Source organism: Vibrio fortis (genome assembly GCF_024347475.1).
In the GTDB taxonomy this organism is placed as follows: Bacteria; Pseudomonadota; Gammaproteobacteria; order Enterobacterales; family Vibrionaceae; genus Vibrio; species Vibrio fortis.
Genome location: NZ_AP025487.1, coordinates 2,996,457 through 3,054,127 on the forward strand (window position 1 = coordinate 2,996,457; position 57,671 = coordinate 3,054,127).

Sequence of the window (57,671 nt, forward strand, 5' to 3'; positions counted from 1 at the left end):
AGAATAATCATAACTCAGTCACTACCTTCAATTTTGATTCGCTTTAGCTGAGCCATATCTATTGCCTGATTCATTTAACCTGAACAATAGGCACAAAAAAACCGACTCCAATGAGTCGGTTTTTTATTATTCTCTTCGCTCAACTACACGACGATTACGCCATCCAGTCTCTATGCCATATAGTTTGCAGGCATCTCGATACGAGCCACACCTGATTCAACCGCTGCTTGAGCAACCGCTTTAGCAACGCGAGGCAATAGACGTGGATCCATCGGCTTAGGAATGATGTATCCTTTACCAAACTCAAGTGAATCAGCACCTGCTGCTTTTAGTACGTCTGCAGGTACTTCTTCTTTCGCAAGTTCACGAATCGCTTCAACCGCTGCTAACTTCATTGCGTCGTTGATTTCGCTTGCACGCACATCAAGAGCACCGCGGAAGATGAATGGGAAGCAAAGAACGTTGTTTACCTGGTTCGGGTAATCACTACGACCAGTACCCATGATAAGGTCGCTACGTACTTCGTGCGCAAGCTCTGGCTTGATCTCTGGATCTGGGTTAGAACATGCGAATACGATTGGCTTATCAGCCATTAGCTTCAGCGCTTCTGCTGGCAATAGGTTAGGACCAGATACACCTAGGAATAGGTCTGCGCCATCAATAACATCTTCTAGAGTACGCTTATCAGTGTTGTTCGCAAACAGCTGCTTGTATTCGTTCAGGTCATCACGACGAGTGTGGATAACACCTTTACGGTCTAGCATGTAGATCTTCTCGCGCTGTGCGCCACATTTGATCAACAGTTCCATACACGCAACCGCTGCTGCACCCGCACCCAAACAAACAATCTTACACTCTTCTAGCTTCTTACCTTGAAGCTCAATCGCGTTCAGCATACCCGCAGCCGTTACGATCGCAGTGCCGTGTTGGTCATCGTGGAATACTGGAACATCACAACGCTCGATTAGGCGACGTTCAATCTCAAAACAGTCAGGTGCTTTGATGTCTTCTAGGTTGATACCACCGAATGTATCAGCAATGTTCGCTACCGTATCAACGAACTCATCGATTGTGCGGTGTTTTACTTCAATATCGATAGAATCTAAACCTGCAAAACGCTTAAACAGCAGCGCTTTACCTTCCATTACAGGTTTAGAAGCAATAGGACCTAAGTTACCTAGGCCAAGAATCGCTGTACCGTTAGAGATAACTGCAACCATGTTGCCTTTACCAGTGTACTTATAAACGTTATCAACGTTCTGTGCGATTTCACGAACTGGCTCAGCCACACCTGGGCTGTAAGCGAGGGCCAGATCTTCTGCAGAATTTGCAGACTTTGTCAGTTCAACGGCAATTTTGCCAGGAATTGGGAACTCATGATAATCAAGAGCTTGCTGACGGAATTGTTCTTGAGGTGATAGTTCTTCAGATTGAGCTTGGAGAGTGTCATCAGACATGGGTGTAGGTTTCCTAGAATATTATTATTTGGGGGAATCTATTTTATATTAATGGATGTACTTCAAAGTTCCTAGGTGGTAAAGCCCCCTGTCTCATTAAAAAACGAGAATTCACTACTAATAAGACCAGTGCCCAGTTGAAATTACTAAACACCAGAAAACAAAAAAGGACACCGAAGTGTCCTTTTTCATGTCTACTAAGCGAGAATTACTTCTTGCTAGATAGAGCACCGAAACGCTTGTTGAAGCGATCAACACGGCCGCCTGTATCAACGATACGTTGCTTACCAGTGTAGAACGGGTGACATTTGTCACATACGTCTAGGTGGATAGAATCTTTGTCTAGAGTTGAGTTGAATTCGAACTCGTTGCCGCAAGAGCAAGTAGCTTTAACAGCTTTGTATTCTGGGTGGATACCAACTTTCATGGGAAAACCTCAATTAGGCCGTGTCGCCATCCGATTCTAAGCCGGACACCACACGTTGTTAAAAAATAAATTAAAGACACCGCGTCCCACAAAAATGTGATGAAGCCATACCTTTAAGGCGCCGTATAGTAATGAATCTATGAGGCAGGATCAACCAGTTTGGATGATTTTTTCGCCACTATTGCATGATTTCTTCTTTTATTGCCTTTTTATGCTTTGCATACGCATCTCGATAACTTGCATCACTAAACTGCTTCTCGAATTTAACGTCCTTATCCTTTAGACTGTTTGCCCTGCACTTTCTAGAATTAACAAGCGAATCTATGCGTCCAACGATAGCCCGAGTGGCTCTGCCAGTCCCTTTAGATAGACAATTTGACTATAAGATTCCGAGTCACTTGTTTCCTATCATTGGCGGACGCGTATCCGTTCCTTTTGGTCGCCAAACTCTGACAGGTATCGTCACCGCACTGGTCAATGAGTCCGAGTTTGAATTCGATAAGCTTAAACCCATTAAAGCCCTGCTCGATAATCAGCCTGTCTGGCCAGACTCAGTCTACTCCTTGTTGGTGTGGTGCAGTCAGTTCTATCAATATCCCTTAGGCGAAACCTTTGCGAACGCACTGCCAAGTGCGCTGCGTAAAGGCAAACCCGCCGACTTCGCGACACTTGTCGAGTGGCAGATAACGCCACTAGGCAAAGACCAACTGATGCAAGGATTTGGACGCGCAGTCAAACAAGCTAAAGTGATGCACCTACTCGAAAATGGCCCAGTACCGCATCAAGAGTTTATTGACCAAGAGGTTTCAAGCTCGGTACTCAAAACCCTTGAAGAGAAAGGTTGGATAGAATCTCGAGAGAAAAAGCCGACACGTTATGCATGGCCAAGCGATCTTGAAAACGACCAAGACAAGCCAAAGCTCAACGAAGAACAAGCGATCGCGATTGCGACGGTGAATAGCCAAACCGACTTTGGCTGTTTCCTGTTAGAAGGTGTTACGGGTTCAGGTAAAACAGAAGTTTACCTAAATATGATTAAGCCGGTACTAGAGCAAGGTAGACAAGCCTTAGTTCTGGTTCCTGAAATCGGCCTGACCCCGCAAACCATTAACCGCTTTAAGAAACGCTTTAATGTACCGATTGAAGTTGTGCACTCGGGGTTAAATGACTCTGAGCGCCTAAATGCATGGCTATCTGCACGAGATAAGATCGCAGGCATTGTGATAGGTACGCGTTCGGCCCTGTTTACGCCATTTGCTGACCTCGGCATCATTATTGTCGATGAAGAGCATGATGCATCATATAAGCAGCAGGACAGCCTTCGTTACCATGCTCGTGATGTCGCGATTATGCGTGCTCATAAAGCCCAAATTCCGATTGTGCTTGGCTCAGCAACCCCCGCATTTGAAACCCTGCACAATGCGCAAATTGGTAAGTACGGCCACCTGACATTGAGTTCACGTGCCGGAGCCGCAGTACCAACCACGAACAAGGTTCTGGATGTTAAGGGAGAGTATCTTGAGAGTGGCTTATCGGCGTCTTTGATTGCTGAGATGCAAAGACACCTCAAATCTGGCAACCAAGTCATGCTGTTCTTAAACCGTCGTGGTTTCTCTCCAGCATTAATGTGTCATGATTGTGGTTGGACGGCAGAGTGCAAACGCTGTGACGCCTACTACACCTATCATCAATACAGCAATGAGATGCGTTGCCACCACTGTGGCTCCCAGCAGCATATTATTCATCAATGCCAAGGGTGTGGCTCCGCTAACCTAGTTACCGTAGGTGTCGGCACTGAGCAGCTAGAAACGCAACTTGAACAGCTATTCCCTGAATACAAAACCATACGCATTGACCGCGATAGCACACGTCGCAAGGGAAGCCTAGAAAACGCATTAGAGTCAATACGTCGTGGGGAATACCAAATTCTTATCGGCACCCAGATGCTCGCCAAGGGGCATCACTTTCCAGATGTCACTCTGGTTGCGCTACTCGACGTCGATGGCTCACTCTACAGCAGCGATTTTCGAGCCTCTGAGCGCCTAGCTCAACTGTTTATTCAAGTTGCAGGGCGCGCCGGACGTGCAAGCAAGCCGGGTGAAGTGATTTTGCAAACCCATCATCCAGAACATGGGCTGCTGCAAGCATTGCTGCACAAAGACTACAACCATTTTGCTCAGACAGCGTTGGCTGAGCGAAAACAAGCGATGCTGCCGCCGTATACATTTATGACGTTATTCCGCGCAGAAGCGAATGACCCACATCTTGTTGAAGAGTTCTTAAGACAAGTACGTCACACCTTAGAGTCGCACCCACTGTTTGATCAGTTCTGCATGGTGCTTGGACCGACTCCAGCACCATTGGCGAAACGTGCAGGAAAATCGCGCTGGCAGTTGATTTTGCAAACCCAAACTCGCTCACTTATGCAGAAGTTACTCATGAGCGCAAAACCTGCGATAAATATGTTGCCGCTCGCAAAAAAGGTACGCTGGTCGCTTGATATTGAGCCGCAAGATCTCAGCTAAACCTTACTGGCTTAAAACTACTGATAGGTTTATTCACGGAAATTTCATATTTATCGTGAACAACTTCACACTAGTCATGTGATTTTTGTTAATCTAGCCGTAACTTTGTATCGGCTAAACACATAAAATATTGCAATAAAAAAAGTGTTAGCAACACTTTCATAATATCAATCAATTATATAATTATTCACGCCTTAGTCAGAGGCAACAAAGGAATTAGAGAGGGTTTAATTTATGGCGACAATGAAGGATGTTGCCCAGTTGGCAGGCGTATCAACAGCGACGGTATCACGAGCGCTAATGAACCCTGAAAAAGTATCGGTGAGCACTCGAAAACGAGTTGAAACAGCGGTACTCGAAGCTGGATACTCACCCAACACTTTAGCTAGAAATTTACGTCGCAACGAATCTAAAACCATCATCACCATCGTTCCTGATATCTGTGATCCCTACTTCGCTGAGATCATTCGCGGTATTGAAGACGCTGCGGTTGAAAACGACTACTTGGTTCTTCTAGGTGATAGCGGACAACAGAAAAAACGTGAGAGCTCGTTTGTAAACTTGGTTTTCACCAAACAAGCAGACGGCATGCTACTACTCGGCACAGACCACCCATTCGATGTCAGCAAAGCAGAGCAGAAAAACCTGCCACCAATGGTAATGGCATGTGAGTTCGCCCCAGAGCTTGAGTTGCCCACTGTACACATCGATAACCTGACTTCTGCATTTGAAGCGGTGAACTACCTAGCTCAACTGGGTCACAAACGTATCGCGCAAATCTCCGGCCCGACATCAGCAACTCTCTGCCAATTCCGTCAACAGGGCTATCAACAAGCTCTACGACGCGCAGGGGTTACTATGAACCCAGCCTACAGCACCGTTGGTGACTTTACCTTTGAGGCAGGTGCACAAGCGGTTCGTCAACTGCTCGCACTACCAGAGCAACCAACTGCTATCTTCTGTCACAATGACGCAATGGCTATTGGTGCGATTCAAGAGGCGAAGAAATTAGGATTACGCGTCCCACATGACCTATCGATTGTCGGCTTCGATGACATTCAATTCGCACAATATTGCGATCCACCGTTGACCACCATTTCTCAGCCTCGCTACGAGATTGGACGCCAAGCAATGTTAATGATGCTTGATATGCTCAAAGGTAACGATGTTCAAGCGGGCTCTCGTCTGCTTGAGGCGAAATTGGTCGTTCGTGGAAGTACGGCGCCACCCCGCCTTTAATCCATGAAAATAGACACATAAATCTGCGGCACATTTTGATGTGCCGCTTCCATTTCTACACTATTATCCTCGCGCATTCTGGATTACCATGGGTGCAGAATCACCAACATTTGAAAGACTTGTGGCTAATAGAGATTATGTAAAGCGCGGTCGTGGAAATAAACGCACGGCTAAAAAACCTGCCCCTCGCCGAAAACCATGGCGCAGTGGTCTTTTGGCGATCTTACTGGCCGGTGGCTTTGGCTACGGCTTGTACCTGCTAAGCAATGATCCTGAGCCGCCTCCACCGACTGTGGTGACTAAGCCCAAACCAAAACCTAAGCCAGCGAAAGTGATTCCACCGCCACCAGAAGAAAAGTGGGATTACGTAGAAACCTTGCCAAGTCGCGAAGTTGAAGTGAAAGCCAAAGAGCAACAGGTATCTAAAGTGCCATACATCATGCAGTGTGGTGCGTATAAGACATCCGCTCAAGCTGAAGCGCGTAAGTTGGATATCGCCTTCCAAGGCATCTCTAGTGAGATCCGTAAAAAAGACGGCAGCAGCTGGTATCGAGTGGTGCTTGGCCCATACAAACTTAAGCGTGACGCTGAGCGTGATCGCCATAAGCTACAAAGAGCCAAAATCGAGCCGTGTGCAATTTGGAAAGACCAATAAATATCATAATGAAAACCTCCGCTTTCGGAGGTTTTCTGCTTTCTGAGCCAACACCATTTTCTATTGGTCGGCAAACACAATTTTCTGCTGTTCTATCAAGCATAAATTGCCCTACTTCCACTATGGCAACTTGAATTCTCAGTAGGCCATCCTCATATTGTTTTTATACCCAAAGATAAAAAGATAAAGAGGCCCTACTCGTGACTACCATTGTATCTGTACGTCGTAATAATAAAGTCGTCATCGCGGGTGATGGACAAGTATCTCTAGGCAATACAGTAATGAAGGGCAATGCCCGTAAAGTACGTCGCCTATACAACAACAAAGTACTGGCAGGTTTCGCTGGCGGTACTGCAGATGCTTTCACGCTATTCGAAAAATTTGAAAGCAAGCTGCAAATGCACCAAGGCCACCTTACCAAAGCTGCCGTTGAGCTGGCGAAGGATTGGCGTAGTGATCGCGCTCTGCGCAAACTAGAAGCACTGCTGGCAGTAGCCGATGAAACGGCATCACTGATCATCACTGGTAATGGTGACGTAGTGCAGCCTGAGCATGACCTAATCGCGATTGGTTCTGGCGGCAACTTTGCACAAGCAGCAGCAACAGCCCTACTAGAAAATACTGATTTAGATGCACGTGAAATCGCAGAGAAGGCGCTAACTATTGCAGGCGACATCTGTGTGTTCACCAACCATCACCACACTGTTGAAGAACTAGAAAGCACCGTTGAGCTACCGAAACCGGAATAAGACTCAAACCAATATTGCACCCAACAGTGATTCAAGAATTAAGGAATAGACATGTCTGAAATGACCCCTCGTGAAATTGTTCATGAACTGAACCGCCACATCATTGGCCAAGACAACGCGAAGCGCTCTGTCGCTATCGCTCTACGTAACCGCTGGCGCCGTATGCAGCTAGAAGAGAGCCTACGTGTTGAGGTTTCACCTAAGAACATTCTGATGATCGGTCCAACCGGTGTGGGTAAAACTGAAATTGCTCGCCGCCTTGCTAAGCTCGCAAACGCGCCTTTCATCAAAGTAGAAGCAACAAAATTCACGGAAGTGGGCTACGTTGGTAAAGAAGTCGAAACCATTATCCGTGACCTAACGGATGTTGCGATCAAGATGACTCACCAGCAAGCGATGGAGAAAGTGAAATTCCGCGCTGAAGAGCAAGCAGAAGAGCGTATCCTTGATGCTCTACTTCCGCCAGCTCGCGACGCTTGGGGTCAAAACGAGCAAGCTGATGAAGGCTCATCAAACACGCGTCAGATTTTCCGCAAAAAGCTGCGCGAAGGTAAGCTAGACGACAAAGAGATCGAAATCGATGTTGCAGCACCACAAATGGGCGTTGAAATCATGGCGCCTCCAGGCATGGAAGAGATGACTAACCAGCTACAAGGCATGTTCCAAAACCTTGCAGGTGACACCAAGAAAAAGCGTAAGCTGAAAATAAAAGACGCATTCAAGGCACTGACCGAAGAAGAAGCGGCAAAATTGGTTAACCAAGAAGAGCTGAAAGAGAGCGCAATCTACAACGTTGAGAACAACGGCATCGTATTTATCGATGAGATTGACAAGATCTGTAAGCGTGGTGATAGCTCTGGTCCAGATGTGTCTCGCGAAGGTGTTCAGCGTGACCTACTGCCTCTGATTGAGGGCAGCACAGTATCAACCAAGCACGGTATGGTAAAAACAGACCACATCCTGTTTGTAACTTCAGGTGCATTCCAAGTGGCTAAGCCATCGGATCTGATTCCTGAACTGCAAGGTCGTCTACCAATCCGTGTTGAGCTTGAAGCGCTATCAAGCCACGATTTCAAACGTATCCTAACTGAGCCAAAAGCGTCTCTAACGGAGCAGTACATCGCTCTCATGAAGACCGAAGAAGTGGACGTAGAGTTCACTGAAGACGGCATCACTCAGATCGCAGAAGCGGCATGGCAAGTAAACGAAACTACCGAGAACATCGGTGCACGTCGTCTACACACAGTGATGGAACGCCTAATGGATGAGATTTCATTCGAAGCGACTGACAAAGCTGGCAGCAAACTAGTGATTGATGCGGGTTATGTGAAGTCTAAACTGGGTGAGTTCGTTGAAGACGAAGACCTAAGCCGCTTCATTCTGTAGCACAAAAATATCCAACTTGTTGCTCTAACGCAAAGAAACAGCAAGCTGATTACCGATTTCAAGACCCACTCTCGAGTGGGCTTTTTATTACTTAAAAAATGAGCGTATACTCGAAATACGGTATGACACAGTGTCCTTACAACGACAAATAGACCTACGATGAAACAATCTCTACTGATTTGGCTTGATGCCGCACGACCAAAAACTCTGCCTCTCGCACTCGTCTCTATTCTTACAGGAAGTAGTTTAGCGTTCGCTAGCGATCAGTTTTCTCTATCCATTGCTTTGTTGGCTTTTCTCACCGCAACCTTGCTGCAGATCCTTTCCAACCTCGCTAACGACTATGGAGACGCGGTAAAAGGGACCGACAATGAAAATCGTCTAGGCCCAATGCGAGCGATGCAGTCGGGTGCTGTCTCTGCCGCAACCATGAAGCAAGCCATCATCCTAAACATTGTGTTTACTATGATTGCTGGGCTTATCTTAATTTTTCACGCATTGACCTCGATTGAGAGCATTCTCTCTTTCATCGGTTTGGGTGTGCTGGCGATTGCCGCAGCGATTGCCTACACCGTAGGTAAAAAACCTTACGGCTATATTGGCCTAGGTGACCTATCGGTATTTATCTTCTTCGGGCTACTGGGTGTCTCTGGAACCTACTTTCTACACACTGGACACATCGAGCCTAGCTTATTCTTGCCTGCATTGGGCTGTGGCTTAATGGCGGTGGCGGTACTGAACATCAACAACATGCGTGATATTGAGAACGACAGTGAATGCGGTAAACGCACCATGGCGGTTCGACTCGGTCAACGCAAAGCCAAGCAATATCATTTTGTGTTGCTAAGTGTGGCGGTACTCGCTTTTGCCAGTTACCTACTGATTCAAGATAAACCCGCTTGGATCAGCCTGCCGTTCTCGCTAAGTATCATTAGCGTTTATAAACATGGGAAAGCGGTTTGGGATACAGACAAACCTGCGCAAATCGCGCCTATGATGCCAGTCATCGTAAAATGCTCACTAGTAACTAACTTATTGTTTGCTGGTGTTGTTGTAGCTCAAACTCTATTGACATAATTCAGACTAATCATTGCAAAGGGATCGAGCACCGATATACTCAAAGTAAGCTCATTGTTCAAAAGGTACGCGAATGGAATACAACACTTCAGCACTGTGCGACATCTATCTAGACCAAGTCGATGTCGTAGAGCCGATGTTCAGCAACTTTGGTGGAAGAGCCTCGTTTGCTGGGCAAATCACGACACTCAAATGTTTCGAGGACAACGCGCTGATTCGCTCCGTGCTGGAACAAGATGGCTTAGGCCGTGTGTTGCTGATTGATGGTGGTGGTTCACTGCGTAAAGCACTGATCGATGCTGAGCTTGCCCTATTGGCGGAAGACAATGAGTGGGAAGGTATTGTGGTGTATGGCTGCGTTCGTGAAGTGGACGAACTGGAAGATATGAACCTAGGTATTCAAGCGTTGGCTTCAATCCCAGTAGGAGCCGTGCAAGATGGCGTTGGTGAAGTCGATGTCCCAGTCAACTTCGGTAGTGTTAGCTTTCTTCCTGAAGATTACCTCTATGCCGACAATACTGGCATTATCTTGTCGCCAGAGCCACTCGATGTAGAGTTCGAGCTTGATGCCGAAGACGATGAGAACGAATAGTTGATACAAAAATGCCCGCTAACTGAATTAGCGGGCATTTTTTCATCAGCGATTATCGCAGCAAAAGTGGATTACTCAACTTCGTCCATTTTGCCTAGTAGGCTGCGAATGCGATCTTGCCATGCTGCGTGCTCTTGCTGCATTTGTTGAGTTTTTTGCTCTAGCTCTTCACGGCTTGCTTTTAGCTCACCAGCTTCTGTCGCTAGCTGCTGCTTCTCTTCTTTTAGCTCTTCTACTTCCATTTGCAGAAGTGCAATAGTATCAACTGCTGTTTGAATTTTTGCTTCTAGTTGCTCTAGTACTTCAAAAGACATTCTGGCCTACCTTTAAGTTATCCATTTGATGTTGAAGGTTCACTCCACTTATTGCCCCATTCTACTCAGCAGAGCACGGATAAACACTCTATATCTTCGATATTTTGCGCCATTCGATGAAAAAAACATCGCTTTTTACCGAATATTGACGTTAATTGTGTCAGCACTATTACCTAACTGATTATTTCAGTGAATATTTTAAAATTTCTACTCTGCTTTGATCGTAAACAAAGCCACAAAAGCAAAAAAGCAAACGTTTCCTTTTAACTATGGTAAAATCCGCCGCGAAATTTCTATTCCCCCTTTGAAAATTTTGGAGTCCGCATGAAACGCGATTTAGCAATGGCATTTTCTCGTGTCACTGAAGGTGCAGCACTAGCAGGTTATAAATGGCTTGGCCGTGGTGATAAAAACGCTGCCGATGGTGCCGCAGTAGAAGTCATGCGTAGCCTACTTAACAAAACCGAAATCAGCGGTGAGATTGTTATTGGTGAAGGCGAAATCGATGATGCTCCGATGCTATACATCGGGGAGAATGTCGGTGTTGGTGGTGACGCAGTGGATATCGCTGTTGACCCAATCGAAGGGACTCGTATGACCGCTATGGGTCAGTCAAACGCACTGGCTGTGCTGGCTGCGGGTGAAAAAGGTAGCTTCTTAAAAGCTCCTGATATGTACATGGAAAAGTTAGTGGTTGGCCCAGGTGCTAAGGGTGCTATCGACCTAGAAAAACCACTGAAAGAAAACCTAGAGAACATCGCGAAAGCACTAGGCAAATCTTTGGATACGCTAGTGGTAACCACTCTAGCTAAGCCTCGTCACGACCAAGTGATCGCAGAGATGCAAGCAATGGGCGTTCGCGTATTTGCTGTGCCAGATGGTGACGTAGCAGCCTCTATTCTGACTTGTATGCCAGACAGTGAAGTGGACGTGATGTACTGCATTGGTGGCGCACCAGAGGGTGTGGTGTCAGCAGCGGTCATTCGCGCATTAGACGGTGACATGCATGGTCGTCTACTGCCACGTCATGAAGTTAAAGGCGATACAGAAGCGAACCGTAAACACGGTGAACTTGAGCTAGCGCGTTGTGCTGAAATGGGCGTAACGGCGGGTATCGTGTTAAAGATGGAAGATATGGCGCGCAGCGACAACGTAGTGTTCTCGGCAACAGGTATCACCAAAGGTGACCTATTAGAAGGCATCACTCGTCAAGGTAACATCGCAACCACAGAAACTCTGCTTATTCGCGGTCGCTGTCGTACGATTCGTCGTATCAAGTCGATTCACTACCTTGAGCGTAAAGACCCAGAAGTGATTGGTCACATTCTTTAGTAACGACCTCCACTCGATTCTCTTTAAGGCTAGCACTTGGGTGCTGGCCTTTTCTTTTTATAGCAATGCCGTTGAGTGACTATAGTAAATGGTTTGCTTTATAAATACCTTGCCTCATAATAGTAAGGTTCATGAGGTAGGGATAGTATGAAAACAAGCGACAGAATTTTACACACCATTAAGCGCCATGGGGCCGTTACTGCTAAACAGCTTGCACAAGAGTTTGGTATGACGACTATGGGTGCAAGGCAGCATCTCCAAAGCCTAGAAGATGATGGGATTCTGGCGTTTCATGATGTGAAGGTAAAAGTCGGTCGCCCAACGCGCCACTGGTCTTTAACTCAACAAGGACACAATCAATTTTCTGATCGTCACGGTGAGCTAACCATTCAAGTGATCGAGGCGGTTGAGAACCTATTTGGCAAAGAAGGCCTCGCCAAAGTCGCTGCAGAGCGTGAGCAATCTACCCTAAAGCAATACCAACAAGCCTTAGTCGATTGCGACGATCTTGTTAGCAAGCTTCAAACTCTCACTCGTTTGCGTGAAGAAGAAGGCTATATGGCAGAACTGCATGACGAAGGCGATCACTACGTATTGATTGAGAACCACTGCCCTATCTGCAAGGCCGCTACACGCTGCCCAAGTTTGTGCCAATCAGAGCTCAATGTGTTTACAGAACTACTCAAAAATGACTGTAATATCAGTCGTTCAGAGCACATTATTGCCGGTGAGCGCCGCTGTACATACACAGTGATCCCACTTTAGAGGCACCGAACAGTACTGTCTCAAATTTGAGAAGAACACAAACTGAACAAAAAATAACCAGATTTCTTTCTTAAGCTTAAAGCATCTCACTCACGATGCATCACTAAGGAAAGAAAGATGGGACATCCTCAACCCGATCTCAAACTGCCCCCTTTCGATGAATTGGTTGAACTTGCTCAGCGAGATCCGAATGCGTTCAACCAACTCAAACATGATATGTGCGAGCAGATGATTTGCTCAGCTTCCAGTATCATGCAGGACAGACTGCGAGCCCAACAGAGCCACATCGACTTAGTGGTCAGCCGCTGTAAAAACCCTCACCAAACCAACGTAGTCCTAATGCGTGAGCTACGCTGCCAAGTATGCAAGTTTCAGGAAGCACTTCAGGGCAACACGTCAAATACAGAGTCACCACAAGCAACCATCATCGAATTTAAACCAAGAAACACCGACTAACCCTTAGGGAATCGATACAAAAAAAGGAGGCGACATGCCTCCTTTCTATTTCAATACTTTTCTCTGCCTCATGCTTCAAGCTTAAAACGTCAAGGGTACTTTGCTTTAAAAGAATCAGCCTTTAGATACCCTATGTCTCAGAAAGACAGCATTTTAGAAAAACTACTGCGGCTCATCACCGTAATCATTACGACCTTCTGTGCCCTTCAAAAAGCCACACTCAACCAAAATCCACAGGCCACAGACCAGAGCCGCAACCGTCGCTACCATATGAATGGGCGAAACGGTTTCTGCCGTCGGAGTTGCCATAGGAGACGCTAAGCGCCCTAATACTAGGGGTACATTAAGCAATAACCACATATTCGATTTGTTTCGGTCATGCCAACGCTTTGCCGTGACCGCTAAGTCAGGAATCACCAACATCAATAAGAATATAGGCAACAAGATGTAAGAGTATGCTGGGAACAACACAGAAATCCCCGATGCAAAGCCAGTAATGGCAACGTAGTAGAACACGTTCCAAATCCAGTAGGTTTTACGGCTGATTCTTCCTTTAAAGGAAAACAGTAACTCTTTCATCGACATCTTAAATACACTCTAATTTGGGATGCGGCCAAACGGGGCTGCAAAAATTAATTAATCACTTTTTGAAAACAGTTGATGTCCATATCACGAATGTTCACTGTCAGGCTTCTAACATGGCTAGCTTGCTCTTGCAGTACCACCATTAATGCTCGTGACAGCTCCCTTTTCTGCTCTTCAGTACGACCCGCAAGTAACTCAAAGCTGATATGAATAAAGTCCACACTGTCGTCTTCTTCCCCTACCAGCCAGTGATGGCAGCGCAGCGCACGAGATTTGACAGAAGGTGCATCAAACAATCCACAGTGTAATGCAACTTGATGGAGATCTTCTAGCAAACCTTGTACATTCACTCGCTCATCCACCGAGTTTGAGTACTCAAGAACTAAATTTGGCATGGTTACTTCCTATTCTTCACGCAATCGTTTGACCTTTAATAACAAGTTACCGTGAAAAATCCGAGGAGTTCACTATTATTCTGTCTGTTGGATCACTGATATCTGTCTATTATCTACTCTGACCAATCGATAAGATCCCATAAAGACATGACCACAATCATGATCTAACGCGTTTTATCTGTTATATTCTTACGAAGATTTTTTACATTAATTGATTAAATACGGAGATATTCCTATGCGTCGTCCTGTAGTGATGGGTAACTGGAAACTTAACGGTAGCAAAGCAATGGTAACTGAGCTGCTAACTGGTCTTAACGCTGAACTTGAAGGCGTTGAAGGTGTAGACGTAGCAGTAGCTCCACCAGCACTTTACATCGATCTAGCTGAGCGTCTTATCGCAGAAGGCGGTAACAAAATCATCCTAGGTGCACAGAACACTGACCTAAACAACAGCGGTGCTTTCACTGGCGACATGTCTCCAGAAATGCTGAAAGACTTCGGTGCTTCTCACATCATCATCGGTCACTCTGAGCGTCGTGAGTACCACAACGAATCAGACGAGTTCGTTGCTAAGAAATTCAAATTCCTACAAGAAAACGGCCTGAAGCCAGTTTTCTGTATCGGTGAATCTGAAGCGCAAAACGAAGCGGGCGAAACTGAAGCAGTATGTGCACGTCAAATCAACGCGGTTATCGACGCTTACGGTGTTGAAGCTCTAAACGGCGCAATCATCGCTTACGAACCAATCTGGGCTATCGGTACTGGTAAAGCAGCAACAGCTGAAGATGCACAACGCATCCACGCTTCTATCCGTGCAATGATCGCAGAAAAAGACGCAGCAGTAGCTGAGCAAGTAATCATCCAGTACGGTGGTTCTGTTAAGCCAGAAAACGCTGAAGCTTACTTCGCACAACCAGACATCGATGGTGCTCTAGTTGGCGGCGCAGCGCTTAACGCAGCTGGTTTCGCAGCTATCGCTAAAGCAGCAGCTAAAGCAAAAGCTTAATTTAAACTTCACCGTTTAAATTGAAGAAAGGTCAACTTAGGTTGGCCTTTTTTATTGCCTGTTACCCAAACCTCACCCGCTGATCTTCAGGCATAAAAAAACCGCTGACAATGCAGCGGTTCTTTACATTTTTAGACCAAGACCGGCTTAGAATAGCTCTTCAGCAACCTTGAATAGGTCTGAACGATCTGGGTTTTTCATGTTCTCGATACAGTCGATGATATCGTGGTGAACAAGCTGTTCTTTCTCGATACCAACACAACGACCACCGTGACCTTCTTGAAGTAGGTGAACTGCGTAGTTACCCATGCGAGAAGCCAGTACGCGGTCAAATGCTGTAGGGCGACCACCACGTTGGATGTGACCAAGAACCGTTGCACGAGTTTCACGACCCGTTGCCGCTTCGATCTCTTTCGCTAGCTCATTTGCATCCATCATTAGCTCAGTAAGCGCGATGATTGCGTGCTTCTTACCCTTCGCGATTCCATCTTGGATGTTTTGGATAAGCTGCTCTTTGTCTAAGCCAGTTTCAGGTGTGATGATGTATTCACAACCGCCAGCAATCGCAGACATTAGGGTTAGGTCACCACAGTGACGGCCCATGATCTCTACGATAGAGATACGTTGGTGTGAAGATGATGTATCACGTAGACGGTCGATGTTGTCGATAACAGTGTTCAGTGCCGTTAGGTAACCGATTGTGTAGTCAGTACCTGCAATATCGTTATCGATTGTGCCTGGTAGACCGATACATGGGTAGCCCATTTCAGTCAGCTTCTTCGCGCCCATGTAAGAACCGTCACCACCCACAACAACAAGTGCTTCGATGCCGTGTTTTTTCAGGTTTTCGATACCTTTTTGGCGAACTTCAACTTCTTTAAACTCAGGGAAACGTGCAGAGCCTAAGAAAGTACCACCGCGGTTGATCACGTCAGATACGCTAGAACGATCCAGTTTCTTGATACGGTCTTCAACCAGACCAAGGTAACCATCGTAAATGCCGTAAACTTCGATACCAGCAGACAGTGCTGTACGAACAACACCACGTACTGCCGCGTTCATACCAGGTGCGTCACCGCCACTTGTTAAAACACCGATTTTCTTAATCATGCTCACCCTCAATATTTGGGAATTTATTATCAATTCTTGCTCTTGCTGATTGTATATCAACAAGATTTTAAATCTATATTTGTGCGCTATGTTACATTTCCCCAACAGGAATACCACTCAAATCGCACAAAATTATGTAACTTTTCTACTTCTGTAGGAGTATTACAGTTTTACTCAATAACTTTGTTGATTCACATCAGAATCAACATTAATTGTTATTGGCTGGTTTTTATATCACCAAAGTATTAGCAAGTTTTACTCAATGTAGCCCAAAAATACCCCACTTACCATTTAGGTTGAATGGGGAGTCTATCTACCAAGATTGAAACTTTTGCTGCTTCTCAGGGCCAAATACCACCGAATAGGGATCTTGGTGAATCAGTACATCAGCATCCGGGAAAACCGACAACAACTTGGCCTCAACTTCATCAGAAATGCGATGCGCTTCAATAAGTGGCATCTCATCTTGTAACTCCAAATGCAGTTGAATAAAACGAATTGGCCCTGAGCGACGCGTTCTTAACTGATGCACTCCCAATACTCCTTCAATACTGAGCGCCGCGCTTTTGATCTGTTTAAGTTCTTCATCTGGCAGTTTTCTATCGAGCAATGATTGAATCGCTTCCATCGCCATCTGATAGGCGCTGTAAAGAATGTAGCCACCAATTGCGATCGCAAAAATAGGATCCGCATGTTCAAAGCCAAACCAACTCAAAGCCAGTGCCAGCATGATCGCGGCATTCATATAAAGATCGGACTGATAATGTAGAGAGTCTGCGGCTATCGCCTGGCTGCCCGTTTTCTTAACCACATGTTGCTGGAAACGGACTAAACCAAAGGTGACGAAGATGGCAAACAAGCTGACATAGATGCCGAGCTCTGGTGAGTTTAATTCTTGAGGTCTAAAGAAACGGTCAACGCCGTTTAGAATAAGGAAACAGGCCGATCCGGAAATAAACATTGCTTGTGCCAAAGCCGCTAAGGATTCTGCCTTTCCATGGCCAAAAGTATGTTCTCTGTCAGCAGGTTGCAACGAGTAGCGCACCACCAACAGGTTGACTAACGAAGCGGCAATATCGAGTAGGGAGTCGACTACCGAGGCCAATAAACTGACTGAACCTGTCACCCACCAAACGGCGACTTTTACGACCAATAAGAGTGTCGCAACGATAGTGGCTGCCCAGGCCGCGAGTGTCACAAGACGAGCGTATTCTGCTTTCATATTCTGACTATTGTTTGAACTATTGCACAAAGTATAACCTGACAACAACCGATTGAATATGACAGTCAGCCACTTAAATTTTTGTAATTGCGATCAAAAAAAGCGACACACGGTCGCTTTTTCAGTCTTGCTCATGTTGCTGGCGTGTGGTGCCACGCCCAATCATTAGCTGTCTTTATTTGCTCGTTTTTCCATTTTCTCTAGACACTTAGCCATGCGCTCTTGTTGCAGTTCAGTCAGCTTAGTCTTCTGTTCAGGAGTCAAAACGCTCATCATTTCGTGCTGCTTCTTCAGCATAGCAACGCGACGTTCTGTCTGTTTCTCTACCATTTTGCTCGCCAGTTCATTCGCTGCTGCTTCATCGAAGGTATCCGCCAGAACCAATGCTTGAACTTGCTCACGGTGCGCCTTCATCTCGGCCATTTTTTCAGCTTTGTTCGCAGAGCGCTTCTCTTTCATCGCCGCTCGGTTTGCTTCACGCATCTCTTTAAGCTGATCTTTTTGTGCGTCTGTTAGGTCAAGCTGGCGCATCATTTTCTTATCAAAGCCACCGCACTTGCCGTGCATACCTTTGTGGTCGCCTTTGTCACCGCCACCATACGCATACGCACTTGCTGTACCAAACACTAGTGGAAGAGCTGCAGCTGCTAGTACAAGTTTCTTAGTCATTTTCATAATCTTTGCCTCAAATTGGTATAATCATTTGTGTGTCTGCGTCTGTTGGTCAGCGCTTGAGTATAGAATAGAAGCTCACACGTAAAGCAACGTGTAGAAAGCGTAAAGAATCGTAAAGAGTGCAAATTGACGAATAGTTAGCAGTTATTATTTAGGTGTAAACAACACAACAAGGTTCTCCCTATGGCAAATATCCTCCTTATTGATGACGACACGGAACTGACCAGCCTTTTAAAAGACATCTTGAGCTTTGAAGGCTTTACCGTAACCGAAGCCAATGATGGTTACGCAGGCCTCGACGCGATCAATAGCGACATTGACCTTATCTTACTGGATGTGATGATGCCCAAGCTCAATGGGATGGAAACCCTTAAGAAGCTGCGTGAGTCATGGGAAACCCCAGTATTAATGCTTACGGCGAAAGGAGAAGAGATTGATCGCGTGATTGGGCTTGAGCTCGGTGCCGATGACTACTTACCCAAGCCGTTCAGTGACCGTGAACTGCTCGCTCGCATTCGCGCCATCTTGCGACGCACTCAATCGAGTAACAATAACGAGAAAGCAACCACCAGCGACTGCGTTCGCTACCAAGACTTAGCCGTGTATCCGGGCAAGCAAGAAGCTTACTGCAATGAGCAATTGCTGGATCTCACCACCACCGAGTTCGCCCTATTGAGCCACCTGATTCAAAACCCAGGACAAGTGATCACTAAAGAGTCACTCAGTTTAGATGTGCTTGGAAAAAGACTCGCGGCCTTTGATCGTGCCATTGATATGCACATCTCTAACCTAAGAAAGAAAGTACCAGAACGCCCTGACGGCAAAGCTCGCATTAAGACTCTGCGTGGCCGTGGCTACCTATTTGTTGAGGAAGATTAATGCGCTTACCTAAAATCACCAGCTTATATGGACGTATCTTTGCTATTTTTTGGTTCACCATGTTACTGGTGCTTTTATCAGTGCTCTCTCTGCCACACCTAGATCCGCGTGTTGCACGAGATGTTCCTGCAGAACACTACGACAAACTCACTCGCATCGCTAAAGCCACAGAGAAACGCTTTGCGGGCGAAGACAACCTTGGCAAGATTGTCTTTCAGCTTGAGGGACCACCTCGCAGTCGCAAAGATTCTCGCCCACGCATTTACCTAACCGATTTAGACGGTAGCGTCTTGACGACTAAGCGCCACTCTAACTACAAGGTCAAAGCGATCCGCAACTTTGTAACGACCATTGATAACCCAGAGGTACCAAAGCAGAAGCTGTATGGGCATTACATGGTGGCAGGCCCGGTTCCTGTTGTGCTCGCCAATGAAGACCTGATGATGTACGTCAGTGTTAAATGGAATCAACCGCCACCTTTCTTACTAAGGTTGTTTGATAAACCACTGCAACTGCTTCTTGCCGTCATGCTAGCGAGTACTCCACTACTATTGTGGCTTGCTTGGGCACTTAGCCAACCCGCGAGAAGATTAGAGCGCGCAGCACAACGTGTCGCAAAAGGACAATTTGAGGTCGACCCAACCCTTGAAAAAGGCACCTCTGAGTTCCGTCAGGCTGGGGAAAGCTTCAACCAGATGGTCGAGGCCGTGAATCAGATGATTTCAGGGCAGCAGCGACTGCTCTCCGATATCTCTCATGAACTGCGCTCCCCTTTAACACGCCTAAGAATGGCTAACGCGCTTGCTATCCGCAAGCAGGGAGAAAGCCAAGAGCTGGAGCGAATTGACACCGAAGCGCAGCGATTGGAGCAGATGATCAGTGAGCTGCTGACTTTGTCGCGCATGCAGGTCGATAGCCATATCACGCGAGAGATCCAGCCACTTTCGAGCCTATGGGAAGAGATCCTAAAAGACGCAGAGTTCGAAGCAGAACAGATGAGTAAAAGCCTCACCTTCTCTGAGATTCCAGAACGCTCGATATCTGGCAACCCTAAGTTATTGATGAGCGCACTCGACAACATCATTCGCAATGCCATCTACTACGGTAAAGACAAGGTCGATGTACAGATGAGCGTGAAGCAAGACCAACTCACAATTCAGGTCAATGATAATGGCGATGGCGTCCCTGAAGCGGAGCTTGAGTCGATATTCCGACCATTCTATCGAGTGTCAACCGCGCGCGACCGCCATTCGGGAGGCACAGGGCTTGGGCTAACCATCACCGAGAGTGCGATTCGTCAGCACAGCGGCACCATTACCGCGAGTCGCAGTTCACTGGGCGGATTACAGGTGGAAATTACCTTGCCTATCATCCCTTTGTAATAACCTTACAAAGATCTAGTTGATAATGAGATCCATTATCATTATGGTGAATCCTCTAATTAAGGAGGATTTACCATGTCACACACCTTTCCAGAATTGCCTTATGCTTACGACGCTTTAGAGCCTTACATTGACGCAAAAACAATGGAGGTTCACTACAGTAAGCACCACAGAACCTATTACGATAAGTTCATGGCAGCGATCTCAGGTACCGATTTAGAGACGCAGCCTCTAACAGAAATTTTTGCCAACATCTCTAAGCATTCACCAGCAGTACGTAACAACGGTGGTGGCTACTACAATCACATTCTTTACTGGAACTGCATGTCTAAAGACGGTGGCGGTGAGCCAAGCGGTGATCTAGCCAAAGAAATTCTGGCGACATTTGGCGACTTAGAAAGCTTTAAAGATCAGTTTGCTCAAGCCGCTATCAACACCTTTGGTTCGGGCTTCGCTTGGCTTGTCGTTAAAGATGGCGCACTGAAAATCGTCTCTACCTCCAACCAAGATAACCCTTGGATGGATGCGGTGGACAGCCAAGGTGAACCTATCCTAGCGCTTGATGTTTGGGAACACGCTTACTACATCAGCTACCAGAACCGTCGTCCAGATTACATAAATGCATGGTGGAATGTGGTCAATTGGGATGCCGTTGCCGAAAACTACGCGCAGGCACTCGCTAACAACGCTTAATCCTTCGGTGGCAACTGTACTCACCCAGCTTGCCACCGTATACTCAAGCTACTTTTTATCTATCTAGTGAACCAGTATGTTTGATATCGCGCTTTACGAACCTGAAATTGCACCTAACACGGGTAACATCATTCGCCTTTGTGCCAACTGTGGCGCCAACCTACACCTGATTGAACCACTTGGTTTTGATTTAGAAGAGAAAAAAGTACGCCGCGCAGGGTTGGACTACCATGATCTAGCTCGTGTAAAACGTCACAAGAACCTTGAAGCGTTTCTAGAATATTTAGAGAACGAGCGCGAGGGTGAGTTTCGTATTTTTGCCTGCACTACCAAAACCACAGGTCATCACGTGGACGCGAAATTCCAACAAGGTGATGTACTGATGTTTGGCCCAGAAACTCGCGGCCTACCAGCCGATCTAATTGAAAGCATGCCAATGGAGCAGCGCATCCGCATCCCAATGATGCCCGACGCACGTAGTCTAAACCTATCGAATGCCGTTGCGATCATCGCGTTTGAAGCGTGGCGACAAATGGGTTTTGAAGGCGCTGTTTAGCTAGAAATCGAATATAGACAATAAAAAAGGCTCTCTCCTTTTGTTCTAATAAAGGAGAGAGCCTTTTTTGATGGTGGGATAGAAATTAGTTCAAACGGTTACGATCGTTGTTATCGTCGTCTTTCTTCTCAAACTCACCCTCGAAGGTGTTTCCGCCTTTCGATTGGTCAAATGGGTCTTGCTTAAACGAACCTGAGTTGAATGGGTCATCTCCAAATGGGCTCTGACCAAAACCAGCATGACCACCAGCATGGAAGCCACCGGATACATTCTTCACCACCATTTTTTCCATCAGCTTTTTCGCGATAGCGGCGCGCGGCGCAGGCAACAATACCAACATACCTAAAGCATCAGTCATAAAACCTGGGGTTAATAGCAATACACCCGCCACAGCAAGCATAACGCCCTCAAGAATTTGTTGCGCTGGCATTTCGCCTTGCTGCAGACGACCTTGCACCGACATTAATGTCTGAATGCCTTGGCTACGTACCAGAGACGCACCAACAAATGCCGTCACTAACACCAAAGCGATTGTTGGCCACAATCCTAAGAAGCCACCAACTTGAATAAATAAGCCGATCTCAATGATAGGCACAAAGATAAATAGTAATAATAAGATAGGAAACACAAGCCCTCCTTTGTTGTGTTCAGTGTACGTTGAAAGCTGTATCAATCACAAATTTATCCTGTAAATAAGCGTGTCCCATCTTCAAAAAATAGTTTGCAAAAGATTGACGAAACAAAAGCAAAAAAGGTGATCAACTTACTATTTTTATGCGCTAGGTACAGTATTATGTGCCACATAAGTCAGGACGGATTTATCAGCCCAAAATTCTAGTGAACGGAGTTTCGCGTAACGAATAGGCTAATAACTAACTATATTATCAGAATAATTCTCTAAGGATCCTGTTATGGCTACTCAATCTAAAGCTCCTGTTGAAGCTCCTCAAGCCACTCGTCTCGAAGAAGATCTATTAGGTCAACGTCATGTTCCGGCTGATGCTTACTACGGCATCCACACTCTACGCGCTATCGAAAACTTTAACATCTCAAGTGTAACTATCTCAGACGTACCTGAGTTTGTGCGCGGTATGGTGATGACGAAGAAAGCTGCTGCTTTAGCAAACAAGGAGTTAGGTGTAATTCCAAGTGAAGTAGCGAAGCACATCATCGCAGCATGTGACCTTATCCTAGATACGGGTAAGTGCATGGACCAATTCCCTTCTGACGTGTTCCAAGGCGGTGCTGGTACTTCTGTAAACATGAACGCAAACGAAGTGGTTGCGAACGTGGCTCTTGAACTTATGGGCAAAGAGAAAGGCCAATATGAGTTCATCAATCCAAATGACCACGTAAACAAGAGTCAATCAACTAACTGTGCATACCCAACGGGTTTCCGTATCTCTGTTTACAACAGTGTACGTAAGCTTATCGATGCTATCGAATACCTAAAAGGTGCATTCGAGCTTAAGAGCCAAGAGTTCAACACGGTTCTTAAAATGGGTCGTACTCAACTGCAAGACGCAGTGCCGATGACAGTGGGCCAAGAGTTCCACGCTTGGGCAGTGACGATCAACGAAGAGATCAAAAACCTAGAGTACACATCAAAGCTGCTTCTAGAAGTAAACCTAGGTGCAACTGCGATCGGTACTGGTCTAAACGCAGCACAAGGTTACCAAGAGCTAGCGGTTAAACACCTTGCTGAAGTAACTGGCCTAGAAGTTTCTCCAGCAGAAGACCTAATAGAAGCAACGTCAGACTGTGGCGCATACGTAATGACTCACGGCGCACTGAAGCGTCTAGCGGTTAAACTGTCTAAGATCTGTAACGACCTACGCCTGCTTTCTTCTGGTCCACGCGCGGGTCTAAACGAGCTGAACCTTCCTGAGCTTCAAGCAGGTTCTTCAATCATGCCGGCTAAAGTAAACCCTGTAGTGCCTGAAGTAGTAAACCAAGTGTGCTTCAAAGTACTCGGTAACGACAACACGGTTTCTTTCGCAGCAGAAGGCGGTCAGCTTCAACTGAACGTAATGGAACCTGTCATTGCACAAAGCATGTTTGAGTCTCTAGACATTCTAACTAATGCTTGTGTGAACCTACGTGACAAGTGTGTTGATGGCATTACCGTGAACAAAGAAGTGTGTGAAGCGCACGTGTTTAACTCTATCGGTATCGTAACTTACCTAAACCCATACATTGGCCACCATGAGGGTGACATCGTTGGTAAGATTTGTGCAGAAACCGGCAAGAGCGTTCGCGATGTGGTTCTAGAACGCGGTCTTCTAACTGAAGAAGAACTTGATGACATTTTCTCAGTTGAAAACTTGATGCGTCCTCAGTATAAAGGCAAACGCTACGAGTAAGTTTGAATGTAGGGCTCCCAACGGAGCCCTTTTTTAGTCTCGAAAACGATTAACCATAAATTTGGAGTGGTTTTATGGCGAGACAAATTCTTACAGTGGCTTCTAGCCAAGGTTCTATTATTTGAACACTCAGTGGCGAGTTTTCAGATAATAAAATCTAAAAATGAGGTGTTACTATGATTGCAGTAGAACTGTTCGTTGTCCTACTCTTTATCTTTTTAGGGGCCAGAATTGGCGGTATTGGCATCGGCTTTGCCGGTGGTGCAGGTGTTATCGCACTGTCGCTGATTCTTGGCGTTCCAACCAGTCAATCTTTTATCCCAATTGACGTTATTCTGATCATCATGTCAGTTATCACTGCTATTGCAGCTATGCAGGTCGCAGGTGGTATGGACTGGTTAGTTCAGATTGCAGAAAACTTTTTACGCAAACATCCTGAGCGCATTACTTTCTATGCACCGATCGTGACGTTCTTGATGACACTAATGGCCGGTACAGGTCACACAGCGTTCTCGACTCTACCTGTAATTGCAGAAGTAGCGAAAGGCCAAGGTGTTCGTCCATCTCGTCCATTATCTATTGCAGTTGTCGCATCTCAGATTGCGATCACCGCTTCACCAATCTCAGCGGCGGTTGTTGCTTTTGCTGCGATGCTAGCGCCATTTGGTGTGGATTACCTAACACTACTAATGGTGTGCATCCCAACGACTTTCATCGCATGTATGGTTGGTGCAGTTGTTGCGAACTACATGGGCAGTGAGCTTAAAGACGATCCTGTATACCAAGAGCGTCTAGAGAAAGGCCTAATCAAGCTAGCAACAGAAGAGAAACGCGAGATCCTACCTACAGCGAAGAAAGCGACTTACATCTTCCTAGCGGCTATCGGCTTTGTGGTTTGCTACGCAGCGGCGATCTCTAGCTCTGTGGGTCTAATCGAAAACCCTGCACTAGGCCGTAACGAAGCGATCATGTCTGTGATGCTAGCAGCAGCGGCTGCGATTGTACTGTTCACTAAAATCGATGCAGCGAAGATCTCTTCAGCACCAACATTCCGTTCAGGTATGACAGCGTGTGTGTGTGTACTTGGTGTGGCTTGGTTAGGTTCAACGTTTGTAAACGCGCACGTTGCAGAGATCAAAGATGTGGCGGGTGCATTACTGTCTGACTACCCATGGATGCTAGCACTGGTTCTATTCTTTGCTTCTATGCTGCTTTACTCTCAAGGCGCAACAACCGTTGCTCTTATGCCTGCAGCACTGGCAATTGGCGTAGCGCCTCTAACTGCGGTAGCGTCATTTGCAGCAGTAAGTGCTCTGTTCGTTCTTCCAACTTACCCAACTCTGCTTGCAGCGGTTGAGATGGATGACACAGGCTCAACCCGTATCGGCAACCTTGTGTTCAACCACCCATTCTTTATTCCGGGTGTGGTAACTATCGCAACAGCGGTTGCGCTTGGCTTTGGCTTCGGTGGCTTGTTCATCTAATCAGAATCAATCAGTTAACTTTAAAAGGAAGCTTCGGCTTCCTTTTTTTGTTTCACAACAACCATGAAGCCTCTCTTGGTATAACCAAAACATTTTTAGAATAAAAGCGGCAATTTGAAACTTATTAGTCAGCAATAAGGTCTGATTAAGTTAATATCGCTGTTAACTTAATCAAGATGACTTCACTTATGCGCGCATTTCTCATCACGCTGTGTGTTGGACTGCTTAGTTTGTCCCATTCAGCCTATGCTCTCTTTGGTAATAACGACCAAGGACTTGAACTCAACTCAGCCAATAGCTTTGTTCCTGTTGATCAAGCATTCCCTTTTAACTACTACCAGCAAGACGGCAAGGTCCTTATAGACTGGCAAGTAAAAGAGGGTTACTACCTCTATCAGCACAGTCTTGATTTTACGGGTAAAAACCTCGCGATCGGCTCAGTCGAAATTGAAAACGGACAGCCATATCAAGACGAGTTTTTTGGTGAGGTAAGCATTTACACTCAACCACTGTTTGTGCAAGTTCCACTACAAAGCTACCAAGATGGTTCTCAGCTTATCGTTAAGTATCAGGGCTGTGCCAAAGCTGGGTTCTGTTACCCACCCGAAATTCGTGTCATTGATATCGAGCCATTTACGCCATCAGCAGACGTAGCCAATGCTTCAAATACAACGGCCAATAACGAAACATCAGAGCAGGCAACTTCAACACCTCTCGCGGAAGAACGCAGCGCGGCTCCAGTTTCAAAAGAAGCAGGACTTGCTGAACAGCTTAGCGACAGTTGGTGGACGCCATTACTATTCTTAGCTCTCGGTGTTGGCCTTGCCTTTACACCATGTGTACTGCCGATGTATCCGATTCTGACGGGCATTGTGTTGGGTGGCGGAAAGCTAAGCCAAGGCCGTGCACTGATGCTGTCGTTCATTTATGTACAGGGGATGGCACTGACCTACACCCTACTGGGTCTTGTTGTAGCATCGGCTGGCATGCAATTCCAAGCCGCAATGCAGCACCCTTATGTACTGATGGGCCTAAGTATCCTATTTGTGGCGCTGGCACTGTCGATGTTTGGTGTCTACAACCTACAGCTTCCTAGCAGTGTTCAGACTTGGCTCAATAACCAGAGCAATAAGCAGCAAGGCGGTAATACTCTAGGTGTGTTTGCGATGGGTGCGATCTCTGGCTTGGTGTGCTCACCATGTACCACCGCACCTCTCTCTGGTGCTCTACTTTATGTGGCACAAAGTGGTGATCTGTTTACTGGTGGTATTGCCCTGTATACATTAGCAATGGGGATGGGTATTCCACTGATGCTAGTTGCAGTATTTGGCAATAAACTGCTACCAAAAGCGGGCAGCTGGATGGACAAGGTCAAAATCGTGTTTGGCTTTATTCTACTGGCAGCCCCTATCTTCCTATTAGAGCGCATTATCCCTGAGTTTTGGGCAACGGTATTGTGGTCAACATTGGGCTTTGTTGCTTTTGGTTGGCTGTATCACAGCAAAAACTCTCTGCCATTTGGTGGTTGGAAACAGAGCGCAGTCGGTATTATTGCCATGCTTGGTTTATTCGCATCAGCACAACCGGCTCTGAATTATTGGTTTGCAGAGAAGAGTGTTGAGCAGGTTGCTCAAATTGAGTTTGCTCGTATCAATACCGTTGAGGAGCTTGAGATCCAGCTTATCGAGGCGAAGAAGCTTGGTAAGCCAGTGATGCTCGACTTCTATGCTGATTGGTGTGTGGCATGTAAAGAGTTCGAGAAGTACACCTTCCATCAAGCCGATGTTGAAAATAAGCTTTCTGGTTTTGTTCTACTGCAAGCTGATGTGACGAAAAACTTACCTCAAGACATTGAACTGCTTAAACAAATGCAGGTGCTAGGTTTGCCAACTATTGAGTTCTGGGACGGTAAGGGTAACCATGTTCCAAATGCTCGAGTAACGGGTTTTATGAACGCCGAAACCTTCTTACAACACATGCAAAACCACCAGCTATAGCTACGCTGGCTGGATAAAATACGAGCCACGTTTTATTTCTCAAATGAGAGCTGAAACGTGGCTTTTACATTTTTATAAAACCTTTCCATACCCGCCTCTCAGCAAAAGTGGATATGCTTCAGACTTTTAGTGCATAAATATTGTCCGCATAGTCAATCGGGTCAATAATAAATGTTAACTAAATTGTTAAAAGTATGAACGTCATGGACTCGACCTATACCATCATCATTGCTGATGACCACCCTCTGTTTCGTAACGCCTTGTTTCAGTCAGTGCATATGGCGATCAGTGGCGCGAACCTTCTAGAAGCGGATTCTTTAGATGCTTTGCTGGCACTACTCAAGAAAGAAGACGAGCCAGATCTGCTACTACTCGACCTCAAAATGCCGGGTGCTAATGGCATGTCGGGACTTATTCAACTGAGAGCTGAATACCCAGATCTACCTATCGTGGTTATCTCTGCCAGCGAAGACGCTAGCGTTGTAACTCAGGTGAAGAGTCACGGTGCATTTGGCTTTATCCCTAAATCAAGTGATATGCGCGAACTCGTTAGCGCTCTCAATCAGGTCTTAAATGGCGACCCCTTCTTCCCTGAAGGCTTAATCACCAACAATGCTGCATGCAGCGATTTGGCGGAAAAAATTGCGACCCTAACACCACAGCAATACAAGGTTTTAGGGATGTTGTCTGATGGTCTGCTTAACAAACAAATTGCCTATGAACTCAATGTTTCTGAAGCAACCATCAAAGCCCATATGACTGCTATCTTCCGTAAACTGGACGTGAAAAACCGTACTCAAGCGGTGATCTTGTTGCAGCAAATGGAGACCGAAAGTTAACCTTTTTCGCAACATCTCACACAGTGATGACTTAAAAGGAATAATAGCCGCTATAATTTAAGCACTGCGAAATTAGCGGCTTCATCCCTCTGTCATTAACTCTGGGAGATTATCCTTGCTTACTAGTATCATCATTACTCAATTTGTCGTTCTTTGGGCGGTCATCGACCCAATTGGCTCCGTTCCTGTTTATCTATCACAAACACAGCATCTAACACCTAAACAGCGCCGCGCCGTTGCCCTTAAAGCGATCGCCATCGCCACTGGTGTACTGCTCTTTTTCCTTATCGCAGGCCAATTGCTTCTAGAAGCGATGCAGATCCCACTACCCGCCTTCCAAGCTGCTGGCGGACTCGTGCTGCTGCTGTTTGCGTTGACCATGATTTTTGGTGAGAGTAAGCCAGAGCAAGAACAGAAGATCTCAGAAGAGGTGTGCAGTAAGCAACTTTCCGATCTTGCCGTTTACCCACTGGCTATCCCTTCTATTGCCTCACCTGGCGCTATGATGGCGATTGTGATGCTGACGGACAATAATCGTTACTCATTGATCGACCAGAGTATTACCGCGGGTGTTATGGTGTTAGTGCTGGTTATCACCTTATTGCTGCTACTGGGCGCCACGAAGATCCAGAAGGTGATTGGGAATGTCGGCGCCGCCATCATCAGCCGTGTCATGGGACTTATTCTTGCAGCGGTTGCAGTAAACAACCTCCTGATGGGTATCAAAGACTTCTATCTGTAAAGTTTGATCGCCTTACAACATGGTTTGCTCTCAGCTTCAGCTTAGTTGAGAGCAGTGCCACTCCACTCATTTCCCCAAGAACACCTTCAAACAACCTCTCTTTCATCAACACAAAAAAATCCTCTTCCTTTTGAGTTTTCGCTCATCAAAAAGAGCCATTTCGTTAGACCTTTGGCTAATTTAACAACATTGTAACATCACATTTTTGAGTTAACTTGCGTTCTACCCCCCATAAAACAGCGACTTTCTAAACTTTTCGCCCCGACTAAAGTTGCACAGATCCCTTGACTTATCCTTGCTACATTTCAAATCGTAACATTACGTTAACACAAACATTCTACGGAATCGGAATAAAGGAGAAGGCAATGGCGTTCGAATCAACAGAACATGCTCAAGCCTATTGGAAGGAAAACTTGGGAATTATGGGGACTCTGCTGGCCATCTGGTTTGCAGTGTCTTACGGCGCTGGCATCTTATTTGTCGATGCGCTTAACACCGTACAACTAGGCGGTTTCAAGCTAGGGTTTTGGTTCGCTCAACAAGGGTCGATCTACACCTTTGTCGCCTTAATCTTTATTTACGTAGTGCGTATGAATGCGCTCGACAAGAAATACAACGTACAGGAAGACTAGAGGTTTAGAACATGGATATTCAAACTTGGACGTTTATTCTCGTCGGTATCACTTTCGCACTGTATATCGGCATCGCAATCTGGGCTCGTGCAGGCTCAACCAGTGAGTTCTACGTTGCGGGCGGTGGTGTACACCCAGTAGCAAACGGCATGGCAACCGCCGCGGACTGGATGTCGGCAGCGTCATTCATCTCAATGGCAGGTATCATCTCATTCGTTGGTTACGACGGTGCGGTATACCTAATGGGTTGGACAGGTGGTTATGTACTACTTGCACTCTGTTTGGCACCTTACCTACGTAAGTTCGGTCAGTTTACGGTTCCTGATTTCATCGGTGAGCGTTACTACTCGAAAACAGCGCGTATGGTAGCGGTATTCTGTGCGATCTTCGTATCGTTCACGTACGTTGCAGGCCAGATGCGTGGTGTGGGTGTTGTATTCTCGCGTTTCCTAGAGGTTGATATCAACCTAGGTATCATCATCGGTATGGGTATTGTGTTCTTCTACGCAGTACTTGGCGGCATGAAAGGCATCACTTATACGCAGGTAGCTCAATTCTGTGTCCTCATTTTCGCTTTCCTTGTGCCAGCTATCTTTACGTCAATCATGATGACAGGTAACCCTCTTCCACAAATCGGTATGGGTTCAACGATTTCAGGAACGGACGTTTACCTGCTCGATAAACTGGATGGGTTAACCGAAGAGCTCGGATTTACCGCCTATACCGAAGGTAATAAGAGCATGGTGGATGTATTCTTCATCTGTGCAGCTCTAATGGTGGGTACTGCGGGTCTACCACACGTAATCATCCGTTTCTTCACGGTACCAAAAGTACGTGATGCTCGTATCTCAGCGGGTTGGGCACTACTGTTCATCTCACTACTTTACACAACAGCACCAGGTGTAGCAGCGTTTGCTCGTGTAAACATGATTGAGACAATCAACGGTCCTGACATGCAAGGTGTTCCAGCAGCAGAAGCTCCAAGCTGGTACAAAAACTGGGAAAGCACTGGTCTAGTAGGCTGGGAAGATAAGAATGGCGATGGCAAGATGTTCTACTCGGGCGATGAGCGCAACGAGATGAAGATCAACCGTGACATCATCGTACTTGCTTCTCCAGAGCTTGCGAAACTACCAAACTGGGTTGTAGCACTATTGGCAGCCGGTGGCCTTGCAGCCGCACTATCAACAGCAGCAGGTCTACTACTGGTAATCTCAACATCCATCTCGCATGACTTGTTGAAGAAAGGGTTTAGACCAAACATGAGCGACAAGCAGGAATTGTTAGCCGCTCGTCTGGCAGCAATGGTCGCGATTATTGGTGCAGGTTACTTGGGTATTAACCCACCAGGCTTCGTAGCACAGGTAGTAGCGTTTGCATTCGGCTTAGCCGCAGCATCCTTCTTCCCAGCGATTATCCTAGGTATCTTCTACAAGAAGATGAACAAGGAAGGTGCAATTGCAGGTATGTTGGCGGGTATCCTATTCACAGCGTCATACATCATCTACTTCAAGTTCATCAACCCAGCAGCAAGCACGCCAGACAACTGGTGGTTCGGTATCAGCCCAGAGGGCATCGGTACGCTAGGTATGTGTCTGAACTTCGTAGTATCTATCGCGGTGAACAAGGTTACAGCTGAAGTACCACAAGATGTACAAGAGATGGTAGAGAACATCCGTTACCCTAAAGGTGCAGGTGCAGCTCACGACCACTAAGCAACAACTCTCGCAAGAGACTAAAATAAACCAGTGCTTACATTGTAGGGATTAGGCACTGGTTCTCAGAAAGCCGATGCATCATGTATCGGCTTTTTCTTTTTGTCCCGCCACTTATAAAAAGAAAGGGTTGTTTTTAATATCTCATTTGATAATAATTATCATTAACATCAAATTAACGATGGTGAGAGATTAATGCAGCAACAGCAACTTATCTATTCCACTTTTTACAAAGCACAAGACCGTTTTCTCGCATGCGATGTGGTTGAGGGATATGAGCCATCAACAGTCCAAAGCTACATTGACTGCAGTCTAGAGCTTGCGCTTCAGTATGAAAAAGATAGTGAGCATGAAAACATTCTGCTGTGCGAACTGTTCCTCCGTCAGCTGTTCTTTCACCTAATAGAAGCCATCGAGTCACCACAACGCAGCCTGACCTTTCGTCGCGTTTGCCTTGATTTGATCCACACGCCGCTATTTTGTTTAAAGCGCCATTATTACCAACAGCCTAACGGTAAACACAAGTATTTACCGCTCCAACAAACCCTACAACAAGTCCAAGCTCCACTTGGCTAACAAGGATCCAGCATGACCCAAGAATTTCGAATCGAAAAAGACAGCATGGGTGAAGTAAAAGTACCAGCCAATGCACTTTACCAAGCACAAACCCAGCGCGCCGCTGATAACTTCTCTTTCAGTTCGCACACAATGCCTGCAAGCTTCATTCAAGCACTCGCTTTCATCAAACAGTCCGCCGCTAACACCAATGCTCAATTGGGTCATCTTGAGGGTGATATTGCTCATGCGATTATCGATGCAAGCCAAGAGATCATCGATGGCCAACACCTTGAACAGTTCCCTGTGGATGTTTACCAAACCGGTTCAGGCACCAGTTCCAATATGAATGCCAACGAGGTTATCGCAACGTTGGCTTCACGCGCACTGCAAGGCGATGTTAGCCCGAATGACCACGTGAATATGGGGCAAAGCAGTAACGATGTTGTACCGACAGCAATCCAAGTCAGCGTGGCACTAACGGTAGAGAAGCAGCTACTGCCAGCCCTTGCGCACTTATCAGATGTGTTAGCCACCAAACAGATGCAGGTTGCCGATGTGGTGAAGACAGGCCGCACTCACCTAATGGATGCCATGCCAATCACCCTCTCTCAGGAATTAGGTGGTTGGAAATTCCAAATTGACCATGCAAAACAAGGCATTGAATCGAGCTTGGAGGCAGTAAAAGCACTCGCTCAGGGTGGAACGGCCGTCGGCACCGGGATCAACGCCGATCCACGATTTGCTGATGCCTTCGCGCACAACCTATCTCAAACAACGAAACTGCAATTCAGTTCGAGCGAAAACTTCTTCTTCAATCTCAGCAGCCAAGATGCGATCGTTGCCCTATCTGGACAGCTTAAAACGGCAGCAGTTGCGATCATGAAGATCGCAAACGATCTTCGTTGGATGAACTCTGGTCCATTGGCGGGTCTTGGCGAAATTGAACTGCAAGCTCTGCAGCCAGGCTCCTCTATCATGCCGGGCAAGGTAAACCCTGTGATTCCAGAAGCAGCAGCAATGGCGGCGGCGCAAGTGATTGGTAACGACACCACCATCACAGTCGCAGGTCAATCTGGCAACTTCCAGCTCAATGTGATGCTGCCAGTCATTGCACATAATGTGCTTGAAAGCATCGAACTGCTGAGCAACAGCTCGGTGGCACTGGCAGATAAAGCCGTAGCGACCTTCACCGTTCGTCAAGACAACCTTGATGAAGCCTTAGCGAAGAACCCAATTCTAGTGACGGCGCTCAACCCAGTTATTGGTTACCTAAAAGCGGCTGAGATTGCTAAGATGGCTTACAAAGAAGGTCTATCAATCTTAGATGTAGCGGAACGTGAAACCGATATTCCACGTGAAGAACTAGCGAGCTTATTGAACCCAAGCCAGCTGACTAAAGGCGGGATTGCAGGCTGATTAAGCCCAATAAAAAAGCGAAGCCGACAGTTGGCTTCGCTTTTGGCCTACCATGTTCCAAATACTAATTAAGCGACACGATTGAGCACAGCCCTGAGTTTCAGTGGCTTAACTGGCTTGGCAATAAAACTAAAACCATGCGCTTTGATTGCCGCTAACATGTCATCAGTACGATCAGCACTAATGATCACTCCTTCGAAGCTATCACCCAGTCTCAAGCGACATTGCTGCAGAACTTCGAGGCCAGTGCGCCCGTTATCGAGTCGATAATCCGAGAAGATCACGTCCGGTTGCCAACTGTCTTCCAGACACTTCAAGCTCTCGACCAGATCCCCCGCAGTTCGCACATCGCATCCCCAGCGACCAATCAGATTCTCCATACCGACCAGAATGTCACGCTCGTTATCCACACACAGAATTTTCAGTTGCGCTATCTCGCTGTTGACGGTCGGTGCCGCGACTTGTGGTGCAGCCACTACCTTCTCAGCCCGTGGCAAGGTAATCGAGAACACGCTGCCCTCGTCCGGCCAAGAGCGCATCGAAATTTCATGTCCAAGGACGTGTGCGATCCCTTTTGAAATCGCCAAGCCTAGCCCTAGCCCTTGATCTGAACGCACTTGGCTACCACGAGTGAACTCTTCAAAGATCTCTTGCTGCTTATCTTCATCGATACCAGTGCCGTTATCCCACACATCGATTCGCACTCGACCATTCACGCGCCGTGCGCCCAACACAACTTTACCACTAGGGTTATAACGGAAGGCATTGGTCAAAAAGTTCTGAATCACGCGACGCAGCAGTTTCGGATCCGACTGAATAAACAGCGATGATGGCACCATATGGAAATCGATATTTTGTTGCCCTGCCAAAGCGCTAAATTCTGCGTTGAGATTGGACAAGACATCATTGATCGCGAAGCCATGAACGTTGGTTTCTAGCTTGCCGGACTCAAGGCGCGAGATATCAAGCAGGTCACCAATCAAATCCTCTGCCGCACCCAGCGCACTCTCGATATGCGAAGAGAGTTGCTTAACCTCTTGCTCTTTTGCTACCTCAGATAGCGATGAAGCGAACAAACGTGCCGCATTCAATGGCTGCATCAAGTCGTGACTCACAGCGGCCAAAAAGCGCGACTTGGATTGTGATTCCTGCTCTGATACTTGCGTTGCTTTCACCAAACGTTGGTTGAGCTTTTCGAGCTCTTGCGTACGCTCGTGGACGCGACTTTCTAGACTTTCGTTGGCGTCTTTCAGCGCCTGCTCCGCTTGTCTAAACACCGTGATGTCGGTAAAGCTCATCACAAACCCACCACTTGGCATCGGGTTACCTTGCACTTCGATTACTCTGCCATCTGGTCTCACGCGTGAAGAGGTATGACGGGTACCTTGCTCAAGGTGAAAGATGCGTCGCTTAACGTGGTCTTCCGGATCGCCCGGCCCACACAAGCCTTGTTCGGCATTGTGTCGAATCACATCGGCTATTGGCCTACCGACCTGAATCAGTCCGCTAGGGAATACAAACAACTCAAGATAACGCTGGTTCCATGCCACTAAACGTAATTGTTGATCAACTACCGCAATGCCTTGACCGATATGTTCAATCGCCCCTTGCAATAACCCACGACTGAAGTCATACAGTTCAGAGGCCTCATCAACGATGGTCGCGACCTCTTCGAGCTGCATGTTTCTTCCCTGCAGAGCGGAAGTAAGTACTAACTTAGCTGAAGAGGCTCCAAACACACCGGCGAGCACACGTTCAGCATGTCGGATCAAACTGGCGGGAGATTGCTGGTTGGGCAGCAATGGCCGACCTTGCTGCTGCCAATACGCCTGAAAGGCACTTTTCGCACGCTTGCGCCCTACAAAGCGTGAGGCGAGCATCTCTAGCTCAGCAACCGTCACACGGCTCTGGTAGAGGCTCATGTTTTCGTTTTCAGGTAACGGGGCACCAACGAATGCCGCCGATTGTAAGCGCTCACTTAGGCTTGGCCTTGTCGACAGAGATATCACCACATAACAGAGTGTGTTCACAGTAATACTGAGCACGATACCCCAGTTAGAGCTACTAACATCCCAGTTAGCCAGTAGGTCAGGTGGCGTGATAAGCCACAGCAGTAAATTACTCTCCTGATCGCCTGCCAACATACTGGTTTGGCTCATTAAAGTGATCAACCAAATCAGGGAGCCGAACAACAAACCAACATAGACACCTTTGCGGTTGCCCAGTCGCCAGTACATACCACCAATCAGTGCTGGAGCAAATTGTGCGATGGCAGCAAACGAGAGAAAACCTATCGCAGAGAGTGAGTGGATACTATCTAAAGCTTGATAAAAGCCCCATGCTCCCAGCAGCAACAGTAAAATTAATGCGCGACGGATCACCAGCAGCAACCCAGAGAAGTGTCGGTGAGTACGCTGAGTCAGTCGCATACGGCGCAGCAATAACGGCATCACCAAGTCATTAGACACCATAATCGCCAGTGCAATCGTAGAAACGATCACCATGCCACTCGCCGCTGAAGTACCGCCAAGGAATGCCAGCAAAGCAATATTGTTAGCTCCTTCAGCCATTGGCAGACTGATCACATAGGTATCCGCAGGCATGCCCGTCAGTAACCCTTGTCCTGCCCACGCAATCGGCAGCACAAACAGCCCCATCAGGATCAGATAAACAGGGAATAACCAACGTGCAGTATGTAGATCTTGTGGCCTTTCATTCTCTACCACCATGGTGTGGAACTGTCGTGGCAAGCACACAATCGCCAGCATGGTCAGAACAGTATGAATAATGAGGGTGGGAATATTCGGTGATTCATAGGTCTGCGCAGCCACTTCCAGCAAGTCAATCTTATCGCTGCTGGTTGCGACATAAATGATAAACAGTCCGACGATTAAAAATGCCACCAGCTTGACGATCGATTCAAACGCGACCGCCATCATCATCCCGCGGTGGTGTTCGGTGTTATCGATATGACGGGTACCAAACAACATCGTAAAGATGGCTAAGGCCCCCACCACAAACCAAGAAACGTGGTAATCCTGATAACCAAAATCTTGCGCCAGACTCGGAGCAACAATATCGAGCCCCATGGTGATACCACGCAATTGCAAGGCGATATATGGAAGAATCCCCACCACGGCGATAATGGTTACGGTCACCGCAAGTCCTTGTGACTTGCCATAACGAGCCGCAATGAAGTCGGCAATCGAGGTGATATGTTCACGCTTGGCTATAACAATCAGCCGCGCCAATATCCGCCAACACAAAGTAAAAACAAGAATAGGGGCGATATAGATAGGAAGAAAAGACCAAGGGTTGTTACTGGCTTGCCCCACGGTGCCGTAGAAGGTCCACGAGGTACAGTAAACTGCAATAGACAGACTGTAGATCCAAGGTCGCCAACGCGATAACCAACGCGTTTGTCGATCTCCATACCAAGCAATTAAAAACAGCACGCCCAAATAGGCGAGTGAGACGGGGATTACGATCCATCCTTGCATTGCGAACCCTTTTCTTCCATAAAAAAACCTCTCCATAAGGGAGAGGTTTCATTTAACTCGCTAAGAGTAATCAACACAATCAGGTCGATTAATTTCTGTGCTTTAGACTCTAATTCTCTGCTTTAGCTGGAGTCACTTCCAATTCGACATCCACCACTGAACTGCGCTCATCAAGTTTAATAAACAGAGCAAATACACCCATTGCCGCCATCACCCAGAAAATATTCGCGCCCCACAGCTCATAGCCCCAACCACTTAAAGTAGTCATCAACGCGATAAAGGCACCAAGTGGGATCGCATTATAAAGAGCTTGCAGTGCCACCATCTTATTCTCTTCTTCCGATTGGATGTATTGGATCGCCGCAATATGTGCCATCGCGAACGTCACACCATGCAGCAACTGCACAAGTACCAGCCCCAAAATATCGGTTGTTGATGCGGTGATACCCCAACGCGCAATCACGCCCAACGCAGCAATAACAAATAATGTTCTGAGCGCCATGCCTGAGAAAAGTCGTTTACTTAAAGCAAACACACCCACTTCAGCAACCACCCCTAAACTCCATAAATAGCCAATGATGGCTTCAGAGTGGCCCGCTTCTTTCCAATAAATCGCGCTAAAACTGTAGTAAGCAGCGTGACTGCCCTGCAGCAGCGCCATTAAGGCAAGGAACTTCACCACCGAGCGCTCACGCATCAAGGCTCCCAACTTCGGACGCACTTGGTGTTGTTCAGATTGTGTCACTGGCATCAGATTTGGGTTTCGCATTGCCAGTATCAGAGAGACAAACACACCTGCCAATGCCGTATATAAGATCATATCGGTGCCAAATTGCGCGACCAGATAACCAACTACCGTCGAACCAGCAATAAACGCAATCGACCCCCAGAGTCGTGTGCGGCCGTAGTCCAATACCTTAAGTCGGCTGTAGTAGTTAGCCATGGCGTCGGATAACGGAACCACTGGCCCACAACAGAGGTTAAACAAGATGGTCGCTAACAGCATTAGTAGGAAGCTACCACCGGTAAAGAAATGAAACGCTACAAAAATCAGCGCCGCTAAACTGAGCCAGCGCAGCGCAGGCATTAAGTGCTCCGCTTTATGTACACGTGGTGTAATCAAGAGGTTCGCCACACATCGCGTCGCAAAACCCACACCGATCAACACACCGATATCGCCTGCTGAAACCCCTTGGTCTTCAAACCATAATGCCCAAAACGGCAGATACACACCGTAAGCGAAAAAGAAACCAATGAAATACTGAGATATCCACCCATAAGGGGAAGGGTTAAACATATATATACCTATAAAAACGATTGCAGAGAGGCAGCGGAGATTATGCCTCTCAAGAATCATATGAAAAAGGGAATAATTGCTGCTTTGAGTTTCCGTGTTATCTATGACTGCATCCGGCATCAAAATTACACGTTTAGACTAAAGTCGTCTGGAGCTTCAGTGAGTTTTTGTCAGACTTAACTTTAGGTTCTTCACTCTATCTGCGACGCTTATGCCTGATAAATTTAATATGCAGCACCCACCCTTCGATAGCTTATCTGAGGCAGAACAACTGACCCTACGTTCTGCGCTCGACGTGGTTTACTATCGTGCTCAAGAAACCATTCTCGAAGCGGATCGTCCAAGCCGCCATCTGCATATTTTAATCAAAGGTGCCGTGGAGGAGCGTGCTAGCCAAGATGGTGAAATTTACGCCCACTATGCGAACGACGATATCTTTGATGTACGCAGCCAATTTGAACCTCACACTAAACACCAGTACATCGCGCTAGAAGATACCCTCAGCTATCTGCTTCCGACCGACGTGTTCCTTGAGCTCTACAATGCCAATGGCCAGTTTGCGGCCTACTTTGATAACAACCTCGCCAAGCGTAAAGAACTCATAGAAGCCGCTAAACAGCAGCAAAACTTGGCTGAATTTATCTTAACCAAAGTCGACGATTCGATTTATCACCCACCTCTGATCCTAGAGCCTAATCAACCTATCAATGAAGTAACCAAAATCCTTAAAGAACAAGGGCTCGACTCGGCTTTAATTCATTTAGCCTATGATGATCCAAAAGCTTTTGGATCATCATGTACCTTACCCTATTCTATCGTCACACGAACCAACTTATTGCACGCTGTGATGCTTGAGGATTATCCCCTTGATGCCCCTGTGGGTGAGATAGCAACCTTCCCAGTTTTGCATGTTAATGATGGTGATTTTCTGTTTAACGCCATGATTAATATGACGCGTAATCGAGTAAAAAGGGTCATGGTTTGTGATGGGCAAGAAGCGGTTGGCATGCTCGATATGACGCAAATTTTGAGTGCATTCTCGACTCACTCTCACGTACTGACGCTACGAATTGCGCGCGCCACCAACATCGAAGAGTTGGCCATGGCTTCCAACAAACAGCGTCAATTGGTTGAGAGCCTAATCAGCAATGGCATTCGAACGCGCTTCATCATGGAGCTTATTTCTGCGGTTAACGAGCAGATCATCGAAAAAGCCTTTGAGTTGATTTTACCTCCTGCGCTGCAGAATCACTGTTGCCTAATTGTGCTCGGCTCTGAGGGGCGCGGAGAACAGATACTCAAAACCGACCAAGACAACGCGCTGATCATTCAAGACGGTTTAGAGTGGCATCACTGTGAAGAGGTCATGGCTGAGCTCACTCATACCTTGCAACAGCTAGGCTACCCGCTCTGCCCGGGCAATGTGATGGTGAACAATCCGAAGTGGGTACACTCACAACAGGGCTGGAAAGAAACCCTCTCGCAATGGGTGAAGAAAGCCACTCCAGATACAGTCATGGACATTGCTATCATGGCAGACGCCCATGCGGTGGCGGGCAATCGAGAGCTACTGCAACCCGTTAAAGATCACTTAAGAGATTTAATGGTGGGACAAGAACTCATCCTCACCGAATTCTGTCGCCCTGCCCTAAACTTCTCTGTTCCACTGTCTCTGTTTGGTAACGTGAAGGCATCAAAATCAGGCTTAGACATCAAACAGGGAGGCATTTTCCCTATCGTTCATGGCGTGAGAGCACTCAGCCTTGAACATGGTATCAGCGTCAACAACACCTTCGAACGCATCGAAGCGCTAGTGCAGAAGAATGTTCTAGAACAAAGCACCGCTGACAACCTCAGCGAAGCCCTAAAGCAATTCTTTAAGTGGCGTTTGTCCCAACGTTTATCGCAACAACACAGCAGCAACAAACTCGACGTAAAACTCATGGAGCGAGCCGACCGAGACCTACTCAGACACAGCTTGCATGTCGTGAAGAAGTTTAAGCAGTGGTTGGGCTATCACTACCAAATTAGGGATTAGATCACCATGAACCGATTAGTTCGCTATTACTGGTATCGAAAGCTCAGAGGTTCTCCCTATCAGGATCTCTTCACCACGAATTCTGGGCAAGAGTTGGTGTCGCTTGATTGTGAAACCACCAGCCTCGACCCTAATCAAGCAGAGCTGGTCTCGATCGCGGCCACCAAAATCGTCGGGAATCGAATCATTACCAGCCAGCCGTTTGAGGTCAGATTAAGAGCGCCTCAATCTTTAGATTCCAATTCGATAAAAATCCATCGAATCCGCCACCAAGACCTCAAACATGGCGTAGAAGAGAAACACGCCATCAGCGCACTGCTCGACTTCATCGGCAATCGACCTTTGGTCGGCTACCACATCCGTTACGACAAAAAAATTCTCGATAAGGCGTGTTTAAAACATTTTGGCTTTCCGATGCCTAATCCCTTAGTAGAAGTCAGCCAACTCTATCAAGAAAAGCTCGAAAAGCATCTGCCTAATGCCTATTTCGACCTAAGCCTCGATACCATCTGTCGCCAACTCGACCTACCGCTGCCCACCAATAAACACGATGCATTACAAGACGCTATCTCGGCTGCGCTGATATTTGTTCGTCTACAACATGGCGACTTACCGCGCTTTAACTCCTCTTATTCATAAATCAATATGCGTAAATAACTGAAACGATCCAACTCTCAAAAAAACACTTAACTCGCTATTTTTTAAGTAGAAACACGCTTCTCATCCTAAAGTCTAATTGTGGAAATGGCTCTGCTAGCCGACAGTGATAGCACAACGACAGTCCACTGACTTGACTTAGAAACTGAACATAAAGGAAGTTGCCAATTCATTAGGAATGTAGGCACAAGGAGAGATGCAATGAGTGAAGCACACGTTTATCCGGTAAAAGAAAACATCAAAGCAAATACACACGCGGATAATGACACTTACCTAGCCATGTACCAACAATCTGTTTCTGACCCTGAAGGCTTCTGGGGCGAGCATGGAAAAATCGTAGATTGGATTAAGCCTTTCACCCAAGTGAAAAGCACTTCATTTGACCCTGGCCACATCGACATTCGCTGGTTTGAAGACGGCACACTCAACGTGTCTGCTAACTGTATTGACCGCCACCTTGCTGAGCGCGGTGATGACGTCGCAATCATCTGGGAAGGCGACGATCCAGCTGACGACAAGACTCTAACCTTCAACGAACTGCACAAAGAAGTCTGTGAATTCTCTAACGCTCTTAAAGAGCAAGGCGTACAAAAAGGCGACGTAGTGTGTCTGTACATGCCAATGGTGCCAGAAGCGGCGGTTGCAATGCTTGCTTGTACGCGTATCGGTGCAGTTCATACTGTGGTATTTGGTGGTTTCTCACCAGAAGCTCTATCTGGTCGTATTATCGATTCCGATTCTAAAATCGTAATCACCGCAGATGAGGGTGTTCGTGGCGGCCGTGCCGTTCCTCTTAAGAAAAATGTCGATGAAGCTCTGACTAACCCTGAAGTAAAAACGATTCAGAAAGTTATTGTCATGAAACGCACTGGTGGTGATATTGATTGGCACGAGCATCGTGACGTTTGGTGGCATGAAGCAACGGCAAACGTATCGTCAGAGTGCCCACCAGAAGAGATGAAAGCAGAGGACCCTCTATTCATTCTCTACACATCTGGCTCTACAGGTAAACCTAAAGGTGTTCTACACACCACCGGTGGCTACCTTGTGTATGCAGCAATGACATTCAAATACGTATTTGACTACCAAGAAGGCGAAACCTTCTGGTGTACCGCGGATGTGGGTTGGATCACTGGTCACACCTACCTAATCTACGGCCCACTGGCGAACGGTGCTAAAACTATCCTATTTGAGGGTGTGCCTAACTACCCAAATACTAGCCGTATGAGTGAAGTGGTTGATAAGCACCAAGTCAACATCCTCTACACAGCACCAACAGCGATTCGTGCTCTGATGGCGAAAGGTAATGAAGCGGTTGAAGGCACTACGCGTAGCAGCTTGCGTATTATGGGTTCAGTCGGTGAGCCAATTAACCCTGAGGCGTGGGAGTGGTACTACAAAACGATTGGTAACGAGAACTCACCAATTGTTGATACATGGTGGCAAACTGAAACAGGCGGTATCTTGATCGCGCCTCTACCGGGTGCAACGGATCTAAAACCAGGCTCAGCGACTCGCCCATTCTTTGGTGTTCAACCGGCACTGGTTGATAACATGGGTAACATCATCGAAGGTGCAACCGACGGTAACCTAGTGATTCTTGACTCTTGGCCGGGGCAGATGCGTACTGTTTATGGCGACCATGAGCGTTTCGAGCAGACTTACTTCTCAACCTTCAAAGGTATGTACTTCACCAGTGACGGCGCTCGTCGTGATGAAGATGGCTACTACTGGATCACTGGTCGTGTCGATGACGTTCTAAACGTATCAGGTCACCGTATGGGTACTGCAGAGATTGAATCAGCGCTGGTTGCATTCGATAAGATCGCAGAGGCCGCGATTGTGGGTATCCCTCACGATATCAAAGGCCAAGCAATCTACGCTTACATCACCCTAAACGACGGTGAATTCCCAACAGCCGAACTTCATAAAGAGGTGAAAGACTGGGTGCGTAAAGAGATTGGTCCGATTGCAACACCAGATGTACTACACTGGACAGACTCTCTACCGAAAACACGTTCTGGTAAGATCATGCGTCGTATCCTACGTAAGATTGCAACAGGCGATACAGGCAACCTTGGTGATACGTCAACGCTTGCGGACCCAAGCGTGGTTGACAAGCTAATCGCAGAAAAAGCTGAGCTTGCATAAAACCGAAGATAAACAGTCCTAACGTGGGCATGTTTACCTGATATGTTTAAAACACCCCCATATGTAAACCGTCACCTGTGTGGCGGTTTTTTTATGCCTGATCTTGATCTCAAATATCCCGCTTTAAATTAAGGCTTCTCCCGTTTTTTGTTAACTTGGTAACAATTCTGGACCATTACATTAGGAGATTAGACCAGTAAATTGCTGCGATTTGCGCTGAATTAGCTATAATCTGGTTCTAATTTTTAAAATCGGTCGTTTTAGCTCTGGCAAAACGGCATGATTTGTAAATAAAATGGGACATTCACACTCGTCGTCACGATAAAGGAAGATAGCCCCACGATGTCTACAAAGTTTCGCATTCTAGTTTTAAATGGCCCAAACCTTAACCTTTTAGGCCTAAGAGAGCCTGCTCATTATGGTTCTCAAACACTTGACCAGATAATTAACGGTCTTAAAGAGCAAGCGAAAACGCAGGACGTTGAGCTATCTCACTTACAGTCAAATCGTGAGTACGAGCTAATTGAAGCCATTCACGGTGCATTCCAAAACATTGATTTTATTATTATCAATCCAGCGGCGTTCACACACACAAGTGTGGCACTGCGCGATGCACTGCTTGGCGTAGCAATCCCTTTTATTGAGGTGCACCTTTCGAATGTTCACGCGCGTGAACCATTTAGGCACCACTCTTACCTCTCAGACAAAGCCGAAGGGGTAATTTGTGGCTTAGGTGCACAAGGCTACCAATTTGCTTTGACCGCTGCGATCAACAAGCTTCAGTCAAAGTAACGAACATAACCGAACTAATAAACACCAGCTCCAGTCATAGAGCATGGTTAATTAACAAATAAGAGAAAGAAACGATGGATATTCGCAAAATCAAAAAGCTGATCGAATTGGTTGAAGAGTCTGGTATCGCAGAACTAGAAATCTCTGAAGGTGAAGAGTCAGTACGCATCAGCCGTAACGGCACTGCACCAGTAGCAGCACCAGTTCAATACGCAGCAGCGCCAGCACCTGTAGCAGCTCCGGCTCCTGCAGCGGCTCCAGCAGCAGCGGCGGCTCCAGAAGCAGCTGAAGCTCCAGCAGCAGTAACTGGTCACCAAGTTCTTTCTCCAATGGTTGGTACTTTCTACAGCGCACCAAGCCCAGACGCAAAACCATTCGTTAAAGTTGGTCAACAAGTTAACGCTGGCGACACGCTATGTATCGTTGAAGCGATGAAGATGATGAACCAAATCGAAGCGGACAAATCTGGTGTTGTAACTGCAATCCTAGTTGAAGACGGCCAACCAGTTGAGTTCGACCAAGCTCTAGTAATTATCGAATAATAGAGAAGCCTCATTATGTTAGATAAATTAGTAATCGCGAACCGTGGTGAAATTGCACTACGTATTCTGCGAGCATGTAAAGAGCTAGGCATTAAAACGGTAGCTGTTCACTCAACAGCTGACCGTGACCTTAAGCACGTACTGCTTGCAGATGAAACTATCTGTATCGGTCCTGCTCGTGGTATCGATAGCTACCTGAACATCCCTCGCATCATTAGTGCGGCAGAGGTAACAGGCGCTGTTGCTATCCACCCAGGCTACGGCTTCCTATCTGAAAACGCAGACTTTGCTGAGCAAGTTGAACAAAGCGGTTTCATCTTCGTAGGCCCTAAAGCTGAAACTATCCGCATCATGGGTGATAAAGTTTCTGCAATCACGGCAATGAAGAAAGCTGGCGTACCTTGTGTACCTGGTTCTGACGGTCCACTAAACGACGACGAAGCAACCAACAAAGCTCACGCTAAGCGTATTGGCTACCCAGTAATCATCAAAGCATCTGGTGGCGGCGGCGGTCGTGGTATGCGTGTTGTTCGTTCTGAGAAAGAGCTAACTGAAGCTATCGCAATGACACGTGCTGAAGCAAAAGCATGTTTCAACAACGATATGGTTTACATGGAAAAATTCCTAGAAAACCCACGTCACGTTGAAGTACAAGTGATTGCTGATGGTCAAGGCGGTGCTATCCACCTTGGTGAGCGTGACTGTTCTATGCAGCGTCGTCACCAAAAGGTTGTTGAAGAAGCGCCAGCACCAGGTATTACTGCAGAGATGCGTAAGTACATTGGTGAGCGTTGTACTCGTGCTTGTCTTGAGATTGGCTACCGTGGTGCAGGTACTTTCGAGTTCCTATACGAAAACGGCGAGTTCTACTTCATTGAGATGAACACACGTATTCAAGTAGAGCACCCAGTAACTGAAATGGTAACTGGCGTTGACCTAATCAAAGAGCAACTGCGTGTTGCTGCGGGTCAACCTCTGTCTTTCACTCAAGATGACATCAAGATCAGCGGTCACGCTATCGAGTGTCGTATCAATGCGGAAGACCCAGAGAAGTTCCTACCTTCACCAGGTAAGATCGAGCGTTTCCACGCGCCAGGCGGTATGGGCGTACGTTGGGATTCTCACATCTACACGGGTTACACAGTACCACCTCACTACGATTCAATGATTGGTAAACTAATCACTTACGGTGAGAACCGCGATGTCGCGATCTCTCGTATGAAGAACGCTCTGGGTGAGATGATTGTAGAAGGCATCAAAGTGAACATCCCTCTACAAGAGTCGATCATGAATGACGAGAACTTCCAACACGGTGGTGCAAACATCCACTACCTAGAGAAGAAACTTGGTCTTCAATAATCGGTTCATATAAGAACACAGTAAAATGCCCACCTCGGTGGGCATTTTTATTTTTAATAATTTTATAAATACAACTCACTGAAAAAACAAAATTAAATAGGTCAAATTCACATTTGGGCCTCTACTCTTCCCCAATATTACTGATCCTTTGTTCAAACAAGTCGTAGATCTGTGTGATGTAAAAATCACCTGGAGACAAGACAATGAAACTGATTAGAACTATTGCAATTGCGACCGCTCTTAGCGCAACGCTAGTAGGTTGTGATGACGACGACCCAAACTATATCTCAGCAGCAGACTCCTCTTACCTTCGCGTTTTCCATGCTGCTCCTGATGCACCTAAAGTCAACGTACTTCTTGATGGTCAACCGGCTCTCCAGAACGTTGATTATCAACAGTCTTCTGGACAAATCCCTGTTCCTTCCGGTACTCACACAGTGCAAGTTGATGCCATTCTCGCTGATGGCACTACCACCACTGTCGTTCCCGAAACCAGTCTCGACCTAATGGCGGGCCAGGAGTACAACGTGGTTGCCACAGGGAAAGTCGGCGACAACACGTTTGGACCACAAATCATAGCCAGGGACTACATGGTTCCGACCGATGCCCGAGTTCAAGTGATGCACTCAGCTCCTGATGCGCCCACTGTGGATGTGTTCATCACCGCACCCAATGCTGACCTGACAACAGCAACCCCCTTCGCCAACGATGTTTCGTTTCTCGGTGTGACCGATCCAATGAACGTTCCGGCAGCTACTTACCAAGTGCGTATCACCGATCCATCTGACCCAACCCAAGTATTTTACGACTCGGGGTCGATAGTGGTTCCTGCTGGCGCAGACTGGTTCGTCGCGGCCACCAATAACACCATGGCTGGTGCGTCGCCAGTGGCTCTGTTAGTAGACACCGGCAGCAGCTCATTGACCGTTCAAGACATCAATAGTGGCGCTGATATCCGCGTAGTACACACAATTTCAGATGCCCCAGGTGTTGATGTATGGGTGAATGGCACAGCACCTACCAGCGGATCGCCCCTGTTTAATCTAATGTACAAAGGTAAAACAGATTACCTAGCACTTGATGCTGCATCGACAGACTTTGCTGTAGCGGTTAACGGCAGCAGCCCTGTCAGTATCGTCAGTGCCCTTGGGCTATCCGCTTCACTTGCAGCGAATACAAACTACACCGCTTTGGCTATCGGCAACCTTGCAGATGGACTGAGTAACGATGAGCTTTACGTCGTGGAAGATGATGTAAGAAGAATCGCAACGGAAGCAAAACTTCGAGCGATTCACGCCTCGACCTTGGCAGGTGTTGTCGACATTTATGTCAGTGCAGACGCGACTCCAAGTTCTGACGACGTCATTTTGGAAGACATTCCTTATAAAGGTGACAGCGGTTTGCTACCCGTGATGCCGGGCACGGTATACATCATGATTACACCAGCCAACACGCCTAGTACTGTCGCTATCGGGCCTGTAATGCTCAATCTCACTGGCGGCTCTATCACAACGCTTGTTGCGATTGATGACCCTGTCGCACCCACCAGCGTATCCGCAATCAGTTTAGATGACTAATGACGAATTCAGCTTTCCACTAACCCAGTGCTCACCGCGAACACTGGGTTTGTTTATATCTGGAACGATGCTTTTAATAGAGGGTAATCGCTCATTAAATCTGCTAAACTCTGCGCCCAATTCATTTTCAACCAATGTTAAGAGCACATACCCATGCCTTGGATTCAAATCAAGCTTAATGCGACCAACGAAAATGCCGAACAGATCGGCGACATGTTGATGGAAGAGACTGGCGCTCTTTCTGTCACTTTCCTTGATGCACAAGATACCCCTGTATTTGAGCCTCTGCCGGGTGAGACGCGACTTTGGGGTGATACGGATATCCTAGCTCTATACGACGCTGAAATTGATTCCAGCGCCGTTCTAGCACAAATCAAAGCAAGCAACATGTTCCCTGCTGATTTCGCTCACAAAGTCGAGCAGATCGAAGACAAAGACTGGGAGCGTGAATGGATGGACAACTTCCACCCAATGAAATTCGGTGAGCGCCTATGGATCTGCCCGAGCTGGCGTGACATCCCGGAACCGGACGCAGTAAACGTAATGCTTGACCCAGGTCTTGCATTTGGTACCGGTACACACCCAACAACGGCACTGTGTTTAGAGTGGCTGGAAGGCCTAGATCTATCTGGTAAGACAGTGATCGACTTCGGTTGTGGCTCTGGCATCCTAGCGATCGCAGCGATCAAACTAGGCGCAGCAAAAGTTATCGGGATCGACATTGATCCTCAAGCACTACTTGCATCAAAAGACAATGCCGAGCGCAATGGCGTTGCTGACCAACTGGAAGTGTTCCTTCCTCAAGATCAGCCAGAAGGCCTTATTGCTGATGTCGTGGTTGCGAACATCCTTGCAGGCCCACTACGTGAACTTTCAGGCATCATTAAGGGTCTAGTAAAAGAAGACGGTGTATTAGCGATGTCGGGTGTTTTAGATACACAAGCAGAAGACGTTGCGACTTATTACCGTGATGAGCTTCACATTGATCCGATTATCGAGCAGCAAGAGTGGTGTCGAATCTCTGGTCGCAAGCAAGGCTAGATAAGACTTTGAGCGCTAATTGACTGAATTTTATGCAAATTACAAAAACAAATTGTAAATGCTCAAATATTAGTCTTTTCACGCAGCAAAAAAATGCGTAAAATGCGCGCCCTTGCTGGTACAGAACTGTGATGACGTTTTGAAAATCGGAAATTATCAACTTAAGAACAATCTAATCGTCGCCCCAATGGCTGGCGTAACGGATAGACCATTCCGTGAGTTGTGTCTTCGCTATGGAGCGGGGATGGCAGTCAGTGAAATGATGTCCTCCAATCCAAAGGTTTGGAAAACGTCAAAGTCTCAGCAGCGTATGGTACATGAAGGCGAATCGGGCATTCGTTCAGTACAAATCGCTGGTGCAGATCCACAGCTTATGGCCGAAGCTGCGCAATTCAACGTTGAGAACGGTGCTCAAATCATCGATATCAACATGGGTTGTCCAGCCAAAAAAGTGAATAAGAAGCTTGCGGGCTCCGCACTACTGCAATACCCAGATCTTATTGAAGAGATCTTGAAGGCTGTAGTAAATGCGGTTGACGTTCCAGTAACGTTAAAAACTCGTACAGGCTGGGACACAGATAACAGAAACTGTGTCCAAATCGCTAAAATAGCCGAAAACTGCGGCATTCAAGCGCTTGCCCTTCACGGGAGAACTCGCGCTTGTATGTACAAAGGTGAGGCCGAATACAAACACATTAAAGCGGCGAAACAAGCTGTCTCTATACCGGTTATCGCTAACGGTGATATCGATAGCCCAGAGAAAGCGAAGTTTGTGCTGGAGTACACCGGTGCTGACGCTTTGATGATTGGCCGTCCTGCCCAAGGACGTCCTTGGATTTTCCAGGAAATCCACCACTATTTGGAAAACGGCACCACGATGGACCCACTCCCAACTTCGGAAGTGAAGGACATCATGCTTGGTCATGTTCACGCTCTGCATGAGTTTTATGGAGAGTTTTTAGGCCCGCGCATTGCTCGTAAGCATGTGGGTTGGTACCTAAAAGAACACGAACAAGCGAGTGAGTTTCGCCGTACCTTCAACGCACTCGAAGCAGGTGATCTGCAGCTTGAGGCGTTAGAAGGTTATTTTGATAACGTTGCACCATAATTACGAGAAGAGCTAGACCGAATATGTTCGAACAAAATCTGACTTCAGAAGCATTGACAGTGACTACAGTAACATCACAAGACCAAATCACGCAGAAACCACTACGTGATTCAGTGAAAGCATCATTGAAAAACTACCTTGCTCAATTAAACGGTCAAGAAGTCAGCGAGTTATACGAACTAGTATTAGCTGAAGTTGAACAGCCACTACTAGACACCATCATGCAGTACACTCGCGGTAACCAAACTCGCGCAGCAACTATGATGGGTATCAACCGCGGTACTCTTCGCAAGAAACTTAAAAAATACGGCATGAACTAATCGTTCTGACGTATAGAAATTTAAAGCCCAGCTTACTCAGTAAGTTGGGCTTTTTTTATATCGGTACTCAATCGCCGCAACAGCTGCCTTTCTGGGTATTCTCGGAATCCAATGCAGCTAAAATCGAGCAATGGCTTGCATCATCATCCACATGCCCACAACAAGCGTCATTGATTTTTTTCAGTGCGATTCGAATACGGCTCAACTCGGCAATTTTCTCATCAATCATCGTCAACTTAGCGCTGGTAATCGACTTCACTTCCGCACAACTGTGTTGCGTGGCCTCTAACCGAATATCGAGTAATTCTTTAATCTCTTCGAGGCTCAGGCCCAGCGCCTTTGATTTTAGAATGAATGTCACTTGTTTTTGGTTATTTTCATCATAGAGGCGATACCCAGATTCACTGCGACTTGCAGGGGCAATAAGACGGTTTTTCTCATAAAACCTCAGCGTATCCGCCGTCACGCCACAACGTTTCGCCAATTCTCCTATCTGAAACATAGTTTTTCCTGATTTTTCGTTACTGCCACAATTAACCTTTTCGTTACTTTTCAGGCTCAAATGGCAATTTTCATAATTATTTTTGAGATGCCAAACGATTGCGCGAGCTTTTTTGTAATAAATTAGTTAGAATGTGCGCCATCAAATTTGGAGACTGTTACTTTCTTAGGTATTAAACATAAGAAGAAGCGGAATCTCAAAGGTCTTTACCAAAACTGGCCAATATTTTATCTCTTGCTCTGTTGTACTCCACTCAGAGCGTAGAAGATAGAAACAAGTTCTTTTTTGGCAAATATCTTTATTTTAACTCCATGAATTTGAGGAAGATGGAAGCATGAATAACGCTCGTCCAATTCGCCGCGCCCTAATCAGCGTATCAGACAAAACTGGTATCGTTGAATTTGCACAAGCCCTTGCTAACCGTGGTGTCGATATTCTATCGACTGGTGGCACTGCTCGCCTGCTTGCTGAAAAAGGCATCTCTGTAACAGAAGTATCTGACTACACTGGCTTCCCAGAAATGATGGACGGCCGCGTTAAGACTCTACACCCAAAAGTTCATGGTGGCGTTCTAGGCCGTCGTGGTCAAGATGATGAAGTGATGGAAACTCACGGCATCAATCCTATCGATATGGTTGTTGTTAACCTATACCCATTCGCAGAAACTGTTGCTAAAGAAGGCTGTACCCTTGCTGACGCCGTTGAGAACATCGACATCGGTGGTCCAACAATGGTTCGCTCGGCAGCGAAAAACCACAAAGACGTAACTATCGTTGTGAACGCTCACGACTACGATCGCGTTATCGCTGAAATGGACGCGAACGAGAAGTCTCTAACACTAGAAACTCGTTTCGACCTGGCTATCGCAGCATTCGAGCACACAGCTTCTTACGACGGCATGATCGCTAACTACTTCGGCACTATGGTCCCATCTTACGGTGAGAACAAAGAAGGTGACGAAGAGAGCAAATTCCCTCGCACGTTCAACCAACAGTTCGAGAAAAAACAAGACATGCGCTACGGTGAGAACAGCCACCAAGCAGCAGCATTCTACGTTGAAGCGAACCCTGAAGAAGCGTCTGTTTCTACGGCTCGCCAAATCCAAGGTAAAGCACTTTCTTACAACAACATCGCTGACACTGACGCAGCACTTGAGTGTGTGAAAGAGTTCGACGAGCCAGCATGTGTGATCGTTAAGCACGCTAACCCATGTGGTGTAGCACTAGGTAAAGATATCCTAGAAGCTTACGACCGTGCGTTCAAAACAGACCCAACGTCTGCATTTGGCGGCATCATCGCATTTAACCGCGAACTAGACGCAGCGACAGCAACCGCTATCACTGAACGTCAATTCGTTGAAGTTATCATCGCGCCTTCTGTTTCTGCTGAAGCAGTAGAAATCGTCGCGGCTAAGAAAAACCTTCGCCTACTTGAGTGTGGTGAGTGGACAACTAAGACAACTGGCTTTGACGTAAAACGCGTTAACGGCGGCCTACTGGTTCAAGACCGCGACCAAGGTATGGTGTCTGAAGATGACCTTAAAGTCGTTTCTAAGCGTCAACCAACCGCTGAAGAGCTAAAAGATGCTCTATTCTGCTGGAAAGTAGCGAAGTACGTGAAATCTAACGCGATCGTTTACTCAAAAGGCGACATGACTATCGGTGTAGGCGCTGGCCAAATGAGCCGTGTTTACTCTGCGAAAATCGCAGGCATCAAAGCTGCAGACGAAGGTCTACAGGTTGAAGGTTGTGTAATGGCATCTGATGCATTCTTCCCATTCCGTGACGGTATCGACGCGGCTGCAGAAGCGGGCATCAAGTGTGTTATCCAACCAGGCGGCTCTATGCGTGATGACGAAGTTATCGCTGCAGCAGATGAGCACGGCATGGCGATGATCTTTACGGGCATGCGTCACTTCCGCCACTAGAAAGAAAAGATACGAGAGCGCTTCGCTACGGGAAACGAGAACGCTGCGCTCCGAGATGAGCAACACTCTCATTTAGTGTTGCTCAGACATTTTCTAGCTTTACTACTATCAATTTTGATTGAAGGTTTAAAACATGAATGTATTAATCATTGGTGCTGGCGGTCGTGAGCACGCTTTAGGTTGGAAAGCAGCACAAAACCCAAACGTTGAAACAGTTTTCGTTGCTCCGGGTAACGCAGGTACTGCACTTGAGCCAAAACTAGAAAACGTAAACATCGGTGTTGAAGACATCGCTGGTTTAGTGGCGTTTGCTCAAGAGAAAAAAATCGAGCTGACTATCGTTGGTCCAGAAGCGCCACTGGTTATTGGTGTGGTTGACGCGTTCCGCGAAGTGGGTCTACCTATCTTTGGTCCAACTCAAGCAGCAGCGCAGCTGGAAGGCTCTAAAGCATTCACTAAAGACTTCCTAGCTCGTCACGATATCCCAACCGGTTCTTACGCGAACTTCACTGAGATTGAGCCAGCTATCGCTTACGTTCGTGAGCAAGGTGCGCCAATCGTAGTTAAAGCTGACGGCCTTGCGGCTGGTAAAGGCGTTATCGTTGCAATGACCCTTGAAGAAGCAGAAGACGCAATCAAAGATATGCTCGCAGGCAACGCATTTGGCGAAGCTGGCAGCCGCGTAGTGATTGAAGAGTTCCTTGAAGGCGAAGAAGCAAGCTTTATCGTGATGGTAGACGGCTCTAGCGTACTGCCTATGGCCACCAGCCAAGACCACAAACGTGTGGGCGACAAAGACACTGGCCCTAACACTGGCGGCATGGGTGCTTACTCTCCTGCTCCTGTGGTCACGCCAGAAATCCACAACCGTATCCTGGAAGAGGTTATCTACCCAACGGTACGCGGTATGGATGCTGAAGGCGCACCTTACACTGGTTTCCTTTACGCTGGCCTAATGATCGACGCTGACGGCACTCCGAAAGTTATCGAATACAACTGCCGCTTCGGCGATCCAGAAACACAGCCTATCATGATGCGTATGGAGTCTGACCTTGTTGAGCTTTGCTTAATGGCTATCGACGAGAAGCTCGACCAAGCTGAGTCGAAGTGGGATCCACGTGCTTCAATCGGCGTTGTTCTTGCAGCTGGCGGATACCCTGCTGACTACGCAAAAGGTGACGTGATTTCACTACCTACAGGCGATGTTGAAGGTCAAAAAATCTTCCACGCTGGTACAGCGAATAACGAAGCTGGCGATGTTGTGACGAATGGCGGTCGAGTTCTATGTGCAACGGCCCTTGGCAATAGCGTTTCTGAGGCTCAGGAGCGTGCGTACGCGCTAACTAAGCAAGTTAGCTGGAATGGTATGTTCCACCGCAATGACATCGGTTACCGTGCGATTGAGCGCGAACAGAAGTAATCACTGTTAAGATTGCAGATACAAAAAAGGCGCATCATGCGCCTTTTTTAATTTTTGAGACTAATTTATACCAATCGTAGTAAATAATTGCTCACCCTAGCTTGTAAAAATGCTCGATAACTGCGTTAGAATTTTTGATTGTAGAATAACTACTTATCGAAACTCTCTGTTGAAAAAAGCTGCCTTGTTCTCAAGCCTTTTTCCTGCGCTATTTTTGATCACTTACTTACTGTGATTGGTATTACAGCCTTCAGAGTATTTGGCCTACCATGATCCTTTTACTCCAAATACTGCTCAACACCATAATTCTACTGCTCTTTCAGCAACGTAGGACGCACAATACAGTTGTGACTGTCTTCTGCTAGCATCAGCAGCTCTTCAACAGAAACACTCCCCTTACCAAGCGATACATTACCTAATACCGCCGCATAGCTGTCGACAGTTGCCAAGCGATTAATTACAAAGCTTGGTAATGTTTGGTTAAACTCAAACTCGGAGAACTCATCACCATCACAACTCTCAAATGAGCGGCCATTCCAGTAACCTTGTAGCAACTCTAAGCCTTCACCGTTTTGCTTATCAGTCGCGGTTAAGACACCACTCGCCTCTTTTTTGTAGCGCTCTAACTGTTCGGCTTGAATCGGTAAGATTTTTCCATCGATGCGATGTTGTTGATAGACCGCGTCACCCGATGTATTAAAGCGTACATGAACTCGGTATGGCACGAGTTTGCCATTAGAGTCGCGTTGTTCACCTTCACGGATGAATTCGCGTAGGATGCCATCTGACCAAGCATAATCGGTTTTGTACCAGCCATAATCGCCTACAGTAACGTAATCGGCAGAGCTGTGTGGCTGTGTAAGCTTATTCGTGACCCAGTAAAAGCTGGTTGCATCACCCATAACCTGACCGCCGGTGTAGGTTTCAAATTGTTCGAGATTTTGTGTCGGGTTAGATGAAGAACATCCAACGAGAAGTGCTGAGAAGAGAGAAACGAGAAGAAATGTTTTTTTCATAAAACCTGTACCGAGGTGGAATACGACTACCTCGGTACAGTTTAGATTATTTCACTGAATCTTTCAGTGCTTTACCCGCAACAAATGCTGGAACATTTGCAGCAGCGATTTGAATCTCATCACCAGTTTTTGGGTTACGACCAGTGCGAGCTGCACGGTGGTTTACTTTGAAAGTACCAAAACCAATTAGCTGAACTTGATCGCCGTCTTTAAGAGCATCAGTTACACCGCCAAGAGTCGCTTCTAGCGCAGCTTTCGCTTGAGCTTTAGAAAGGTCCGCTTTTTCAGCAATAAAGTCGATTAATTGGGTCTTGTTCATTTTAGGTTTCCCTTCTTTGTATTTTTAAATTCAATTCACTCTAAAACATAAATGCCCCATCTGGCAAAGGTTTGTCGACGATCTTTGACTCTAATGCCGTAGTTTTAGCCATAATATGAGTAATAACTCACAATTTGTTACTGAAATTCCCTTCCCAGCCCTTGTTTAAAGGGGGCTGAGACTAAAATTAATGATGACCAAAGCATCAATTTTTTTCTATAATCCAGCTTGAATCGCTGACAAAGCGTACAATCTATCATTAAGGGCAAACATGCTGCTGCTAACTATCTACGTCTCCATTGCTATTGGAGTTTCTTTCATCTGTTCTGTTTTGGAAGCTGTGCTACTGAGTATTAGTCCGAGCTACATCGCTCAACTAAAACAAAATGAGCATCCTGCGGCCGAGTCTCTCGACAAACTGAAAACAGACATCGATAGACCTCTCGCTTCTATCCTAACGCTTAACACCATCGCGCATACTATCGGTGCTGCGACAGCGGGTGCACAAGCGGCAGTTGTGTTTGGTAGCCAGTGGCTAGGTGTTTTCTCTGCCGTACTTACGTTAGGCATTCTAGTACTGTCAGAAATCGTACCTAAGACGATTGGTGCAACCTACTGGCGTCAGCTAGCACCAGCATCGTCTACTGTACTGCGCTGGATGGTGTTCTTCCTCACGCCATTTGTATGGTTCTCAGAACAAATTACCAAGCGTCTAGCACGTGGTCATGAAGCACCAAAGATGCGCGACGAATTATCTGCGATGGCGATCTTAGCGAAAGAGAGCGGTGAGTTTGCAGAGGGTGAATCTAAAATCCTCAGCAACCTGCTTGGCATTCAAGACGTACCTGTGACGCAGGTAATGACGCCACGCCCTGTCGTATTTCGTGTTGATGCTGATATGACAATTAATGAGTTTCTATCTGAGCACAAAGAGACGCCATTCTCACGCCCGTTGGTTTACAGCGAGCAGAGTGACAACATTATTGGCTTCGTGCACCGTTTGGAGCTATTCAAGCTACAACAAGCGGGCAGTGGTGAAAAATCACTGGGTGATGTAACGCGACCAATTCACGTGTTGCTTAACAACCTAGTGCTACCAAAAGCTTTCGACCAGATGATGGCTAAGCGCCTCCAACTAGCGATGGTGGTCGATGAGTACGGTACTATCCAAGGTATTATTACCCTTGAAGACATCTTTGAGCACCTAGTTGGCCAAGAGATTGTCGATGAAGCTGACAAAAATACAGACATGCAAGAGCTTGCGTTTCAGCGCTGGGAGAACTGGAAAGAGACCCACGGCGTAATCGAAAGCCGCGATGACGAGCATGAAGAAGAGCTCGAAGAGAAAGCGGAACAAAAAGAAGAGCTAGAGACTGAGGAAAAAACGGAAGCCAAAGCAGAAGTTAACCAAGAATCAGAAAGCTCTTCAACTGACAAAAAAGCATAATCAAGCGCATACAATAAAGGCTCCCTCGGGAGCCTTTACTTTTACTGTTCGATTGAAAGCTTAGATAGCAACACCGATGTTGCTCACAGGCTCTTCGCGCAGTTCATGACGCAGATCTTTAATCAACTCAATATCGCGCTCCGTGGTTTCACGTAGAGGGCGGAAGATAGCCCACTGAACGTCCCACTCTTCACATACTGCTTCGTTCTCTTTTTGGTTCTGGTTAGTCACTTCGTCTGCACCCTGAGCAAACTCCAGATCCGCAACTGTCTTAACCGACTGTTGGCTAACCTTAATCACCGCTTCAAACAGGTGCTCACGATCCAATAAGCCATGCAGTAGTGTAGCAAGACCTTGGCACGCGTCCATCGCAGGATATACACCGTAGAAGTCAAAATCTTCTGCACTTGGGAATAGCTCTTCAACTTTTTCTAGTTGACGCTCAAAGTTCACCTTCGCGGTTTTTACCGTTAGGATCTCCCAGACACTATCTAACACATCACGGTAGATTCGTGCTTCGGCAAATTCTGTATTCTCACAAAACATGGCATAGTTAGGGTACATACGCTCACACAGACACGCCATGAAAGTAATTTGTTGCCAAGGTTCTAGTTTTTCAAGACGAACCTGAAGTGGATTCTGTAGCATAGTCACTCAATAATTGCAGAAAAAGACAGCGAAAGTGTACTTGATAAACCTTAGGGAAAAAAGGTAAGCCGATGAACAATTTCACCAATAAACTCTATATTCTCACCGAGCACAACGAGACCTACCAACAACTGGTCCATGAACACGCCTTACCCGACCTAGAAATCACAGAAAACGCTGCAGAGGCTGACATTGTACTCGCCGCTCCACCTCTGGTAGCTCAACGCCTGAACGAGTTCACCAAGCTGGATTGGCTGCAAAGCACTTACGCCGGTATCAATGTGCTAACTAGCCCTGAGCTTCGTCAAGATTACACTCTCACCAACGTCAGAGGCATCTTCGGACCACTCATTGCAGAGTATGTACTGGGTTACAGCATCAGCCACCACCGCCACTTTCAACACTACCACCAGCAACAAACTCAAAAGCAGTGGCAACCACAGCTCTATCAATCGCTCAGCGGCCGCACCATGGTGATTCTCGGCACGGGCTCAATTGGTAGCCACCTTGCAAAAGTGTCACAAGCCTTCGGTATTCAAGCGATTGGAGTTAACCGCACTGGTATACCACCGCGCCAAAGCTCATTTGATAGCACTTACCATATCAACGAAGCACATGTTGCCTTCAAGCAGGCCGATATCATCGTCAATACCCTGCCCGCAACACCACAAACCAACAAACTGCTTAATGGTGAGCTGCTTAGTCATTGCCAAGGGGCACTGTTATTCAATGTGGGCCGTGGTAATACACTCGATGAAGCAGGCCTGTTGTTAGCACTCAAAAATCG

General features: G+C 46.8%; 54 protein-coding genes (2 of these 54 cut by a window edge). 39 read left to right on the forward strand and 15 right to left on the reverse strand.

Annotation, left to right across the window (positions count from 1 at the left end):
* Window positions 1-7 carry the final stretch of a met regulon transcriptional regulator MetJ gene (gene metJ / locus OCV50_RS13320; RefSeq protein ID WP_004415993.1) on the forward strand. Its footprint begins 314 nt before the window's first position, so 7 of the gene's 321 nt are visible here — the last part of the coding sequence; its start codon lies beyond the left edge, outside the window; its stop codon occupies window positions 5-7.
* Window positions 8-170: 163 nt separating this feature from the next.
* Here metJ and OCV50_RS13325 read toward each other — a convergent pair whose 3' ends face one another.
* Together OCV50_RS13325 and rpmE are read right to left on the reverse strand one after the other, a co-directional pair.
* Window positions 171-1,457 (reverse strand): malic enzyme-like NAD(P)-binding protein, encoded by a 1,287-nt coding sequence (locus OCV50_RS13325; RefSeq protein WP_239841934.1) that lies wholly within the window; start codon window positions 1,455-1,457, stop codon window positions 171-173.
* 208 nt (window positions 1,458-1,665) lie between these two features.
* Entirely contained in the window at window positions 1,666-1,884 is a 219-nt protein-coding gene (gene rpmE / locus OCV50_RS13330) for a 50S ribosomal protein L31 (RefSeq protein ID WP_239841935.1), read from the reverse strand.
* Window positions 1,885-2,207: 323 nt separating this feature from the next.
* On the opposite strand from rpmE, the gene priA reads away from it, so the two are divergent.
* The 7 genes from priA to rraA all read left to right on the forward strand — a co-directional run bounded on the left by priA (window position 2,208) and on the right by rraA (window position 10,107).
* On the forward strand, window positions 2,208-4,409 hold the full coding sequence (gene priA, locus OCV50_RS13335) for a primosomal protein N' (RefSeq protein WP_261903254.1): 2,202 nt from the start codon (window positions 2,208-2,210) through the stop codon (window positions 4,407-4,409).
* A gap of 234 nt (window positions 4,410-4,643) precedes the next feature.
* Complete coding sequence (gene cytR, locus OCV50_RS13340; protein ID WP_261903255.1) at window positions 4,644-5,648, forward strand: DNA-binding transcriptional regulator CytR; 1,005 nt, start codon at window positions 4,644-4,646, stop codon at window positions 5,646-5,648.
* A 121-nt stretch (window positions 5,649-5,769) separates the two neighbouring features.
* Complete coding sequence (locus OCV50_RS13345; RefSeq protein ID WP_261904163.1) at window positions 5,770-6,303, forward strand: SPOR domain-containing protein; 534 nt, start codon at window positions 5,770-5,772, stop codon at window positions 6,301-6,303.
* Window positions 6,304-6,503: 200 nt separating this feature from the next.
* The gene (gene hslV / locus OCV50_RS13350; protein WP_032549976.1) at window positions 6,504-7,052 is read left to right on the forward strand and encodes an ATP-dependent protease subunit HslV; all 549 of its coding nucleotides are present in this window, start codon (window positions 6,504-6,506) and stop codon (window positions 7,050-7,052) included.
* A 51-nt stretch (window positions 7,053-7,103) separates the two neighbouring features.
* On the forward strand, window positions 7,104-8,438 hold the full coding sequence (gene hslU, locus OCV50_RS13355) for an HslU--HslV peptidase ATPase subunit (RefSeq protein WP_261903256.1): 1,335 nt from the start codon (window positions 7,104-7,106) through the stop codon (window positions 8,436-8,438).
* Between the two features lie 159 nt (window positions 8,439-8,597).
* Complete coding sequence (locus OCV50_RS13360; RefSeq protein WP_261903257.1) at window positions 8,598-9,515, forward strand: 1,4-dihydroxy-2-naphthoate polyprenyltransferase; 918 nt, start codon at window positions 8,598-8,600, stop codon at window positions 9,513-9,515.
* 73 nt (window positions 9,516-9,588) lie between these two features.
* The gene (gene rraA / locus OCV50_RS13365; RefSeq protein ID WP_032549971.1) at window positions 9,589-10,107 is read left to right on the forward strand and encodes a ribonuclease E activity regulator RraA; all 519 of its coding nucleotides are present in this window, start codon (window positions 9,589-9,591) and stop codon (window positions 10,105-10,107) included.
* A gap of 71 nt (window positions 10,108-10,178) precedes the next feature.
* On the opposite strand, the gene zapB is transcribed toward rraA, so the two are convergent.
* Entirely contained in the window at window positions 10,179-10,421 is a 243-nt protein-coding gene (gene zapB, locus OCV50_RS13370) for a cell division protein ZapB (RefSeq protein ID WP_032549970.1), read from the reverse strand.
* A 324-nt stretch (window positions 10,422-10,745) separates the two neighbouring features.
* On the opposite strand from zapB, the gene glpX reads away from it, so the two are divergent.
* The 3 genes from glpX to OCV50_RS13385 all read left to right on the forward strand — a co-directional run bounded on the left by glpX (window position 10,746) and on the right by OCV50_RS13385 (window position 12,974).
* On the forward strand, window positions 10,746-11,753 hold the full coding sequence (gene glpX, locus OCV50_RS13375; RefSeq protein WP_261903258.1) for a class II fructose-bisphosphatase: 1,008 nt from the start codon (window positions 10,746-10,748) through the stop codon (window positions 11,751-11,753).
* Between the two features lie 147 nt (window positions 11,754-11,900).
* A complete protein-coding gene (locus OCV50_RS13380) occupies window positions 11,901-12,518 on the forward strand; it encodes a helix-turn-helix transcriptional regulator (RefSeq protein WP_261903259.1) in 618 nt (205 codons plus the stop codon).
* Between the two features lie 117 nt (window positions 12,519-12,635).
* Entirely contained in the window at window positions 12,636-12,974 is a 339-nt protein-coding gene (locus OCV50_RS13385; protein WP_261903260.1) for a DUF3135 domain-containing protein, read from the forward strand.
* Between the two features lie 162 nt (window positions 12,975-13,136).
* On the opposite strand, the gene OCV50_RS13390 is transcribed toward OCV50_RS13385, so the two are convergent.
* Both OCV50_RS13390 and OCV50_RS13395 read right to left on the reverse strand, forming a co-directional pair.
* A complete protein-coding gene (locus tag OCV50_RS13390; RefSeq protein WP_261903261.1) occupies window positions 13,137-13,559 on the reverse strand; it encodes a DUF805 domain-containing protein in 423 nt (140 codons plus the stop codon).
* 47 nt (window positions 13,560-13,606) lie between these two features.
* Entirely contained in the window at window positions 13,607-13,954 is a 348-nt protein-coding gene (locus OCV50_RS13395; RefSeq protein WP_261903262.1) for a 5-carboxymethyl-2-hydroxymuconate Delta-isomerase, read from the reverse strand.
* A 235-nt stretch (window positions 13,955-14,189) separates the two neighbouring features.
* Between OCV50_RS13395 and tpiA the strand changes: the two genes are divergently transcribed.
* Window positions 14,190-14,960 (forward strand): triose-phosphate isomerase, encoded by a 771-nt coding sequence (gene tpiA, locus OCV50_RS13400; protein ID WP_032549963.1) that lies wholly within the window; start codon window positions 14,190-14,192, stop codon window positions 14,958-14,960.
* A 147-nt stretch (window positions 14,961-15,107) separates the two neighbouring features.
* On the opposite strand, the gene pfkA is transcribed toward tpiA, so the two are convergent.
* The 3 genes from pfkA to OCV50_RS13415 all read right to left on the reverse strand — a co-directional run bounded on the left by pfkA (window position 15,108) and on the right by OCV50_RS13415 (window position 17,967).
* Entirely contained in the window at window positions 15,108-16,070 is a 963-nt protein-coding gene (gene pfkA, locus OCV50_RS13405; RefSeq protein ID WP_239841940.1) for a 6-phosphofructokinase, read from the reverse strand.
* 313 nt (window positions 16,071-16,383) lie between these two features.
* On the reverse strand, window positions 16,384-17,292 hold the full coding sequence (fieF, locus tag OCV50_RS13410; protein ID WP_239841941.1) for a CDF family cation-efflux transporter FieF: 909 nt from the start codon (window positions 17,290-17,292) through the stop codon (window positions 16,384-16,386).
* 165 nt (window positions 17,293-17,457) lie between these two features.
* Window positions 17,458-17,967: a CpxP family protein gene (locus tag OCV50_RS13415; RefSeq protein ID WP_261903263.1), complete on the reverse strand. Its 510-nt coding sequence runs from the start codon at window positions 17,965-17,967 to the stop codon at window positions 17,458-17,460.
* Window positions 17,968-18,150: 183 nt separating this feature from the next.
* Here OCV50_RS13415 and OCV50_RS13420 point away from each other — a divergent pair, with 183 nt between their 5' ends.
* From OCV50_RS13420 to trmL, 4 genes are all read left to right on the forward strand, one after another.
* Window positions 18,151-18,846, forward strand: coding sequence for a response regulator (locus OCV50_RS13420; protein ID WP_261903264.1), 696 nt, complete (start codon window positions 18,151-18,153; stop codon window positions 18,844-18,846).
* On the forward strand, window positions 18,846-20,228 hold the full coding sequence (cpxA, locus tag OCV50_RS13425) for an envelope stress sensor histidine kinase CpxA (RefSeq protein ID WP_239841944.1): 1,383 nt from the start codon (window positions 18,846-18,848) through the stop codon (window positions 20,226-20,228). The genes OCV50_RS13420 and cpxA overlap by 1 nt, the downstream gene beginning before the upstream one ends.
* 75 nt (window positions 20,229-20,303) lie before the next feature.
* Window positions 20,304-20,921 (forward strand): superoxide dismutase, encoded by a 618-nt coding sequence (locus tag OCV50_RS13430; protein ID WP_261903265.1) that lies wholly within the window; start codon window positions 20,304-20,306, stop codon window positions 20,919-20,921.
* Between the two features lie 76 nt (window positions 20,922-20,997).
* A complete protein-coding gene (gene trmL, locus OCV50_RS13435) occupies window positions 20,998-21,477 on the forward strand; it encodes a tRNA (uridine(34)/cytosine(34)/5-carboxymethylaminomethyluridine(34)-2'-O)-methyltransferase TrmL (protein ID WP_261903266.1) in 480 nt (159 codons plus the stop codon).
* A gap of 85 nt (window positions 21,478-21,562) precedes the next feature.
* On the opposite strand, the gene OCV50_RS13440 is transcribed toward trmL, so the two are convergent.
* Window positions 21,563-22,105 (reverse strand): FxsA family protein, encoded by a 543-nt coding sequence (locus OCV50_RS13440; RefSeq protein WP_239841946.1) that lies wholly within the window; start codon window positions 22,103-22,105, stop codon window positions 21,563-21,565.
* Between the two features lie 283 nt (window positions 22,106-22,388).
* On the opposite strand from OCV50_RS13440, the gene aspA reads away from it, so the two are divergent.
* The 9 genes from aspA to OCV50_RS13485 all read left to right on the forward strand — a co-directional run bounded on the left by aspA (window position 22,389) and on the right by OCV50_RS13485 (window position 33,223).
* Window positions 22,389-23,840, forward strand: coding sequence for an aspartate ammonia-lyase (gene aspA, locus OCV50_RS13445; RefSeq protein ID WP_032549951.1), 1,452 nt, complete (start codon window positions 22,389-22,391; stop codon window positions 23,838-23,840).
* 176 nt (window positions 23,841-24,016) lie between these two features.
* Entirely contained in the window at window positions 24,017-25,324 is a 1,308-nt protein-coding gene (locus tag OCV50_RS13450) for an anaerobic C4-dicarboxylate transporter (RefSeq protein ID WP_150869398.1), read from the forward strand.
* 188 nt (window positions 25,325-25,512) lie between these two features.
* The gene (locus OCV50_RS13455; RefSeq protein ID WP_261903267.1) at window positions 25,513-27,321 is read left to right on the forward strand and encodes a protein-disulfide reductase DsbD; all 1,809 of its coding nucleotides are present in this window, start codon (window positions 25,513-25,515) and stop codon (window positions 27,319-27,321) included.
* A 203-nt stretch (window positions 27,322-27,524) separates the two neighbouring features.
* Window positions 27,525-28,160, forward strand: coding sequence for a response regulator (locus OCV50_RS13460; protein WP_239841948.1), 636 nt, complete (start codon window positions 27,525-27,527; stop codon window positions 28,158-28,160).
* Window positions 28,161-28,275: 115 nt separating this feature from the next.
* Entirely contained in the window at window positions 28,276-28,902 is a 627-nt protein-coding gene (locus OCV50_RS13465; RefSeq protein ID WP_239841949.1) for a MarC family protein, read from the forward strand.
* A gap of 365 nt (window positions 28,903-29,267) precedes the next feature.
* The gene (locus OCV50_RS13470; protein ID WP_239841950.1) at window positions 29,268-29,534 is read left to right on the forward strand and encodes a DUF4212 domain-containing protein; all 267 of its coding nucleotides are present in this window, start codon (window positions 29,268-29,270) and stop codon (window positions 29,532-29,534) included.
* An 11-nt stretch (window positions 29,535-29,545) separates the two neighbouring features.
* On the forward strand, window positions 29,546-31,249 hold the full coding sequence (locus tag OCV50_RS13475) for a sodium:solute symporter family protein (RefSeq protein WP_150869400.1): 1,704 nt from the start codon (window positions 29,546-29,548) through the stop codon (window positions 31,247-31,249).
* 195 nt (window positions 31,250-31,444) lie between these two features.
* Window positions 31,445-31,825: a hypothetical protein gene (locus OCV50_RS13480; RefSeq protein ID WP_261903268.1), complete on the forward strand. Its 381-nt coding sequence runs from the start codon at window positions 31,445-31,447 to the stop codon at window positions 31,823-31,825.
* Window positions 31,826-31,837: 12 nt separating this feature from the next.
* A complete protein-coding gene (locus OCV50_RS13485; RefSeq protein WP_261903269.1) occupies window positions 31,838-33,223 on the forward strand; it encodes a class II fumarate hydratase in 1,386 nt (461 codons plus the stop codon).
* A 68-nt stretch (window positions 33,224-33,291) separates the two neighbouring features.
* Here OCV50_RS13485 and OCV50_RS13490 read toward each other — a convergent pair whose 3' ends face one another.
* Together OCV50_RS13490 and OCV50_RS13495 are read right to left on the reverse strand one after the other, a co-directional pair.
* Window positions 33,292-36,723, reverse strand: a complete 3,432-nt coding sequence (locus OCV50_RS13490; protein WP_239841953.1) for a hybrid sensor histidine kinase/response regulator — start codon at window positions 36,721-36,723, stop codon at window positions 33,292-33,294.
* Window positions 36,724-36,832: 109 nt separating this feature from the next.
* A complete protein-coding gene (locus tag OCV50_RS13495) occupies window positions 36,833-38,020 on the reverse strand; it encodes a 3-phenylpropionate MFS transporter (RefSeq protein ID WP_261903270.1) in 1,188 nt (395 codons plus the stop codon).
* Between the two features lie 211 nt (window positions 38,021-38,231).
* Between OCV50_RS13495 and OCV50_RS13500 the strand changes: the two genes are divergently transcribed.
* From OCV50_RS13500 to fis, 10 genes are all read left to right on the forward strand, one after another.
* Complete coding sequence (locus OCV50_RS13500) at window positions 38,232-40,058, forward strand: DUF294 nucleotidyltransferase-like domain-containing protein (RefSeq protein ID WP_261903271.1); 1,827 nt, start codon at window positions 38,232-38,234, stop codon at window positions 40,056-40,058.
* 6 nt (window positions 40,059-40,064) lie between these two features.
* Entirely contained in the window at window positions 40,065-40,697 is a 633-nt protein-coding gene (locus OCV50_RS13505) for a 3'-5' exonuclease (protein WP_261903272.1), read from the forward strand.
* A gap of 219 nt (window positions 40,698-40,916) precedes the next feature.
* A complete protein-coding gene (gene acs / locus OCV50_RS13510) occupies window positions 40,917-42,866 on the forward strand; it encodes an acetate--CoA ligase (protein ID WP_239841957.1) in 1,950 nt (649 codons plus the stop codon).
* 342 nt (window positions 42,867-43,208) lie between these two features.
* A complete protein-coding gene (gene aroQ, locus OCV50_RS13515; RefSeq protein ID WP_239841958.1) occupies window positions 43,209-43,658 on the forward strand; it encodes a type II 3-dehydroquinate dehydratase in 450 nt (149 codons plus the stop codon).
* 74 nt (window positions 43,659-43,732) lie between these two features.
* Window positions 43,733-44,200 (forward strand): acetyl-CoA carboxylase biotin carboxyl carrier protein, encoded by a 468-nt coding sequence (gene accB / locus OCV50_RS13520; protein ID WP_261903273.1) that lies wholly within the window; start codon window positions 43,733-43,735, stop codon window positions 44,198-44,200.
* A gap of 15 nt (window positions 44,201-44,215) precedes the next feature.
* Window positions 44,216-45,559, forward strand: a complete 1,344-nt coding sequence (gene accC, locus OCV50_RS13525) for an acetyl-CoA carboxylase biotin carboxylase subunit (RefSeq protein WP_152469412.1) — start codon at window positions 44,216-44,218, stop codon at window positions 45,557-45,559.
* 203 nt (window positions 45,560-45,762) lie between these two features.
* Window positions 45,763-47,136: a DUF4397 domain-containing protein gene (locus OCV50_RS13530; RefSeq protein WP_261903274.1), complete on the forward strand. Its 1,374-nt coding sequence runs from the start codon at window positions 45,763-45,765 to the stop codon at window positions 47,134-47,136.
* A 153-nt stretch (window positions 47,137-47,289) separates the two neighbouring features.
* Entirely contained in the window at window positions 47,290-48,177 is an 888-nt protein-coding gene (gene prmA / locus OCV50_RS13535) for a 50S ribosomal protein L11 methyltransferase (RefSeq protein ID WP_261903275.1), read from the forward strand.
* 139 nt (window positions 48,178-48,316) lie between these two features.
* Window positions 48,317-49,285, forward strand: coding sequence for a tRNA dihydrouridine synthase DusB (gene dusB / locus OCV50_RS13540; protein WP_172974252.1), 969 nt, complete (start codon window positions 48,317-48,319; stop codon window positions 49,283-49,285).
* Between the two features lie 23 nt (window positions 49,286-49,308).
* Window positions 49,309-49,605: a DNA-binding transcriptional regulator Fis gene (fis, locus tag OCV50_RS13545; protein WP_004729744.1), complete on the forward strand. Its 297-nt coding sequence runs from the start codon at window positions 49,309-49,311 to the stop codon at window positions 49,603-49,605.
* A gap of 67 nt (window positions 49,606-49,672) precedes the next feature.
* Here the strand turns inward: fis and zntR are convergent, their stop codons facing one another.
* Entirely contained in the window at window positions 49,673-50,107 is a 435-nt protein-coding gene (gene zntR / locus OCV50_RS13550) for a Zn(2+)-responsive transcriptional regulator (protein WP_261903276.1), read from the reverse strand.
* Window positions 50,108-50,441: 334 nt separating this feature from the next.
* On the opposite strand from zntR, the gene purH reads away from it, so the two are divergent.
* Together purH and purD are read left to right on the forward strand one after the other, a co-directional pair.
* Complete coding sequence (gene purH, locus OCV50_RS13555) at window positions 50,442-52,034, forward strand: bifunctional phosphoribosylaminoimidazolecarboxamide formyltransferase/IMP cyclohydrolase (RefSeq protein WP_261903277.1); 1,593 nt, start codon at window positions 50,442-50,444, stop codon at window positions 52,032-52,034.
* A gap of 133 nt (window positions 52,035-52,167) precedes the next feature.
* Window positions 52,168-53,454, forward strand: a complete 1,287-nt coding sequence (gene purD, locus OCV50_RS13560) for a phosphoribosylamine--glycine ligase (protein WP_261903278.1) — start codon at window positions 52,168-52,170, stop codon at window positions 53,452-53,454.
* 308 nt (window positions 53,455-53,762) lie between these two features.
* Here purD and OCV50_RS13565 read toward each other — a convergent pair whose 3' ends face one another.
* Window positions 53,763-54,470, reverse strand: coding sequence for a DUF1481 domain-containing protein (locus OCV50_RS13565; RefSeq protein ID WP_239841975.1), 708 nt, complete (start codon window positions 54,468-54,470; stop codon window positions 53,763-53,765).
* 46 nt (window positions 54,471-54,516) lie between these two features.
* Window positions 54,517-54,789 (reverse strand): nucleoid-associated protein HU-alpha, encoded by a 273-nt coding sequence (gene hupA / locus OCV50_RS13570; RefSeq protein WP_004729753.1) that lies wholly within the window; start codon window positions 54,787-54,789, stop codon window positions 54,517-54,519.
* Between the two features lie 271 nt (window positions 54,790-55,060).
* Here hupA and OCV50_RS13575 point away from each other — a divergent pair, with 271 nt between their 5' ends.
* Window positions 55,061-56,236: a CNNM domain-containing protein gene (locus OCV50_RS13575; RefSeq protein ID WP_261903279.1), complete on the forward strand. Its 1,176-nt coding sequence runs from the start codon at window positions 55,061-55,063 to the stop codon at window positions 56,234-56,236.
* A 60-nt stretch (window positions 56,237-56,296) separates the two neighbouring features.
* Here the strand turns inward: OCV50_RS13575 and OCV50_RS13580 are convergent, their stop codons facing one another.
* Complete coding sequence (locus tag OCV50_RS13580; RefSeq protein WP_239841977.1) at window positions 56,297-56,884, reverse strand: YjaG family protein; 588 nt, start codon at window positions 56,882-56,884, stop codon at window positions 56,297-56,299.
* Window positions 56,885-56,955: 71 nt separating this feature from the next.
* Here OCV50_RS13580 and OCV50_RS13585 point away from each other — a divergent pair, with 71 nt between their 5' ends.
* A protein-coding gene (locus tag OCV50_RS13585; RefSeq protein WP_261903280.1) for a D-2-hydroxyacid dehydrogenase crosses the window boundary here: on the forward strand, window positions 56,956-57,671 show its 5' portion. Its footprint extends 211 nt past the window's final position; the window shows 716 of its 927 coding nt (coding positions 1-716); the start codon lies at window positions 56,956-56,958; its stop codon lies beyond the right edge, outside the window.

Coding starts and splice junctions, on each gene's coding strand:
- OCV50_RS13395 (WP_261903262.1), bottom strand. CDS start 13,954: ATGCCAAATTTAGTTCTTGAGTACTCAAACTCGGTGGATGAGCGAGTG.
- OCV50_RS13530 (WP_261903274.1), top strand. CDS start 45,763: ATGAAACTGATTAGAACTATTGCAATTGCGACCGCTCTTAGCGCAACG.
- trmL (WP_261903266.1), top strand. CDS start 20,998: ATGTTTGATATCGCGCTTTACGAACCTGAAATTGCACCTAACACGGGT.
- OCV50_RS13475 (WP_150869400.1), top strand. CDS start 29,546: ATGGATATTCAAACTTGGACGTTTATTCTCGTCGGTATCACTTTCGCA.
- acs (WP_239841957.1), top strand. CDS start 40,917: ATGAGTGAAGCACACGTTTATCCGGTAAAAGAAAACATCAAAGCAAAT.
- prmA (WP_261903275.1), top strand. CDS start 47,290: ATGCCTTGGATTCAAATCAAGCTTAATGCGACCAACGAAAATGCCGAA.
- hslU (WP_261903256.1), top strand. CDS start 7,104: ATGTCTGAAATGACCCCTCGTGAAATTGTTCATGAACTGAACCGCCAC.
- OCV50_RS13420 (WP_261903264.1), top strand. CDS start 18,151: ATGGCAAATATCCTCCTTATTGATGACGACACGGAACTGACCAGCCTT.
- aspA (WP_032549951.1), top strand. CDS start 22,389: ATGGCTACTCAATCTAAAGCTCCTGTTGAAGCTCCTCAAGCCACTCGT.
- priA (WP_261903254.1), top strand. CDS start 2,208: ATGCGTCCAACGATAGCCCGAGTGGCTCTGCCAGTCCCTTTAGATAGA.
- tpiA (WP_032549963.1), top strand. CDS start 14,190: ATGCGTCGTCCTGTAGTGATGGGTAACTGGAAACTTAACGGTAGCAAA.
- hupA (WP_004729753.1), bottom strand. CDS start 54,789: ATGAACAAGACCCAATTAATCGACTTTATTGCTGAAAAAGCGGACCTT.
- OCV50_RS13415 (WP_261903263.1), bottom strand. CDS start 17,967: ATGAAAATGACTAAGAAACTTGTACTAGCAGCTGCAGCTCTTCCACTA.
- glpX (WP_261903258.1), top strand. CDS start 10,746: ATGAAACGCGATTTAGCAATGGCATTTTCTCGTGTCACTGAAGGTGCA.
- OCV50_RS13500 (WP_261903271.1), top strand. CDS start 38,232: ATGCCTGATAAATTTAATATGCAGCACCCACCCTTCGATAGCTTATCT.
- zntR (WP_261903276.1), bottom strand. CDS start 50,107: ATGTTTCAGATAGGAGAATTGGCGAAACGTTGTGGCGTGACGGCGGAT.
- OCV50_RS13490 (WP_239841953.1), bottom strand. CDS start 36,723: ATGCAAGGATGGATCGTAATCCCCGTCTCACTCGCCTATTTGGGCGTG.
- accC (WP_152469412.1), top strand. CDS start 44,216: ATGTTAGATAAATTAGTAATCGCGAACCGTGGTGAAATTGCACTACGT.
- cpxA (WP_239841944.1), top strand. CDS start 18,846: ATGCGCTTACCTAAAATCACCAGCTTATATGGACGTATCTTTGCTATT.
- OCV50_RS13325 (WP_239841934.1), bottom strand. CDS start 1,457: ATGTCTGATGACACTCTCCAAGCTCAATCTGAAGAACTATCACCTCAA.
- OCV50_RS13470 (WP_239841950.1), top strand. CDS start 29,268: ATGGCGTTCGAATCAACAGAACATGCTCAAGCCTATTGGAAGGAAAAC.
- fieF (WP_239841941.1), bottom strand. CDS start 17,292: ATGAAAGCAGAATACGCTCGTCTTGTGACACTCGCGGCCTGGGCAGCC.
- rpmE (WP_239841935.1), bottom strand. CDS start 1,884: ATGAAAGTTGGTATCCACCCAGAATACAAAGCTGTTAAAGCTACTTGC.
- OCV50_RS13450 (WP_150869398.1), top strand. CDS start 24,017: ATGATTGCAGTAGAACTGTTCGTTGTCCTACTCTTTATCTTTTTAGGG.
- fis (WP_004729744.1), top strand. CDS start 49,309: ATGTTCGAACAAAATCTGACTTCAGAAGCATTGACAGTGACTACAGTA.
- OCV50_RS13485 (WP_261903269.1), top strand. CDS start 31,838: ATGACCCAAGAATTTCGAATCGAAAAAGACAGCATGGGTGAAGTAAAA.
- OCV50_RS13505 (WP_261903272.1), top strand. CDS start 40,065: ATGAACCGATTAGTTCGCTATTACTGGTATCGAAAGCTCAGAGGTTCT.
- zapB (WP_032549970.1), bottom strand. CDS start 10,421: ATGTCTTTTGAAGTACTAGAGCAACTAGAAGCAAAAATTCAAACAGCA.
- cytR (WP_261903255.1), top strand. CDS start 4,644: ATGGCGACAATGAAGGATGTTGCCCAGTTGGCAGGCGTATCAACAGCG.
- rraA (WP_032549971.1), top strand. CDS start 9,589: ATGGAATACAACACTTCAGCACTGTGCGACATCTATCTAGACCAAGTC.
- accB (WP_261903273.1), top strand. CDS start 43,733: ATGGATATTCGCAAAATCAAAAAGCTGATCGAATTGGTTGAAGAGTCT.
- OCV50_RS13495 (WP_261903270.1), bottom strand. CDS start 38,020: ATGTTTAACCCTTCCCCTTATGGGTGGATATCTCAGTATTTCATTGGT.
- OCV50_RS13480 (WP_261903268.1), top strand. CDS start 31,445: ATGCAGCAACAGCAACTTATCTATTCCACTTTTTACAAAGCACAAGAC.
- OCV50_RS13430 (WP_261903265.1), top strand. CDS start 20,304: ATGTCACACACCTTTCCAGAATTGCCTTATGCTTACGACGCTTTAGAG.
- aroQ (WP_239841958.1), top strand. CDS start 43,209: ATGTCTACAAAGTTTCGCATTCTAGTTTTAAATGGCCCAAACCTTAAC.
- purH (WP_261903277.1), top strand. CDS start 50,442: ATGAATAACGCTCGTCCAATTCGCCGCGCCCTAATCAGCGTATCAGAC.
- OCV50_RS13360 (WP_261903257.1), top strand. CDS start 8,598: ATGAAACAATCTCTACTGATTTGGCTTGATGCCGCACGACCAAAAACT.
- OCV50_RS13575 (WP_261903279.1), top strand. CDS start 55,061: ATGCTGCTGCTAACTATCTACGTCTCCATTGCTATTGGAGTTTCTTTC.
- pfkA (WP_239841940.1), bottom strand. CDS start 16,070: ATGATTAAGAAAATCGGTGTTTTAACAAGTGGCGGTGACGCACCTGGT.
- OCV50_RS13565 (WP_239841975.1), bottom strand. CDS start 54,470: ATGAAAAAAACATTTCTTCTCGTTTCTCTCTTCTCAGCACTTCTCGTT.
- OCV50_RS13385 (WP_261903260.1), top strand. CDS start 12,636: ATGGGACATCCTCAACCCGATCTCAAACTGCCCCCTTTCGATGAATTG.
- OCV50_RS13380 (WP_261903259.1), top strand. CDS start 11,901: ATGAAAACAAGCGACAGAATTTTACACACCATTAAGCGCCATGGGGCC.
- OCV50_RS13455 (WP_261903267.1), top strand. CDS start 25,513: ATGCGCGCATTTCTCATCACGCTGTGTGTTGGACTGCTTAGTTTGTCC.
- purD (WP_261903278.1), top strand. CDS start 52,168: ATGAATGTATTAATCATTGGTGCTGGCGGTCGTGAGCACGCTTTAGGT.
- OCV50_RS13390 (WP_261903261.1), bottom strand. CDS start 13,559: ATGTCGATGAAAGAGTTACTGTTTTCCTTTAAAGGAAGAATCAGCCGT.
- OCV50_RS13580 (WP_239841977.1), bottom strand. CDS start 56,884: ATGCTACAGAATCCACTTCAGGTTCGTCTTGAAAAACTAGAACCTTGG.
- OCV50_RS13460 (WP_239841948.1), top strand. CDS start 27,525: ATGGACTCGACCTATACCATCATCATTGCTGATGACCACCCTCTGTTT.